General features: G+C 69.8%; 47 protein-coding genes (1 of these 47 only partly in view). 24 read left to right on the forward strand and 23 right to left on the reverse strand.

From position 1 onward, the window contains the following. The 5 genes from ABB22_RS06475 to ABB22_RS06495 form a co-directional block, all read right to left on the reverse strand. A partial coding sequence (locus ABB22_RS06475; protein ID WP_425477788.1) for a hypothetical protein occupies positions 1-263 on the reverse strand: 263 nt, incomplete at its 3' end. Further along, positions 260-1,291, reverse strand: coding sequence for a 4-hydroxy-2-oxovalerate aldolase (gene dmpG, locus ABB22_RS06480; RefSeq protein ID WP_055772687.1), 1,032 nt, complete (start codon positions 1,289-1,291; stop codon positions 260-262). The genes dmpG and ABB22_RS06475, both read right to left, overlap by 4 nt. Beyond that, on the reverse strand, positions 1,288-2,241 hold the full coding sequence (locus ABB22_RS06485; RefSeq protein ID WP_055772690.1) for an acetaldehyde dehydrogenase (acetylating): 954 nt from the start codon (positions 2,239-2,241) through the stop codon (positions 1,288-1,290). The genes dmpG and ABB22_RS06485 overlap by 4 nt, the downstream gene beginning before the upstream one ends. A gap of 4 nt (positions 2,242-2,245) precedes the next feature. Next, positions 2,246-3,061, reverse strand: a complete 816-nt coding sequence (locus ABB22_RS06490) for a 2-keto-4-pentenoate hydratase (protein ID WP_055772693.1) — start codon at positions 3,059-3,061, stop codon at positions 2,246-2,248. Continuing rightward, positions 3,042-4,529, reverse strand: a complete 1,488-nt coding sequence (locus ABB22_RS06495; protein ID WP_055772696.1) for a 2-hydroxymuconic semialdehyde dehydrogenase — start codon at positions 4,527-4,529, stop codon at positions 3,042-3,044. The genes ABB22_RS06490 and ABB22_RS06495 overlap by 20 nt, the downstream gene beginning before the upstream one ends. A gap of 237 nt (positions 4,530-4,766) precedes the next feature. Here ABB22_RS06495 and ABB22_RS06500 point away from each other — a divergent pair, with 237 nt between their 5' ends. The 5 genes from ABB22_RS06500 (at position 4,767) to ABB22_RS06520 (ending at position 9,108) form a co-directional block, all read left to right on the forward strand. Next, positions 4,767-5,921: an amidohydrolase gene (locus tag ABB22_RS06500; RefSeq protein ID WP_055772699.1), complete on the forward strand. Its 1,155-nt coding sequence runs from the start codon at positions 4,767-4,769 to the stop codon at positions 5,919-5,921. Positions 5,922-5,987: 66 nt separating this feature from the next. After that, positions 5,988-6,890 carry a VOC family protein gene (locus ABB22_RS06505; protein ID WP_055772702.1) on the forward strand — a complete coding sequence of 301 codons (903 nt, stop codon included), beginning with the start codon at positions 5,988-5,990 and terminating at the stop codon, positions 6,888-6,890. After that, positions 6,887-7,744: a VOC family protein gene (locus tag ABB22_RS06510; protein ID WP_055772705.1), complete on the forward strand. Its 858-nt coding sequence runs from the start codon at positions 6,887-6,889 to the stop codon at positions 7,742-7,744. The genes ABB22_RS06505 and ABB22_RS06510 overlap by 4 nt, the downstream gene beginning before the upstream one ends. Further along, positions 7,741-8,424, forward strand: a complete 684-nt coding sequence (locus tag ABB22_RS06515; RefSeq protein WP_055772709.1) for a class II aldolase/adducin family protein — start codon at positions 7,741-7,743, stop codon at positions 8,422-8,424. Before ABB22_RS06510 ends, ABB22_RS06515 begins: the two co-directional genes overlap by 4 nt. A gap of 45 nt (positions 8,425-8,469) precedes the next feature. Further along, positions 8,470-9,108 (forward strand): ChuX/HutX family heme-like substrate-binding protein, encoded by a 639-nt coding sequence (locus ABB22_RS06520; RefSeq protein WP_055772712.1) that lies wholly within the window; start codon positions 8,470-8,472, stop codon positions 9,106-9,108. Positions 9,109-9,169: 61 nt separating this feature from the next. Here the strand turns inward: ABB22_RS06520 and ABB22_RS06525 are convergent, their stop codons facing one another. Beyond that, entirely contained in the window at positions 9,170-9,892 is a 723-nt protein-coding gene (locus ABB22_RS06525) for a GntR family transcriptional regulator (protein WP_055772715.1), read from the reverse strand. 424 nt (positions 9,893-10,316) lie between these two features. Between ABB22_RS06525 and ABB22_RS06530 the strand changes: the two genes are divergently transcribed. The 3 genes from ABB22_RS06530 (at position 10,317) to ABB22_RS06540 (ending at position 15,192) form a co-directional block, all read left to right on the forward strand. Further along, positions 10,317-13,199: a TonB-dependent receptor domain-containing protein gene (locus tag ABB22_RS06530; RefSeq protein WP_235504361.1), complete on the forward strand. Its 2,883-nt coding sequence runs from the start codon at positions 10,317-10,319 to the stop codon at positions 13,197-13,199. A gap of 49 nt (positions 13,200-13,248) precedes the next feature. Next, positions 13,249-14,418, forward strand: coding sequence for an alpha/beta hydrolase (locus ABB22_RS06535; protein WP_055772721.1), 1,170 nt, complete (start codon positions 13,249-13,251; stop codon positions 14,416-14,418). A 135-nt stretch (positions 14,419-14,553) separates the two neighbouring features. Beyond that, positions 14,554-15,192 carry a PIN domain-containing protein gene (locus ABB22_RS06540; RefSeq protein ID WP_055772725.1) on the forward strand — a complete coding sequence of 213 codons (639 nt, stop codon included), beginning with the start codon at positions 14,554-14,556 and terminating at the stop codon, positions 15,190-15,192. Here the strand turns inward: ABB22_RS06540 and ABB22_RS18400 are convergent. From ABB22_RS18400 to ABB22_RS06585, 9 genes are all read right to left on the reverse strand, one after another. Next, positions 15,171-16,919, reverse strand: a complete 1,749-nt coding sequence (locus ABB22_RS18400) for a hypothetical protein (RefSeq protein ID WP_055772728.1) — start codon at positions 16,917-16,919, stop codon at positions 15,171-15,173. The two genes, ABB22_RS06540 and ABB22_RS18400, sit on opposite strands and share 22 nt — an antisense overlap. Next, positions 16,916-19,060, reverse strand: coding sequence for a hypothetical protein (locus tag ABB22_RS06550; RefSeq protein WP_055772729.1), 2,145 nt, complete (start codon positions 19,058-19,060; stop codon positions 16,916-16,918). Before ABB22_RS06550 ends, ABB22_RS18400 begins: the two co-directional genes overlap by 4 nt. Further along, positions 19,057-20,202, reverse strand: a complete 1,146-nt coding sequence (locus tag ABB22_RS06555) for a BatA domain-containing protein (RefSeq protein WP_055772734.1) — start codon at positions 20,200-20,202, stop codon at positions 19,057-19,059. Before ABB22_RS06555 ends, ABB22_RS06550 begins: the two co-directional genes overlap by 4 nt. Then, on the reverse strand, positions 20,199-21,101 hold the full coding sequence (locus ABB22_RS06560; RefSeq protein ID WP_055772737.1) for a DUF58 domain-containing protein: 903 nt from the start codon (positions 21,099-21,101) through the stop codon (positions 20,199-20,201). The genes ABB22_RS06555 and ABB22_RS06560 overlap by 4 nt, the downstream gene beginning before the upstream one ends. A gap of 19 nt (positions 21,102-21,120) precedes the next feature. Further along, positions 21,121-22,110 (reverse strand): AAA family ATPase, encoded by a 990-nt coding sequence (locus tag ABB22_RS06565; protein WP_055772740.1) that lies wholly within the window; start codon positions 22,108-22,110, stop codon positions 21,121-21,123. A 16-nt stretch (positions 22,111-22,126) separates the two neighbouring features. Beyond that, complete coding sequence (locus ABB22_RS06570) at positions 22,127-22,942, reverse strand: DUF4159 domain-containing protein (protein ID WP_082443797.1); 816 nt, start codon at positions 22,940-22,942, stop codon at positions 22,127-22,129. 33 nt (positions 22,943-22,975) lie between these two features. Further along, positions 22,976-24,310, reverse strand: a complete 1,335-nt coding sequence (locus tag ABB22_RS06575; protein WP_055772743.1) for a TldD/PmbA family protein — start codon at positions 24,308-24,310, stop codon at positions 22,976-22,978. Positions 24,311-24,332: 22 nt separating this feature from the next. Next, a complete protein-coding gene (locus ABB22_RS06580) occupies positions 24,333-25,967 on the reverse strand; it encodes a TldD/PmbA family protein (RefSeq protein WP_055772746.1) in 1,635 nt (544 codons plus the stop codon). Positions 25,968-26,145: 178 nt separating this feature from the next. Next, positions 26,146-27,045 (reverse strand): LysR family transcriptional regulator, encoded by a 900-nt coding sequence (locus ABB22_RS06585; protein WP_055772748.1) that lies wholly within the window; start codon positions 27,043-27,045, stop codon positions 26,146-26,148. A gap of 103 nt (positions 27,046-27,148) precedes the next feature. Between ABB22_RS06585 and ABB22_RS06590 the strand changes: the two genes are divergently transcribed. Continuing rightward, positions 27,149-27,922 carry an SDR family oxidoreductase gene (locus ABB22_RS06590; RefSeq protein ID WP_055772750.1) on the forward strand — a complete coding sequence of 258 codons (774 nt, stop codon included), beginning with the start codon at positions 27,149-27,151 and terminating at the stop codon, positions 27,920-27,922. A 120-nt stretch (positions 27,923-28,042) separates the two neighbouring features. On the opposite strand, the gene ABB22_RS06595 is transcribed toward ABB22_RS06590, so the two are convergent. Continuing rightward, positions 28,043-29,671 carry a TldD/PmbA family protein gene (locus ABB22_RS06595; protein ID WP_055773098.1) on the reverse strand — a complete coding sequence of 543 codons (1,629 nt, stop codon included), beginning with the start codon at positions 29,669-29,671 and terminating at the stop codon, positions 28,043-28,045. A gap of 150 nt (positions 29,672-29,821) precedes the next feature. Between ABB22_RS06595 and ABB22_RS06600 the strand changes: the two genes are divergently transcribed. Both ABB22_RS06600 and ABB22_RS06605 read left to right on the forward strand, forming a co-directional pair. Beyond that, positions 29,822-30,466, forward strand: a complete 645-nt coding sequence (locus ABB22_RS06600; RefSeq protein WP_055772753.1) for a DUF938 domain-containing protein — start codon at positions 29,822-29,824, stop codon at positions 30,464-30,466. A 34-nt stretch (positions 30,467-30,500) separates the two neighbouring features. Then, complete coding sequence (locus tag ABB22_RS06605) at positions 30,501-32,399, forward strand: M61 family metallopeptidase (protein ID WP_235504353.1); 1,899 nt, start codon at positions 30,501-30,503, stop codon at positions 32,397-32,399. Positions 32,400-32,452: 53 nt separating this feature from the next. Here ABB22_RS06605 and ABB22_RS06610 read toward each other — a convergent pair whose 3' ends face one another. The 3 genes from ABB22_RS06610 to ABB22_RS06620 form a co-directional block, all read right to left on the reverse strand. Further along, entirely contained in the window at positions 32,453-33,733 is a 1,281-nt protein-coding gene (locus ABB22_RS06610) for a type II toxin-antitoxin system HipA family toxin (protein WP_055772759.1), read from the reverse strand. Next, complete coding sequence (locus ABB22_RS17695; RefSeq protein ID WP_082443799.1) at positions 33,733-34,200, reverse strand: helix-turn-helix transcriptional regulator; 468 nt, start codon at positions 34,198-34,200, stop codon at positions 33,733-33,735. Before ABB22_RS17695 ends, ABB22_RS06610 begins: the two co-directional genes overlap by 1 nt. A 124-nt stretch (positions 34,201-34,324) precedes the next feature. Next, positions 34,325-38,035 carry an indolepyruvate ferredoxin oxidoreductase family protein gene (locus tag ABB22_RS06620; protein WP_055772764.1) on the reverse strand — a complete coding sequence of 1,237 codons (3,711 nt, stop codon included), beginning with the start codon at positions 38,033-38,035 and terminating at the stop codon, positions 34,325-34,327. Positions 38,036-38,217: 182 nt separating this feature from the next. On the opposite strand from ABB22_RS06620, the gene ABB22_RS06625 reads away from it, so the two are divergent. Then, positions 38,218-38,868 carry a tetratricopeptide repeat protein gene (locus tag ABB22_RS06625; RefSeq protein WP_055772766.1) on the forward strand — a complete coding sequence of 217 codons (651 nt, stop codon included), beginning with the start codon at positions 38,218-38,220 and terminating at the stop codon, positions 38,866-38,868. 221 nt (positions 38,869-39,089) lie between these two features. Here the strand turns inward: ABB22_RS06625 and ABB22_RS06630 are convergent, their stop codons facing one another. Beyond that, entirely contained in the window at positions 39,090-40,571 is a 1,482-nt protein-coding gene (locus ABB22_RS06630; RefSeq protein WP_055772768.1) for an AAA family ATPase, read from the reverse strand. A gap of 187 nt (positions 40,572-40,758) precedes the next feature. Between ABB22_RS06630 and ABB22_RS06635 the strand changes: the two genes are divergently transcribed. The 7 genes from ABB22_RS06635 to ABB22_RS06665 all read left to right on the forward strand — a co-directional run bounded on the left by ABB22_RS06635 (position 40,759) and on the right by ABB22_RS06665 (position 45,879). After that, the gene (locus ABB22_RS06635; RefSeq protein WP_055772770.1) at positions 40,759-41,391 is read left to right on the forward strand and encodes a ParA family protein; all 633 of its coding nucleotides are present in this window, start codon (positions 40,759-40,761) and stop codon (positions 41,389-41,391) included. 20 nt (positions 41,392-41,411) lie between these two features. Then, positions 41,412-41,888: a SixA phosphatase family protein gene (locus tag ABB22_RS06640; protein ID WP_055772772.1), complete on the forward strand. Its 477-nt coding sequence runs from the start codon at positions 41,412-41,414 to the stop codon at positions 41,886-41,888. Between the two features lie 170 nt (positions 41,889-42,058). Next, the gene (locus ABB22_RS06645) at positions 42,059-42,628 is read left to right on the forward strand and encodes a YceI family protein (protein WP_055772775.1); all 570 of its coding nucleotides are present in this window, start codon (positions 42,059-42,061) and stop codon (positions 42,626-42,628) included. Beyond that, a complete protein-coding gene (locus tag ABB22_RS06650; RefSeq protein WP_055772779.1) occupies positions 42,625-44,574 on the forward strand; it encodes a phospholipase D family protein in 1,950 nt (649 codons plus the stop codon). Before ABB22_RS06645 ends, ABB22_RS06650 begins: the two co-directional genes overlap by 4 nt. Before the next feature lie 70 nt (positions 44,575-44,644). Next, positions 44,645-44,857, forward strand: coding sequence for a hypervirulence associated TUDOR domain-containing protein (locus ABB22_RS06655; RefSeq protein ID WP_055772782.1), 213 nt, complete (start codon positions 44,645-44,647; stop codon positions 44,855-44,857). Between the two features lies 1 nt (position 44,858). Beyond that, on the forward strand, positions 44,859-45,404 hold the full coding sequence (locus ABB22_RS06660; RefSeq protein ID WP_055772785.1) for a DUF488 domain-containing protein: 546 nt from the start codon (positions 44,859-44,861) through the stop codon (positions 45,402-45,404). A gap of 55 nt (positions 45,405-45,459) precedes the next feature. Beyond that, positions 45,460-45,879 (forward strand): hotdog fold thioesterase, encoded by a 420-nt coding sequence (locus ABB22_RS06665; protein ID WP_055773101.1) that lies wholly within the window; start codon positions 45,460-45,462, stop codon positions 45,877-45,879. A 241-nt stretch (positions 45,880-46,120) separates the two neighbouring features. Here ABB22_RS06665 and ABB22_RS06670 read toward each other — a convergent pair whose 3' ends face one another. Beyond that, complete coding sequence (locus tag ABB22_RS06670; RefSeq protein ID WP_082443801.1) at positions 46,121-48,697, reverse strand: EAL domain-containing protein; 2,577 nt, start codon at positions 48,695-48,697, stop codon at positions 46,121-46,123. A 121-nt stretch (positions 48,698-48,818) separates the two neighbouring features. On the opposite strand from ABB22_RS06670, the gene ABB22_RS06675 reads away from it, so the two are divergent. From ABB22_RS06675 to ABB22_RS06690, 4 genes are all read left to right on the forward strand, one after another. Continuing rightward, a complete protein-coding gene (locus tag ABB22_RS06675) occupies positions 48,819-49,610 on the forward strand; it encodes a lysophospholipid acyltransferase family protein (protein WP_055772790.1) in 792 nt (263 codons plus the stop codon). A gap of 170 nt (positions 49,611-49,780) precedes the next feature. Further along, positions 49,781-50,812, forward strand: a complete 1,032-nt coding sequence (locus tag ABB22_RS06680; protein WP_055773104.1) for a YheT family hydrolase — start codon at positions 49,781-49,783, stop codon at positions 50,810-50,812. A gap of 76 nt (positions 50,813-50,888) precedes the next feature. Beyond that, on the forward strand, positions 50,889-52,958 hold the full coding sequence (locus ABB22_RS06685) for a tetratricopeptide repeat protein (RefSeq protein WP_055772793.1): 2,070 nt from the start codon (positions 50,889-50,891) through the stop codon (positions 52,956-52,958). Positions 52,959-53,015: 57 nt separating this feature from the next. After that, a complete protein-coding gene (locus ABB22_RS06690) occupies positions 53,016-53,627 on the forward strand; it encodes a YbhB/YbcL family Raf kinase inhibitor-like protein (RefSeq protein ID WP_055772796.1) in 612 nt (203 codons plus the stop codon). 167 nt (positions 53,628-53,794) lie between these two features. On the opposite strand, the gene ABB22_RS06695 is transcribed toward ABB22_RS06690, so the two are convergent. Both ABB22_RS06695 and ABB22_RS06700 read right to left on the reverse strand, forming a co-directional pair. Further along, entirely contained in the window at positions 53,795-54,607 is an 813-nt protein-coding gene (locus ABB22_RS06695) for an META and DUF4377 domain-containing protein (RefSeq protein WP_055772799.1), read from the reverse strand. An 85-nt stretch (positions 54,608-54,692) separates the two neighbouring features. After that, positions 54,693-55,487 (reverse strand): undecaprenyl-diphosphate phosphatase, encoded by a 795-nt coding sequence (locus tag ABB22_RS06700; RefSeq protein WP_055772802.1) that lies wholly within the window; start codon positions 55,485-55,487, stop codon positions 54,693-54,695. Positions 55,488-55,699: 212 nt separating this feature from the next. On the opposite strand from ABB22_RS06700, the gene glnA reads away from it, so the two are divergent. Beyond that, on the forward strand, positions 55,700-56,652 hold the 5' portion of the coding sequence (gene glnA / locus ABB22_RS06705) for a type I glutamate--ammonia ligase (RefSeq protein WP_055772805.1). The gene runs 457 nt beyond the window's last position; 953 of the gene's 1,410 nt are visible here — the first part of the coding sequence; it begins with the start codon at positions 55,700-55,702; the stop codon falls past the right edge of the window.

Here is a 56,652-nt window from a genome sequence, read left to right on the forward strand (position 1 = left end):
CCGTCGTCCACCAGCATCGCAGAGGTGAGCCGGCCCCAGATCATGTCCGATACGCCCATCTGCACCATCTTGGCGCGGCTGGTGAAGCCCATCTTGATGCCGATGCGGCGCTCGCCGCGGCGCAGCCGGCGTTCGATGCTCAGGCGCTGGATCGCATAGGCCTGTTCCAGGCTGATGGCCTGTTCCAGCTGCGGGGTGGCGGTGGCGTGGCGGGCGGCGTCGTCCAGGCGCCCGGCCAGTGCCTCGATGTCGATGGCGGTCATGCGGTCTGTCCCTCGGTAGTGCGGTTGCGCGCCAGCAGGTCCAGCGCGACGTCGACGATCATGTCTTCCTGTCCGCCGACCATGCGCCGGCGCCCCAGCTCGACCAGGATCGAGCGCACGTCCAGGCCGTGGTCGGCGGCGGCCTTCTCGGCGTGGCGCAGGAAGCTGGAATAGACGCCGGCATAGCCCAGGCTCAGGGTTTCGCGGTCCACCCTTACCGGGCGGTCCTGCAGCGGCCGCACCAGGTCGTCGGCCGCATCCATCAGCGCGTACAGGTCGCAGCCGTGCTCCCAGCCCATGCGCTCGACCGCGGCGATGAACACTTCCAGCGGCGCGTTGCCGGCGCCGGCGCCCATCCCGGCCAGCGAGGCGTCCACGCGGGTCACGCCGTTCTCCACCGCGACGATGGAATTGGCCACGCCCAGCGACAGGTTGTGGTGGGCGTGGATGCCGATCTGGGTCTCCGGGCGCAGCGCGTCGCGCAGCGCGCGCACGCGGTCGCGGGTATCGTCCATGGTCAGCGCGCCGCCGGAGTCGGTCACGTACACGCAGTACGCGCCGTAGCTCTCCATCTTCAGCGCCTGCGCGGCCAGCTCGGCCGGCGAGGTCATGTGGCTCATCATCAGGAAGCCGGCCACGTCGATCTCCAGCCGGCGCGCCTCCTCGATGTGCTGGCGGGCGACGTCGGCCTCGGTGCAGTGGGTGGCCACGCGCACCGAGCGCACCCCGGCGGCCACCGCTTCGCGCAGGTCGTGCACGGTGCCGATGCCGGGCAGCAGCAGGGTGGTCAGCTTCGCCTGCTGCACGCTCTCGCGTACCGCGGCGATCCATTCCAGGTCCGAATGGCGGCCGAAGCCATAGTTGAAGCTGGAGCCGGCCAGGCCGTCGCCGTGCGCGACCTCGATGGCGGCCACGCCGGCGCGGTCCAGCGCGGCGGCGATGGCGCGGGTGTGTTCCAGCCCGTACTGGTGGCGGATGGCGTGCATGCCATCGCGCAGGGTCACGTCCTGGATGTAGAGCCGGTTCATCGCGCGTCCTCCTCGGTGGCGGTTTCCAGGGAAACCTCGACCATGCGTTCGGCCGCGGCCAGCGCCGCGGAGGTCATGATGTCCAGGTTGCCGGCATAGGCCGGCAGATAGTGGCCGGCGCCTTCGACCTCGAGGAACACCGACACCTTCAGCCCCGGCGCGGCGTCGGCGCGGCCGAGGATGGCCGCGCACGCGGCGGCGTCCAGGGCTTCGAACTGCACCTGCTGCTTGAGCCGGTAACCGGGCACGTAGCCGGCCACGGTGGCGACCATGGCCTCGATGGACGCGGCGATCGCGGCCGGGTCGCCGCCTTCGGTCAGGCAGTACACGGTGTCGCGCATGATCAGCGGCGGCTCGGCCGGGTTGAGCACGATGATGGCCTTGCCGCGCTGCGCGCCGCCGACGGTTTCCAGCGCACGCGAGGTGGTCTCGGTGAACTCGTCGATGTTGGCGCGGGTGCCGGGGCCGGCCGACTTGCTGGCGATCGAGGCGACGATCTCGGCGTAGCGCACCGGCGCCACGCGCGCGACCGCGGCCACCACCGGGATGGTGGCCTGGCCGCCGCAGGTGACCATGTTGACGTTGCCCGCGGCCAGGTGCTGGTCCAGGTTGACCGCCGGCACCACGTAGGGGCCGACCGCGGCCGGGGTCAGGTCGATCACGCGCTTGCCGTCGGCGCGCAGCAGGCGGTCGTGGCCGACGTGGGCGCCGGCCGAGGTGGCGTCGAACACGATGTCGATGCCGGCGTATTCCGGCATCGCGCGCAGGCCTTCGATGCCGTCGTGGGTGGTCGCCACGCCGAGCCGGCGCGCGCGCGCCAGGCCGTCCGACTGCGGGTCCACGCCGACCATCGCCGCCATCTGCAGGTGGCGGCCGTGGCGCAGGATCTTGATCATCAGGTCGGTGCCGATGTTGCCCGAACCGATCACCGCGACGTTGTGCTTGCTCATGGGCTTACTCTCCACGGAAGGCGGCCGCGACCCGGCCCAGGCCGGAGATGCGGGCTTCGAAGACATCGCCCGGGCGCGCCACGGCCATCGGCCCCAGCGCCCCGGACAGCACGGTGTCGCCGGCGCGCAGCGGCCGGCCGATGCGCGCGGCGGTGCGCGCCAGCCACACCACCGCGTTGAGCGGATTGCCCAGGCAGGCCGCGCCGCAGCCCAGCGAGACCGGTTCGCCGCGCTGTTCCAGGCTCATGCCGCACAGGCGCAGGTCCAGCGCGTCGATCTTGCGGGGCGTGCCGCCGAGCACGTAGACGCCGGAGGAGGCGTTGTCGGCGATGGTGTCGAGGATGCTGATCTTCCAGTCGCGCACGCGGCTGTCGACCACCTCGATGGCCGGCAGCGCGTAGCCGATGGCCCCCAATACATGCCCCAGCGTCGGCCGTTCGGCGTCCAGGTCGCGATCGAGCACGAAGGCGATCTCGGCCTCGACCTTGGGCTGGATCAGGCGGCCGAGCGGGATCTCCTCGCCGTCGCCATAGGCCATGTCGTCGAACAGCATGCCGTAGTCGGGCTGGTCCACGCCCAGCTGCTGCTGCACCGCCACCGAGGTCAGGCCGATCTTGCGCCCGGACAGACGGCGGCCGTTGGCCAGCGCCTGCTCGGTGAGCAGGTGCTGGACCGCGTAGGCGGCGTCGATGCCGCCGGATCCGAGCAGCGGCGCGACCGGCTCGCAGGCCGTTCCACTGCGTGCGGCCTCGCCCAGTAGGCGCGCGGCCTCGCGCACCGGCGCGGTGCCGGCCAGCGCTTCAAAGCTTGATGCAGACATTGCGCAGCTCCGTGTAGAACTCCAGCCCGTGGACGCCGCCTTCGCGGCCGATGCCCGACTGCTTGGCGCCGCCGAAGGCGGTGCGCAGGTCGCGCAGGAACCAGCAGTTGACCCAGGCCACGCCGACCTCGATGGCGGCGGCCACGCGGTGGGCGCGCGACAGGTCGCCGGTCCAGATCGAAGTGGCCAGCCCGTAGGGGCTGTCGTTGGCCGCGGCGATGGCTTCGTCCTCGCGGTCGAACGGGGCGATGTGGCAGCACGGCCCGAAGATCTCCTCGGTCAGCACCGCCGAATCGGCCGGCAGGCCGGTCCAGATGGTCGGTTCCACCCACCAGCCGCCGGACAGCGGCGCCGGCAGCGACGGCACGCCGCCGCCGGTGACGATGCTGGCGCCCTCGTTGCGCGCGCGGGCGTAGTAGGACAGCACCTTGTCGCGGTGCGCCTTGCTGATCAGCGGGCCGAACGTGGTGTCCCCGGCGTTCGGATCGCCCGGGCGCAGCGCCTCGGCCGCCTGCTTCAGGCGCGCGACGAAGGTGTCGAAGATCGGCCGTTCGACATAGATGCGTTCGGTGCCCAGGCAGACCTGGCCGCTGTTGAGGAAGGCCGAGCGGGTGGTGCCGGCGATGGCCGCGTCCAGGTCGCAGTCGGCGAAGACCACGGCCGCGTTCTTGCCGCCCAGTTCGAAGGAGACCGGGCGCACGCCCACCGCGGCGGCCTTCATGATCGCCGTGCCGGTGCGGGTTTCGCCGGTGAAGGTGATGCCGTTCACGTCGGGGTGTTCGGTCAGGTACTGGCCGGCGCTGTCCGGGCCGAAGCCGTGGACCACGTTGAACACGCCCGGCGGCACGCCGGCATCGTTCATCACCTCGGCCAGCAGGGTGGTCGTGCTGGGGGTTTCCTCCGACGGCTTGACCACCACGGTGTTGCCGAAGGCCAGCGCCGGGGCCACCTTCCAGGTCATCAGCAGCAGCGGCAGGTTCCACGGGCAGATCACCGCGATCACCCCGCGCGGGGTGCGCAGGCCGTAGTTGAGCGCGATGCCGCCGTCGGGCGTGGGCGAGCGGAACGCCTCGGTGGCGCCGTGCGCCAGCTGGTCGGCGAACACGTCGAAGTTGGCCGCTCCACGCGGGATGTCCAGGTGGCTGGCCAGGCTGTACGGTTTGCCGGTATCGCGTACTTCGGCGGCGACGAACTCGTCGAAGCGGGCGCGGATGCCGTCGGCCAGCCGGCGCAGGATCGCCGCGCGCTCGCCGTCGGTGAGCCGGCCCCAGGGGCCGTGCAGGGCATCGCGCGCCGCGCGCACCGCCATGTCCACGATGCCGGCATCGGCCTCGTGGACGTGGCCCACGACCTGGCCGGTGGCGGGATCGACATTGGCGAACGGAGGCCGGCTGGAAGTGACCGGGCGGCCTGCGATGTAGTGCGTGATGACAGAGGAGGCGGGCGCTTGCGCTGCAGTGATGTTCATGCGGTTTCCGTGGTCGAATCCATAAATTACGAAATTTATTCCGTTTCCTCGTGGTGCTTCGGGGGCCGGATATCTGCCGTATTTCAGCCAAACATCAATGTTTATTGGATTGGCTTGGTGCGGCGATCATGCCAGACAAATTTCGAGATGTCTGCAAAATATCGAAATTAAATTTGACAAGCGAGGGGCGACTCTGCTTTGATCGGTCCCACGCCCACGTTCCGGAGATGCACCCTGATGGCCGCCGTTCCTGATTCCGTCCTCGCCCTGGCACCGCGCATGGCCGACTGGCGCCAGCGCATCCATGCCTGGCCCGAGCTGGGCTTCGAGGAAGAGCGCACCTCGGCACTGGTGGCCGAGGTGCTGCGCGGCCTCGGGCTGGACGTGCAAACCGGCCTGGGCGGCACCGGCGTGGTGGCGGTGATCGACTCCGGCAAGCCGGGGATGTCCATCGGCCTGCGCGCCGACATGGACGCCCTGCCCATGGACGAACAAAACGAGCTGCCGTACCGCTCGCAGCGCCCGGGCGTGGCCCACACCTGCGGCCATGACGGCCATACCGCCGCGCTGCTCGGCACCGCCGAGCACCTGGTGGCGAACCCGCCGGCCAGCGGCCGCGTGGTGCTGATCTTCCAGCCGGCCGAGGAAGGCGGGCGCGGCGCCATCAAGATGGTCGAGGACGGCCTGTTCGAGCGCTGGCCGTGCGATGAGGTCTACGCCTTCCACAACATGCCGGCGCTGCCCGGCGGCCAGGCCAGCGTGCGCACCGGCGCCACGCTGCAGTCGCTGGCGGTGTTCGAGATCGCGATCGAGGGCGTCGGCGGCCATGCCGCCGCACCGCACCGCGCCAACGACCCGCTGCAGGTCGCCGCGCGCCTGGCGGTGGAGATCAGCGCCATCGTCGGCCGCCACATCGACCCGATGGAAGCGGCGCTGATCAATGTGGGCAGCCTGCAGGCCGGCACCACCCACAACATCATCCCGTCCTCCGCCTCGCTCAGCGGCACCATCCGCTCGCTGTCGCGCGAGGTGCACGAGGAGCTGCTCAAGCGCCTGCGCGCACTGTGCGAGGGGTATGCGCAGATCTCCGGCTGCAGCATCGACCTGCGCATCCCGCACTCCTGCCCGCCCTGCGTCAACGCGCCGGAACAGGCCGCGCTGGCGGCGCAGGCGCTGGGCGACGTGCTGGGCGCGGACAACGTCAGGACCGACATGCGCGCCTATCCGTTCTCGGACGATTTTTCCTACATGCTGGAACAGTGGCCCGGCGCCTACCTGTTCCTGGGCATGGACAGCGCCATGTGCCACCACCCGACGTTCCGGTTCGACGACCAGCTGCTGCCGGTGGCCGCGGCGGTATTCGAGCGGATCGTGCGCCGCCGCCTGGGCTGAGCCCGGGCGCCGCGCCGGCGCAACGTTCCTTCCCACGGCCCCCCGCATCCATTGAGGTACCGCGTCATGTCGATCGTCGTCGAGCAACTGCGTTACGTCGTCCTTGGAACCCGCGACCTGGACGCGGCCGCGCATTTCGCCGGCACCGAACTGGGGCTGCAGGCGCTGCCGGCCGGCAACGGCGAGCAGGCGTTCCGTTCCGACGAGCGCCAGTACAGCCTGGTCTATTCCAGCGCGTCGCCGCGCCGCCATGCGGTCGGCCTGGAACTGCGCGACGAAGCGGCGCTGCAGGCCGCGCTGCAGGCGCTGCAGGCGCGCGGCATCCCGGCGCAGCGCGATGCGGCGCTGGCCGCACGGCGCAACGTGCGCGTGCTGGCCGCGTTCACCACGCCCGGCGGCCTGTGCCTGGAACTGGTGGTGCGCCCGCAGAACCAGGGCTGGCGTTTCTTCCCCGCGCGCGACAGCGGCGTGGCCGGGCTGGCGGCGCTGGCGCTGCGCAGCACCGACGCGGCCGCCGACGAGGCGCTGCTGGTCGACCTGTTCGGCCTGCAGGTCCGCGACTGGATCGGCGATGCGTCCTACCTGGGCATGGATGCGGCGCACCACCGGCTGGCGTTGTTCCCGGCCGCGGCCGCCGGCGTGCTGGCGGTCGAGTTCGAGGTGCAGGGGCTGGACCAGGTGATGCAGCAGTACCACCGCCTGCGCGGACTGCCGCAGGCCATCGCGCACGGCCCCGGCCGCCGCCCCGCATCCGCGCAGGCGTTCGTCACCTTCGCCGGTCCCGACGCGGTGTACTACAGCTTCGTCGCCGAGGGCGAGCGCATCGCCGCCGCATCGCCGCGGCGCCCGCGCCAGTTCGCGATGCGCGCCGATTCGCACTGCGCCTGGGGCAGCGACTGCGCCATCGCCGAGCTGGCGGCCGACGCGGTATCGCCGCGCCCGGCGCTGCGCGGAGTGCCCAGCGCATGATCCAGCTGCGCGACGTGAGCTACGTGCGCCTGGGAACCCGCGACCTGGAAGGTGCCACGCGCTACGCCACGGCCATCCTCGGCCTGGAAGTGGCCGAGCGCGGCCATGGCGCGGCGTACTTCAAGTCCGACCAGCGCGAGCACACCCTGTGTTATTTCGAGGGCGACCCGGCCGACCAGGTCGTCGCCTTCGAGGTGGACACGCGCGCCGAACTGGACGCGGCGGGCGCCGAGCTCGAGCGGCTGGGGCATCCGGTGCACCGCGGCACCGCCGGCGAGGCGCAGCAGCGCAAGGTGCGCGACTTCATCGCCTTCCGCGACCCCACCGGCAACCGCATCGAGCTGGTGTGGCGGCCGCAGATGTCCTCGCGCCGCTACCACGGCGCGCGCGATGCCGGCATCACCGGCTTCAGCCACATCGGGCTGTGCACCACCGACGCGGTGCGCGACGAGGCGTTCTGGACTTCCGTGTGCAATGCGCGGGTCAGCGACCGCATCGGCGATGCGCCGCTGCTGCGCATCGACGAGGTCCACCACAAGATCGCGCTGTTCCCGACCAACCGCGCCGGCATCCAGCACATCAACCACCAGGTGGCCAGCGCCGACGACGTGCAGCGCTCGCTGCACCATCTGCGCAGCCAGGGCATCCCGGTGGTGTTCGGGCCCGGCCGCCATCCGACTTCGGGCGCGCGCTTCCTGTACTTCGAAGGGCCCGACGGCATGGTCTACGAATATTCCTCGGGCGTGAGCAGCATCGCCGACGAACTGCTGTACCGCGAACGCCAGTTCGAGTTCGCGCCGCCGGGCTTCTGCATGTGGGGCGCCGAGCCGCAGATCCGGGAGTTCCGCAAGTGAGCGCGCAGCTGGAGGCGCTGGCGCGCAGCGTGCGCGTGGCCGCTCGCGCGCTGGGCCGCGCCGGGCTGGTGCATGCCTATGGCCACTGCAGCGCACGCATCGACGCCGCTTCGTTCCTGGTGGCGCCGTCGCGGCCGCTGGGGCTGGTACGGCCGGGCGAGCGCTGCACGGTGGTGCCGCTGGAGGGCGAGCTGCCCGAGGGCGTGCTGCCGGAAGTGCGCATCCACCGCGAGATCTACCGCCGCCGCCCCGACGTCGGTGGCGTGGCGCGGATCCAGCCGCCGAAGCTGATGAGCCTGAGCGTGCTCGGCCGCACGCCGCTGGCCCGGCATGGTTTCGGCGCCTATTTCCACCCGCAGCCGCCGCTGTGGGACGACCCGCTGCTGCTGCGCTCGGACGTGCAGGCGCGGCGCCTGGCCGAACAGCTCGGCGACGCGCGCGCCATCGTCATGCGCGGCAATGGCGCGGTGACCGCCGGGCAGTCGCTGCAGGCGGCGGTGGTGCTGGCCTGGTACCTGGAAGACGCCGCGCGCGTGGAACTGGACTGCCTGTCCGCCGCCGCGCACACCCTGCCGACCTGCCTGAGCGAGGAGCAGTCCGCGGTCCGCGCGACCTGGAACGGCCGCCTGCTCGAGCGCATGTGGGACTACCTCACCGCGGGCGACGCCGAGCTGGACTGAGCCGCCGCCCGCTTCCATTGCCACCCGAAGACGGAAGAAAGACCGATGAAGATCCTGCTGAACGCGTCGCTGTTGGCGGCGCTCGGCCTGGCCGGCCATGCCGCGGCCGCCGACACCTGCGCCTCGGCCGATGATGCCAAGGTGATCCGCCACTACTACGCCCAGACCCGCCCCGGCGCACCGCCGCCCGCAGTGGCGCGCCTGTTCCGGATGGAGGAGACGCGCGTGGTCAGTGCGCTGGAGCCGGCCCAGGCCTACGGCGTGCGTTCCAACCGCCTGCTGTTCGACGAAGTCTGGAAATCGGTCGACGCCTGGGGCGCCGATACCCGCATCGGCATCGTGTTCACCTCCGGCGGCATGCATGTCTGGAACTTCCCCAGCAAGGTGCCGCAGACCCAGTCGACCACCACGCCGATCTGGTACGACATGTACGCCGATGGCGGCGCGGGCGTGCACGGGCACATCACGCCGCAGGAAGTGGACCAGATCTGGGCGTTGCAGATCCCCACCAAGGAAGCGGACAAGTTCACCCGCATCCTCGGCTTTTACGACAAGCAGGGCGCGCTGATCGTCGGCCTGTACGTGTCCGAGGGCGTGAAGGATTTCGATCCCAAGGCGGTGGCGGGCTTCGAGCGCACCCGCGAACTGCTGCGCGCGCAGCCGCGGATCTGCGCGGCCGGCTGAGATCCTGCCTCCGCGCCCGGCGGGCGTGGAGGCACCTGGCCGCGGCGTGCGGCAGCGCCGGTCACGAAGCGTCTTTCTGCCCGGCGTCCAGCGCCGCCACGGTCTTGCGCACCTCGTCGTAGGTGCGCATCAGGTGGTCGTGGGTAAGGCGGCAGGCGCGCAGCGCGTTGCGTTCCAGGGTCGCCTCGAAGATCGCCTGGTGCTCGTCCTGCACGAAGCGCTTGCCGCGCGAGGCGCTCAGCGACACCCGCCGGTAGCGTTCGGCCTGGTGGTAGAGCAGTTCCTGCAGCTTGATCAGCCACGGCGAATCGCAGGCGGACACCAGCGCATAGTGGAACTGGCGGTTGCGGTCTTCCCAGGCGTCGAGCAGCTCCTGCGGAGCGGCTTCGCCGCGGCCCAGCACTTCGCCCTCGACCTCATTGAGGGCGTCGTAGGTCTCGCGCACGCGCGCTTCCCAGGCTTCGTCGCCGCGCTCGATCGACAGCCGCAGCGCCTCGGTCTCGATCAGGTTGCGCACCCGCGAGATGTCGTCCAGTTCCTCCAGCGACAGCGGCGACACCCAGAAACCGCGCTGGTCCTCGGTCTTCACCAGCTGGTCGCCGACCAGCCGCGCCAGCGCCTCGCGCAGCGGCGACATGCCGATCTCGTAATGCTGGACCAGGGCCTCGAGCTTGAGCTTGCCGCCCGGCGGCCACTGGCCGTGGACGATGTCGCGGCGCAGGCGCTGGTAGGCGCGTTTGGCCAGGGTACGGGCGGCGGCCGGGGCGGAGGCGGTGGTCTTCATGCGTACAGTGTGGGGCGGGAATTTCGAAAATCAAATTTCTCTGCTGTGATGCAGCATTCCCCGGATTAATTTCGACAACGGGAATTTCGCTAAATTTCCGTGACGGAAATAAGTGATTGTTTTTAAACATTTCGATTGGGGGTTGTCGTGCGTTGTTGTCAATCAATCGCATGATGGAAGAAAAAATATCGTAATTTTCGTTGACACCTCGACGCGCTCTTGCTGTGATCCGGGTGCACTCCGGCGCCAGCGCCGGCCTTCGGAACGTGGATGGGGCATCGGCCCGGGCCCGGGAACGGCCACTGCCGGCGACATGCCGGGCAGCGTGGGCGTCCATCCGTCAGCCACAGTGAATTGCGGGGGAATGATGAGCAGTCGAGCAGGGCAACAGCGGGTTCTGGCCAGCGGATTTTCGATATTGGCGGTGTGCATCGCCGGCGCATTGCAGGCGCAGGAGGCACCGGTGCAACTGGATACGGTGGTCGTCACCGGCACCAACATCCGCGGCGCGACGCCGGCGGGCAACGCCGTGATGGTGATCGGCGCCGAGCAGATCCAGGCCAGCGGCAAGGCCACGGTGGGCGATTTCCTGCGCGAACTGCCGGCCAACTTCGCCGGCGGCGTGGGCATGAGCGACAACATCCAGGGGTCGGACAGCAGCGTCGCCGGCTCCAACATGACCGGCGGCCAGGGCGTGAACCTGCGCGGCCTGGGCGCCCTGTCCACGCTGGTGCTGGTCAACGGCCGCCGCGTCGCGGCCGCCGGCCAGTACGGGGATTTCGTCGACATCTCGACCATCCCCAGCAATGCGGTCGACCACATCGAGGTCCTGCTCGACGGCGCTTCGGCGGTGTACGGCTCCGACGCGGTCGGCGGCGTGGTCAACATCATCCTCAAGCGCAGCGACGACGGCGCCCGCACCACCGTCCGCCTCGGCAACGCCACCGAGGGCGGCAACAGCCAGGTCCAGATCGGCCAGACCTGGGGCAGGCACTGGGACGGCGGCGGCATGATCGTCGGCTACGAATACGACCGGCAGGACGCGCTGGCCGCCACCGACCTGGGCATCTACCGCTCCGGCAGCGACTTCAGCGACCGCGGCGGCGTCAACTGGCGCCGTGCCGGCGCCCGTGCCGGTGCGGCGGCCAACCAGTTCAACACGCCCACCGCCAACGGCTGGGGCACCCCGGCCCGGCGCATCTCCGGCGGCAGCCTGGTCGCGGTGACCGATGGCGTCGGCAACACCCACGATGCCTGGGACAAGGTGGACATCCTGCCGGAGATGCAGCGCCACAGCGCCTTCGTCGGCTTCGAGCATGAGGTCGGCGCCGTCGGCCTGTACGGCGACCTGCGCTATACCCGCCGTCGCGGCACCTACAACCAGGGCTACCAGGCGCTGTACGGCACCCTTGGCCCGAACAATCCGTACCTGATCCCGGGCGTGGCCAACAACTATGGCGTGCTGATCGACGACCGCCCGCTGCAGCGCGAGGTCGGGGTGGACAGCATCGCCGCGACCATCGGCGCCGGCTTCGACCTCGGCGGCAGCTGGCGCGGCGAAGCCACGCTCAGCTACAGCCGCGACGAGCAGTTCCGCAACTCCGACGTGCAGCGCAACGCCAACATCTACGACTACCTGCCCACGCCTGCCGGCGGCAGGGTGCAGGCGCCGACTGCGATCCAGTGCAGCCAGGGCCTGCCGGCCAACGCCACCCCGGCACAGCTGGCCTACTGCGCCGGGCTCAACTACGCCGCGTTCAACCCGTGGACCACCGAGCCGCTGTCCGCGCAGGTGCTGTCGCAGCTGATCGGCTACGAGAACCTCGACTTCGCCTCGTGGCTGGCGCAGGCCAGTTTCAAGGTCGATGGCGACCTGTTCGCGATGCCCGGCGGCATCGCCAAGCTGGCCGCGGGCATCGATTACCGCCGCGAGAACATCGGTGGCGAACTGGACTTCAACTGGCGCTCGACCTCGGGCAAGCACGAAGTCTTCGGCACCACCGAGCGCGACGTGGGCGCGGTGTTCGCGGAACTGGCCTTCCCGCTGATCGGCAAGGACAACGCCTCGCGCTTCGCGCAGAAGCTGGACCTGTCCCTGGCCGCCCGCTACGAGCGCAGCAGCGGCATGGGCGACTTCTCCACCTTCAATCCGAAGGTCGGCCTGGACTTCAAGCCCACCGACGCACTGACCCTGCGCGCCAGCTGGGGCACCTCGTTCCATGCCCCGCCGATGCGCTACGCCTACGACGGCGTGCAGCCGATCACCGGCGGCAATGGCGCGTTCCTGCGTGCGGACCTGTACCGCGCGCCCTGCGATACCACCGTGGTCCCGCTCAACGGCGTGTCCAACACCGCCGCCGGCTGCACCTTCAACGCGATCGTCGTCTCCGGCGGCGCCGGCCCGACGCTGAAGCCGGAAGAGGCCAGGACCTGGACCCTGGGCTTCGACTGGAAGCCGGAGTGGGCGCCGGGCCTGCGTGCCGGCGCGAGCTACTTCAACCTGAAGGTCGACGACCGCATCGTGCGCATCCAGGCCGGGCAGCTGGGCGGCATCCTCAACGACCTGTTCACCAAGGGCGCCACCCCGTACATCGGCAGCCTTGAGATCAATCCGGGCGCGGACCGCGTGCGCCAGATCATGGAGAACGACCCGCGCTACCTCGGCCAGCTCGGTGCCGGCCCGGTGATGGGGCCGGCGGACGTGGCGATGATCGTCAACGCCACCCAGCTCAACCTGGCCTCGCTGAGGATGGACGGCTTCGACTTCAATCTGGACTACGGCTTCGACACCCGCTACGGCGGTTCGCTGGAGTTCTTCAACCGCGGCACCCTGCTCAAGTCCTACGAGATCGAGGCCACGCCGGGCGCCGGCTACGTCGACCGCCTCGCCAGGTACAGCGCCGCCGACGGCTCCAGTCCGGTCAAGCTGCGCTCGATGCACGGGGTGAAGTGGTACTACGGCAACCTCAACGCATCGCTGACGATGAACTACGTGGACGACTACCAGTGCGTGGCCGGCTGCTTCCTGCCCAATGCGCAGGGCATGCCGGTGGCGGCGACCGCGCCGGTGAAGATCAAGGCCTGGAAGACCTTCGACTTCCACCTGGGCTACGACCTGTCCGACATCGGCGGCCTGTTCCGCGACTCGCGGGTGAACTTCACCGCCATCAACCTCACCAACAGTGCGCCGCCGTTCTTCGACACCGGTACCACCGCTGCCGTCGATACCCTGCCGGACCCCTATGATCCAGCCAACGCGACGGTGATGGGCCGCAGCCTGGTGCTGTCGTTCGACAAGCGCTGGTGAGCAACGCAGGCCTGTCCGGCATCATGCCGGGCAGGCCGGGAGAGAATCGATGATGAAAGCAGTATCCGTGGTGCTGGCACTGGGCCTGGCCCTGGCGCCAGCGATGGCGGCGGCCGCACCGGACCAGCCCGCCGCAGCGGCCGCCACGCCGTTGCAGGTCAAGGGCGCGCAGCAGTTCGACCTGGCCGCCGCCGATGGCCGCAACTACCGCATTTTCGTGTCGGTGCCGGACAAGCCGGCGCCGCGCGGCGGCTACGGCGTGTTCTACGTGCTGGACGGCAACGCCATGTTCCTCACCGCGCTGGAGACGGTGCGCGCCATGGAGCGCCGCCCCGACGTGCCGCGCGACCTGGCCACGGTGGTGGTCGGCATCGGCTACCCCGACGGCGTGGACATCGGTAGCGCGCGCACCCTGGACCTGACGCCGCCGGGCAGCGGCAACCCGCGCATCAGCGCGGCTTCGGGCGGCGCCGATGCCTTCCTCGACTTCATCGAGGGCCGGCTCAAGCCGCGCATCGCCGCACTGGCGCCGGTCGACCCGGCCCGGCAGGCGCTGTTCGGGCATTCCTTCGGCGGCCTGTTCGTGCTGCATTCGATGCTGCGCAAGCCCGATGCCTTCGCCGTGCGCGCAGCGGCCAGTCCGTCGATCTGGTTCGACCGCGCCGACATCGCCCGGCGACTGGCCGATACCCTGGCCACGCGCCCCTCCGGATCGCCGCCGCTCAAGCTGCTGCTCACCGCGGGCGAGTACGAGCAGGCGCTGTCGCCGCTGGCGCACTCGCGGCCGAATGTCGCCAAGCTGGCGCTGCTGCAGAAGGAACGGGCGCAGGTGGACAGCAGCCGCGCCCTGGCAGCGGCACTGGTGGAGCGCACGCCCGTGGATGCGCGCTTCGACGAGATCGCCGGCGAGGACCACGGCACGGTCATCCCTGCGGCGATCAGCCGCGCGGTGTCGTTCATGCTGATGCCGCAGATGGAAGTGCCGCCGGTGCCCACGGCCGCCGCGTACTGGCAGATGACGCCCGAACAGCGCTACGACCTGCGCATGTGGGTACGGCAGCTGCCCGACCGCCAGCGCATCCCCTGGCTGACCCGCCTGCGCGACACCCTGCACGACGGCCTGAGCAAGGAGCAGGGCCAGGTCCTGCATGAAGAGCGCAACCGGATGGACGCCGAGCAGGGCAGCCGGCCGCATGACGTAAACGCGCCGGCGCGCTGAGCCGCGTGATCGCGGCGACGCCCGCGCCCGCGCCCGCTCCGGGCGCGGGCGTCGTTTTTCCAGGCACCCGCCCGGCAGCAGGGTCCATCGAGGCGTCTAAGCGGTACCTGTCGGCGGTCGCGAACAGGGATGGCGATGGATCTGCAGGCAAGTGCAGGCGAAGCATCAGCTTCGACCGCACGCATCAACTATGTGCTGATCGATTACGAGAACGTGCAGCCCGAATCGCTGGCGCGGCTGGAACGCCCGGAGTTCCGGGTGATCGTGTTCGTCGGCGCCAATCAGGGGAAGATTCCGTTCGAGATCGCTGCGGCGCTGCAGCGGATGGGGCGGCATGCCGAGTACGTGAAGATCGCCGGCAACGGCCCGAACGCGGCCGACTTCCATATCGCCTGGTACATGGGGCGCCTGGCAGAGGCCGATCCGCGGGGGTTCTTCCATGTCATCTCCGGCGACACCGGCTTCGATCCGCTGATCCGGCACCTCAAGGAGAACCGGATACTTGCATGCCGCTCCACCGCCATTACGCGGATGCCGTGCTTCGCGCCGGCCGCGCCACCGCCGGAGCAGGAAGCGCGGCTGCAGCTTGTCCTGCAGCGGCTTGCGGCCATGACCCGGCCGACGCGGGTGAAGACCCTGGAAAGCGCGATGGATTCCATGTTCGGCAAGAAGCTGCCGCGTGCCGAGGTCCAGCGGCTCATCGCCGGGCTGCGCGAGCGGGGCTATGTGAAGGTATCGGGTACCGCCGTTTCCTATGCACTGCCCGGGGCATGAGCACCGCCGGATGGTCGTGGCCGCCGTTCCAGCCACCACAGCAGCGCCGCCGCCAGCACGAAGCCCAGCAGCCACGGCCAGCGCGGGCCGGGTACCGGCAGCGCGGATGCTGCGGTAATTCCGTTGCTGCCGCGCAAGGCTGAAGTGGCCTCGCGCGTGGCCTGTGCATGCAGGGCGCGCGCGTCGGCCGGGTCGATCACCCGCACGCCGGCGCTGAAGTCGCCGGCGACGGCACGGTGCCAGCCGGCCTGCCGCGGCCACCAGCCGCTGCAGTTGCCCGCGTGCGGATCGGCCACCAGGGTGGTGGTGCCGCGATCGGGCGCTTCGATCCGCGTACCGGCAGGCAGGCCGCACAGCGCGGTGCGTTCGCCGGCCCAGGCCCAGGCAGGCAGCGTGGCGAGCGGCGATGCCGGCAGCGGCCGCGCCAGCGTCGCCAGTACGCGGTTCCACAGTTCGGCGTGGGCGTCGGCATGGCCGGCGAGCACCAGGGTGTAGCTGTCGGCGACCGGCAGTACGCCGATGCGCCCACGGCCCACGGCCCGCCAGCCGCCGATCGCGGCGCCGTCGGCGGCGCGCAGCAGCGGCACCACGCCGGTGTCGGCGAACGCCAGATCGAAGCGCTCGACGTCCAGCGTCGCCGCCGCGCCGCCATCGCCGGTATCGATATCGCGCAGCTGCACCGTGGCGGTCTGCCCGCCGCCGCGCGCGTCCAGCTCCCATTCGCGCAGGGCGCGGCGGGCATCGCCGTCTAGCGTCCCGCCCATGCGCACCAGCACGCCGAGACCGTCGCGCATGGCCGCGGCGATGGCCGTGCGCTGCGCCGACGACAGCGCGGCCAGGCGGCGTTCGTCGAGCAGCAGCAGGTCGAGCCTGGCGAGGCTGGCCGCGTCGATGGCCTGCGGCGCGTCGCCCAGCTGCACGCCGCCGCCGACGCTGATGCCGGTCTGCAGGGTCGCGCCGGTATCGGCGGCCCAGCGCTGCAGGTACTTCAGTTCCGGCCCGGGTGCGCCAGCGAGCAGGCGCAGCGCGGGCGCCGCTACCGCCTGCACGCGCACCGGCACCGGCAGCTGGTCGAGCACCTTGCCCTCGGCGTCGAGCGCGCGCAGGGTGAATTCGACATCGCCGGCATCGCGCGCGCTGGCGGCGAGACGCACGCGGCCATCCTCGCCGGGCGTGGCGATAGCGACGCGATGCCCGGCTGGGTCCAGCAGTTCCACCCGCGCCTGCGGCAGGCCCTGCACGTGCGTGCCGACCTCGAAACGCGCGCCTGCGGCGAGCGGCGGCGGCGCCTGCAGTTCCACCAGCCCGTGCGGTGCGGCGGCGGGCAGGAAGCGCAGCGGCGGCAGCGCGACGTCGCGGTCGCGCGCCGGCAGGCCCTGGCCGACGACGACGAGTGCGCGCGTGCCCGGATGCTGGCGCAGCGCGGTGGCCAGATCCGGTACCCGGTCCACGTCCGTCAGTGCCGGTGCTTCCGGCAGGCGCAGCCGCACGGCGGCCGGGATGGCCGCCATGTCCGCTGCGGTCGTGCCGGCGGTGGCGATCAGCAGCGTATCGGCGGGCACGGCATGCCGCGGCGGGAACAGGGCCAGCCGGAGCAGCAGCGCCGCCGCCAGCTGCAGCGCCAGCAGCAGGCCCAGGCGCGCAAGCGGCGGGCGCGGCGCCAGGCACAGGCGCAGGCTGCCGAGCAGCACGGCCAGGGCAATGAGGGCGAGGGGCAGCCAGCTCATCGCGCGGTCTCCTGCGGTGCGGTCAAGGCGTCGAGGTAGCGGCGGCCCATGGTGTCGGCGGCGTCGCGCCGCGCCGGCGGTCCCGGCGCGCGCGGCAGCGCCGGCCACAATTGGTCGCGCAGGCGCTGCCGGCAGGCGCGGCAATCGGGTTGCTGGCGCAGTTCATCGATGGCGGCGGCGATGTCGAGCGGATCGGGCACGGCCTGCGGATGCGCATCGAGCCAGCGCGACAGCGTGTCCAGATCGACCGCCGCATCCGCCGTGGCCAGCGCCCGCCAGGCGTTCACCGGTATGGCGTCGCCACTTTCGCGCGGTGCCGGTTGCAGGCTGCGATTGCCAAGCCCGTCGCGCTTGCCGCCCATGCGCCGCGCCATGTCGATCGGCGGCAGCTCGGGGCCGACCCGCGCCAGGTAGACGCGCTCGGCCTGCTGCACCTGCTTGATGAACCCCAGCGCCTTGTAGGCGTAGGGCAGCGCCTTGTCGGGGTGGCCCTGGCGCAGGTGGCCTTCGGATTGCCACATCTGGTCGAGCGCGGCCTTGAGGATGGCGCGGGTCTGCGGATCGAGCAGGGTCGCGGCCTCGGCATGGTCGTGGGTGTGGCCGTACTCGGACAGCACGTCGGTGGCGCTGCCGAAGGCCGCCGTGGCGTCGCCGCCGCCCGCGTGATCCTGGTCGTGGTCGTGGCCATCGTCGTGCGCATGGTCGCTGGCCGCCGCGTCGGCGGTGGGCGGGCCGTCTCCGGTCGGCGGCGGTTTTGCACCGCCTTCGGCTTCCTCGCCCAGGAACTGGCCATAGCGCAGGCGCAGGATGCGCTGGTCCACGCCGATGGCGTCCGCGCGCTTGATGAAGGTGTCGGCGTCGAGCGCGCTGCGCTGCTTCAGCAATGCCTCGGCGTCGATGATGATTTGGCGCTGGCTGCGGAAATAGGCCGGCATCACCTTCTTGATCGCCCCTTCCAGGTCGCTGGTCTGCACCTCCTGCTCGCTGGGCAGGCGCAGGATCAGGCTGGGGCTGCGCGCCTCCTGCGGTTGCGGCGCGCGGTTGTCGCGTACGCTCAGGCGCGCGACCACTTCGTCGCCCGGCCCGACGCCCAGCGCGGCCAGATCGACGTCATGGGCGAAGCGGCGTGAAGTGGCCGGGCCGCTGCCGGCCAGTTCCACGCGGCGCTGCTGGAAATCGATGTTCTCGCCGCTGCCCTTGGCGGTGGTGAGCTCCAGCACCGCGCCGGCGGCGACGCCGAAGTCGTCGCTGGCCTCGAAGCGCAGCGTCCAGCGGCGCTGGTGCGGCGCGGCCTGGGTGAGCGTCTGCACCGGTTCGATCACCTTCACCTGCGGCGGACGGTCCGGCACCACTTCCAGCCGCCATGCGCGTCCGGCGTCGGCCAGCGCGGGCTCGGTGACGATGCGGTACAGGCCGGAGCGCTGCAGGGGTTCCTCGGCCTGCCAGCGGTCGCCGACAGGCTGCAACGGCAGGCGGCGGCCATCGTGGAATTGCAGCCATGCCTGCCGCGGCTGCGGCGCGAACCGCAGCTGCCAGCGCAGATGGCTGCCCTGCAGGGCGCGCGCGTCGAGCTTCTCGCCGGCGCTCGGCGGTTGGCCGGTGTAGGCCGGCGGCGTCACTTCGAGACGGGTGCCGCGCAAGGCGGGCGGCGGCGTCACCGCGGAATGTACGGCGCCTCCATCGCGGACATCCGTGGCAGCCATTCCCGCATCGCGCGGCCACAGCACGGCGGCGGTGGAGATCAGCAACGCAATGCCGAAGCAGGCGAGCAGGCGCGGCCACGGCCAGCGCGGACGCAGGTCGGGCGGTGTCGCGTGCAGGCGCTGGTCGATGCGCGCGCGTTGGCGCTGCTGCAGCGGGTTCAGCGATTCCGGCGCGGCGAACAGCAGGTCGGCGCTGTCCTCGAAACGCGGCTGCGCGTCTAGGCGCGCGACCAGCCAGCGCGCATCCAGCCGCCGCGCGCGCCAGGTGGCGAAGGCGGCGACGGCGAGCAGGGCGAGCGTGAGTGCCACGCTGCCCGCATCGAAGCCGGCAGCGCGCAGGGCAAGCAGGCCGGTCGCCAGCGCGAGCGGCACGCCGCCGGCCAGTACGATCAGCAGTACCCGGCGACGCGCGACGCGCAGCAATGCCTGCGGGTTCATGCCTGCCCCCGGCGCCGGCGCGCGCTGGCCAGCCAGCGCTCCAGCAGGAACAGCAGGGCGATGGCGGCGGCCAGCCACGGCACGGGTTCGTACGCCGGCTGCGGCCATGCGGCGGCGCCGGCGTCCGGCCGCATCGCCGTGGCCAGCGCGCGGGTGGGAGCCGGTGGCGCCTGCAGCAGTCCGCGCAGGCGCTGCGGAAAGCCGGCATCCAGCAGGACAGGCATCGTCGCCGGCTGCAGCGGCGCGGCCCAGCGCAGCCAATGCGCGTGCGGGCCATCCACCTGTTCGATCACCGGTGCGCCACCGTCGTCGCGCCACAGCGGCAGGCGCTGCGCGGTATCGGGCAAGGGCGCGCGGGCATCGACCAGCAGCCGGCCGCCTTCGCGCGCCCACGCCTGCAAGGCATCGGGAACCGGTTTGGCCGAGAGCCAGACGCGCACGTCGCCGTCATCGGCGAAGGCATCGTTGTCGTCGGCAATGTCCACCGGCGTGTTCCACGCCTGACCGACCGCGCGCAACCATGGCAGCGCGGCGGCGCCGGTTTCGTCATGACGAATGTGCAGGCGTGGCGCGGCTGGCAGGGTGGCAGTGGCTGCCGGCGATGCGGTTTCGATCACCTGCCAGCGCACCACGCGCGACAGCTGCGGCCGCTGCGCATCCAGCCCATCCAGCGCCGTTGGCACGACCACGGTGAGCGGTGCCTTGGGCGGCAGCGCTGCATCCAATTCGCGCAGCAGGCTGGCGAGCGGTTGCGGGGGCAAGGGAGCGGCTGGCGCATCCAACGCCGGAAAGCCCGGTGCCAGCCACAGCCATCGCGACTTGTCCGCATCGACAATCGCGCGTACAGCGGCAAGGTCCACGCCGGGGGCGACGGCGATGCGCGGCGTGTCGTCCTCGACGCCTTCCAGCGCCGGCCGTGCCAGCAGCACCGCCAGCAGTGCGAGCAGCAGCAGCCGCACCAGCAGCAGCGGCCATTCGTCGAAGCGGATGCGCCGGCGCGGCCGTGGCCTGGCCGCCAGCCAGCGCAGCGCCGCGAAGTCGATCAGCCGCTGCTCGTCGCGCCGCGCCAGATGGATCAGCAACGGCAGCAGCAACGCCGCCAGCGCGGCCAGGCCTGCCGGGAAAAGCCACACCAGGCTCATGCGCCGCGGCCTCCATGGCGCGCGGACAGCCGTTGCAGCGGCGCGTCGATGGCTTCGTCGAGGAACCCGGTCTCGTGGCGGATGCCGGCGGCCTGCAGGCGCGCATCCAGCGTGCGTCGCGCCTCGGCGAAACGGGCCAGGTACCCGGCGCGTACCGTCGCGCCGTCGCTGAGCAGTTCCTCGCCGGTTTCCGGGTCGCGGAAGCGGTGGCCGTCGCGGAACGGGAAGTCGCGCTCCTCGGCGGTCAGCAGCTGCAGGTGCACGACATCGCGGCCGGCCTTGGCCAGGCGCTCGGCCAGGGCGATGGCGGCTTCGTCGAAGCCATCGCCGATCATCACCACCAGGTCGTTGCCGGCGATGCGTTCCCACACCGGCGCCAGCCGCTCCTGTGCCGGCCACTGGCCCTGCGCGCGCAGGGCGTGCAGCTGCAGGTGCAGGCGGTCGCGCTGGCGCAGGCCATGGCCGGCGGGCACCAGTTGCACGCCGTCGCCGCCGATGGCAGCCAGGCCGAAGGCATCGCCCTGCTGCAGCGCCAGTTCGGCCACGCAGGCGGCCAGGGCGCTGGCCGCCTGCAGGCGGGTCCAGTCGCGCCGCGCCTGGTCGGCCTGGGCCATCGAGGCGGTGGTGTCGAGCAGCAGCCACACCGTGAGCGGGCTTTCGCGCTCGGACTCACGCACGAAGAAGCGGTCCGAACGCGCGTAGAGCTTCCAGTCGATCTGGCGCAGTTCGTCGCCGGGCTCATAGGCGCGGTACTGCGCGAACTCCAGCCCGGCACCGCGGCTGCGGCTGGCGTGCATGCCGATGCCGCGGCTGCCGCTGGCCCGTTGCGGCAACAGCCGCAGGCCGCGCAGGCGGCTGCGCACGTCGGCGGGAATCAGCGGTGGCGCGGTGGCGGCCAAGGCGAATGCAGAGGACGAGTCAGGCCGGGTACGGCACCGCGCGCAGCAGCGCGGCGATCACGTCGTCGGCGCTCTTCTGCTCGGCCTCGGCGGCGAAGGACAGCAGCAGGCGATGGCGCATCACCGGCGCGGCCAGCGCCTGCACGTCCTCGCGGGTGGCGGCGAAGCGGCCGTGCAGCAGGGCGCGGGCCTTCGACGCCAGCACCAGCGACTGCCCGGCGCGCGGGCCGGCGCCCCATTTGATCCAGTTGTTCACCTCGGCCGGTGCTCCATCGCCCGGGCGGCTGGCGCGCACCAGCCGGGTGATCCAAGTCAGCAGGTCGGCGCCGATGTGCACGTCGCGTACCGCAGCCTGCAGCGCCTTCACCGCCTCGGCATCCATCACCTTCGGCACGGCGCCACCGCTGCTGCCGGTGGTCTGCGCGAGGATGTCGCGCTCTTCGGCCTCGCTGGGGTAGTCCACGCGCACGTGCAGCAGGAAGCGGTCCAGCTGCGCTTCCGGCAACGGGTAGGTGCCGGCCTGCTCGATCGGGTTCTGCGTGGCCAGCACGAAGAACGGGGAGGGCAGGGTGTAGGTGGTGCCGGCGTAGCTGACGGTGCGCTCCTGCATCGCTTCCAGCAGTGCGGCCTGGGTTTTCGGCGGCGTGCGGTTGAGTTCGTCGGCCAGCAGCAGGTTGGTGAAGACCGGGCCCTGCTGGAAGCGGAACGCGCGCTTGCCGGTGCCGTGGTCTTCCTCCAGCAGCTCGGTGCCGAGGATGTCGCTGGGCATCAGGTCGGGGGTGAACTGCACGCGCCGGAACTGCAGTTCCAGCGCCTGGCCGAGCGAGCGCACCAGCAGGGTCTTGCCGAGGCCGGGCGCGCCTTCGAGCAGGCAGTGGCCGCCGGCGAGCAGGCCGATCAGCAGTTGCTCGACCACGTCCTGCTGGCCGACCACCGCCTGGGCCAGCGCGCCGCGCAGTTCGCCCAGGCGGGGCAGCAGGGAATCGAGATCGTGGGCGGGGGCGTTCATGCGGTCACCAGTGGGGTCAATGCGTCAGTGCGTACATCACGATGTTCACGCCGAACTTCGTGTTGTCCTCGGCCAGGAAGCGTTTGTTGCGCCAGTCGTAGTCCCATTCGCAGCCGTAGTCCTTGTTGCTGTAGAGCACGCCCAGGCGGCCGTCGATCTCGATGCCCTTCAGGTAGTCGTGCACCAGGTCGTCGCCCCAGCCGTTAAGTTCGAACGCGGTCGCCGGCGGGCCTTCGGGGAATTTGAAGAAGCTGTTGTACAGCGCGTGGGTGTTGGGCAGCTTCTTCAGTGCGTTGGCGCCGAAGATGCTGCGCATCTGCGCCTCGAACGAGGTGGCGAACAGGCCGTCGATGTCGTGGTTGCAGTCGTCCACCAGCACGAAGCCGCCGTTGCGCACGTAGCGCTCGAAGTTGCGGCGTTCGTCGGGATTGAACTCGACCAGCTTGTGCCCGGCCAGGTAGCAGAACGGCGCGCGCAGCATCTTGGGGTCGGACAGGGCGAGGACGTGTTCAGTCGGATCCACGCGCAGCGTGGTGTAGTCGATCAGCGAAGTGATCAGGTTGGACGGCATGCGCGCGTCCACGTCCCAGTCGCCGGAGTCGTACTTGAGGCGGGTGAACCAGAAGTCGTAGCGGCTGGCCTGGGCGCCCGCCCGCCCGGGCAATGCGGCCGCCACCGCGCCGCCGAGCAGCAGGTGGAGGAATTGCGCGCGCGTTAGCCGGGACTGGGACAAGACAGGAGCGGTCTCTGGGGCACGGAACCCCCCCTCCCGTGGGAGAGGGGTCGCGGAGAGGGCCGGGGCTGCGCCCGGACCCTCATCCGCCCTTCGGATCCCTTCTTCCGGAGGGAGAAGGGAAAGGCAGGGTCACACCGCGTCGGACAGCGAGGTGAAGGTGAAATCGCGCAGCTTCATCGGCGGGATCATCATCACGTAGCTGGATTCGTCGCCGGCCACGCGCACCGGCTTGCCCAGCTCGTCGATGTTGTTGAGCATGATCACCGGCGATTCGTTGAAGCGGAAGTTCTTCACCGGGTGCTTGATCTGGCCGTTCTCGATGTAGAAGGTGCCGTCGCGGGTCAGGCCGGTCAGCAGCACGGTCTGCGGATCGACCATGCGGATGTACCAGGTGCGGGTGAGCAGGATGCCCTTCTGCGTGCCTTTCACCAGCTCGGCGATGGACTTGCTGCCGCCGCTCATCAGCAGGTTGCCGGGCCGCGCGTTGGCGGTCTTGCCCTGCTTCTGCGCCCAGTAGCGCGAGTAGTTAAGGTTCATCACCTTGCCGTTCTCGATGATGGCGATGCGCTCGCGCGGCGTGCCCTCGCCGTCCCACGGTAGCACCGGCGCGTCCGGGTGCCACGGGTCGGCGAACATGTTCACCTGCGGGTCGTAGACCTGCTCGCCGAGCTTGTTGCCGCCGCCCTTCTTGGACAGGAAGCTGCGGCCTTCGTCGGCGGAGCGGGCGTCGAAGAAGTTCATCATGAAGCTGATCAGGCCGGCGGCGGCGGCCGGTTCCAGGATCACCGTGTACTTGCCCGGCTCCAGCGCCTTGGCTTCGGCCGATTCGATCGCCTTGCGCTTGGCGATCTCGATTTCCTGCTCGGCATGGAAGTCGGACGCGTCCTTCAGGTTGCGGCCGACCCAGCCCGAACCGCGGCCGTCTTCGGTGCGCACGGTGCAGGTGTAGTCGAAGGAGGTGTTCTGCTGGTAGCCGAAGTTGCCCTTGCTGTTGGCGATGGCGACGAAGCCGCGGCTGTCCTCGAGGAAGCCGGCGGCGATCAGCCCGTGGCCGCGGCACGGCGTGATCGAGTCGGCGGCGACCTTGGCGCGGAACTCCGGATCGATGGCGGCGGTGGAGGCGCTGAAGGTCGGGCTCGGCTTGTATTCCTGCTTGCCGATGATCGGCATGAACTCCGGGTTCTCCGGCGCCAGCCGGGCCAGGTCCTCGGCGCGGCGCACCACGCGCTCCAGCGAGGCGTCGTCGAACTCGTTGATCGAGGCGGTGCCCACGCGCTTGCCGAAGGCGACCTGCACCGCCAGCTCGGCGTTGTTGACCATGCCGCTGGTGGAGACGTTGTTCAGCGCGAAGCGGATGTTGCCGTCGATGGAGCCGGCCAGCGTCGCGGTGCATTCGTCGGCCTTGGACAGCGCGATGACCTTGTCCAGGATGGCCTTGGCTTCCTGTTCGGTGAAGATGCTCATTGCTCAAGAACTCCTTGGACGGTCAGCCGAGGCTGCGTGCGGTATTGATGACGTTGATGCCGTCGAAACGGGCGGTGGACGAGCCGTGCGACACCGCCGAGACCTGGCCCGGCTGGCCCTTGCCGTCGAAGAACGAGCCGCCCAGGCGGTAGTCGCGCTCGTCGGCCACGGCGCTGCAGGCGTTCCAGAATTCCGGCGTGCGGATCTGGTAGGCCACGTCCTCCAGCATGCGGGTGATCTTGCCGTCCTTGATCTCGTAGAACAGCTGGCCGCCGAACTGGGCGTTGTAGCGCTGCTGGTCGATCGAGAACGAGCCGTCGCCGATGATGTAGATGCCGTTCTCCACGTCCTTGATCAGGTCGGCCACGCTCAGCGGGGTCTTGCCCGGCGCCATCGAGACGTTGGCCATGCGCTGGAACTGCACGCTCGACCACGAATCGGCATAGCAGCAGCCATCGGACTCGGTCTTGCCGAGGATGTGGGCCTGGTCGCGGATGGCCTGGTAGTCGACCAGCTTGCCGTCGGTGATCAGCGGCCAGCGCTTGGTCTTGACGCCTTCGTCGTCGTAGCCGACCGCGCCGAGGCTGCCCGGCTGGACCTTGTCGGCGAAGATGTTGACCTTGTCGCTGCCGTACTGGAAATGCTCTTCGCGCTTGTCCAGGGTGGCGAAGCTGGTGCCGGCGTAGTTGGCCTCGTAGCCGAGCACGCGGTCCAGTTCCAGCGGGTGGCCGACCGATTCGTGGATCGTCAGCCAGGTGTGCGAGGGGTCCAGCACCAGGTCGTACTTGCCCGGCTTGACCGACGGCGCCTTGAGCTTTTCCTGCGCCTGCTTGGCCGCGGCGATGGCGTCCTCGCGCATGTCGTAGGACAGGCCGTAGTTGACCACGCCGTTGGGCGAGACGAATTTCTGGCTGGCGTCGCCGTCCAGGTACTCGAAGCCCATGCCCATCGGCGAGGACAAGCCGTCGCGGGTGCGGAACTTGCCGCTGGCCTTGTCGATGGCGGTCACCGACATCGGCGCCCAGATGCGGTGCACGTCCTGGTCGATGTAGGAGCCGTCGGTGGAGGCGAAGTACTTCTGCTCGTTGACCAGGAACAGCATCGAGTTGACGAAGCTGGCGCCGGCGGACAGCGCGGCGGCGTTCACGCCCAGCAGCAGGTCGGCCTTGTCCTTGATCGGCACTTCCATCGCGTTCTTCTTGATCGGCGTGCGCCAGCTGACCTCGCCGAAGCCCGGCGCCTTGGCGAACTGGACCGGCGCGGTCTGCACCTTGGCGTTGGCCTTGGCGATGGCGGCGGCCTGCTGCGCGGCCTTGACCACGCCGGCCGGGCTCAGGTCGTTGGTCGCGGCGAAGCCCCAGGCACCACCCGCGATCACGCGGATGCCGGCACCGGTGGATTCGGTGTTGACCACGTTCTGCACCTTGTCTTCGCGGGTGATCACGAACTGGCGCAGGTAGCGGCCGATGCGCACATCGCAGTACGTGGCACCTGCCGCGCGCGCGGCATTCATCGCATCGTCGGCCAGGCGCTTCTTCAACGCCGGGTCGATCGTGCTGAGCAACTGTTCGGCGGCGATGGCCTTGCCGAAGAACGACGGCACCATCAGGCCGCCCGCGGTAAGCCCGGTCAGGGCGAGGAAGTCACGTCTATGCAAGGCTGCTCTCCAAGGGCACGGCCCGCGCGGCGGGCGTTACGGCAACGAACGACGATGGCTTCGCGGTGCTCTGCGAACCGTTCGATTCTTGCGGGGAGGCGTTTGCAGCGGTAGTGACTTTAGACATAGAAGCCGCGGGAAGCGCCGGTTCTGCGTTGCGCCCGGGCGCACTGCCCGGCTACCGGACGGCTTCGCCCAGCACCTCCTGCAACCAGGCCACGAACACCTGCAGCCGCTGCGACGGGTGCCGCCGGTGCGGATACAGCAGGTGCATCGGCAGCGGATCGGCGCGATGGCCGGGCATCACTTCGACCAGGGTGCCGTCGGCCAGTTCGCGGCGTACGTCGTATGCCGGAATCTGGATCAGGCCCATCCCGGCGATGCAGCAGGCGATGTAGGCCTCGGCGCTGTTGACGGTGACGCGCCCGCGCAGCGGCTGTTCGTGCAGCACGCCTTCCTCGCGCCACTCCCAGGGTTCGACCCGGCCGTTGCCGGGCGAGGCGTAGCGCACGCCCCAATGGTCGGGCAGTTGTCGGGGATGGGCGGGGATGCCGTGCGCGGCGAGGTATCCGGCGCTGGCCACGTTGACCAGCGGCAGCTGGCCGAGGCCGCGCGCCACCAGCCGCGAATCCTGCAGCGGGCCGACCCGCAGCGCGCAGTCCACGCCATCCTCGACCAGATCGACGGTGCGGTCGGTCATGCCCAGCTCGACGTCGATCCCCGGATGCGCGTCGAGGAAGCGCGGCAGCGCCGGCGCCAGGATCAGGCGGCCGATGCGGCCGGGCACGTCCACCCGCAGGCGGCCGCTCAGCGCATGCGGCGCCTGCCGGAACAGCTGCTCGGCCTCGTCCATGTCGGCGATCAGCTGTTGGCAGCGGGCGTGGAACAGCAGCCCGTCCTGGGTCGGGGTGACCTGGCGGGTGGTGCGGTGGAGCAGGCGCGTGCCCAGCCGCTGCTCCAGCGTGCGGACCGCCTCGGAAACAGTGGAGCGCGGCAGGTTCAGCTGGTCGGCGGCGCGGGTGAAGCCGGCGCAGTCCACCACGCGGACGAAGATGCGGCACAGCTCGATGCGGTCCATGGCGATTGTCCGGGATATCCGACAAGTGAAGTCAGGATGGCTGGCTTTATCCGGAATTCCAAGCCGATAGCCTCTGTGGGCATTCCAGCCACGGGAGTTCGCCATGACCGACCACCGCATCCACGGCAAGACCGCCCTCATCGCCGGCGGCGCCAAGAACCTGGGCGGCCTGCTCGCCCACGACCTCGCCGCGCACGGCGCCAGCGGCATCGCCATCCACTACAACAGCCTGGCCACCCGCGGCCAGGCCGAGGCGACCGCGGCCGCGGTGCGTGCCGCCGGCAGCAACGCGCACCTGTTCCAGGCCGACCTGACCCGCGCCGGGGCGGTTGAGAAACTGTTCGCCGACGCCCGCCAGGCGCTGGGCCGCATCGACATCGCGGTCAATACCGTCGGCAAGGTGCTGAAGAAGCCGATGGCCGAGATCGGCGAAGCCGAGTTCGACGAGATGGACGCGGTGAACAACAAGGCCGCGTTCTTCTTCCTGAAGGAAGCCGGCCGCCAGCTCGCCGACAACGGCAGGATCTGCACGCTGGTGACCTCCCTGCTGGGCGCGTTCACCCCGTTCTATTCCAGCTACGCCGGCACCAAGGCGCCGGTGGAGCACTACACGCGCGCGGCGGCCAAGGAGTTCGGCGGGCGCGGCATCTCGGTGACCGCGATAGGCCCGGGGCCGATGGATACCCCGTTCTTCTACCCGGCCGAGGGCGCCGACGCGGTGGCCTACCACAAGACCGCGGCGGCACTGTCGCCGTTCTCGCGCACCGGCCTGACCGACATCGAGGACATCGTGCCGTGGATACGCTTCCTGGTATCCGAGGGCTGGTGGATGACCGGGCAGACCATCCTGGTCAACGGCGGGTATACGACGCGCTGAGGCCGTTGCCCGTTTCCCCGCGAAGCCGGCCGGGCAGGCATGCCCGGCTGCGCGGGAGGCAAGCGGCTCCTGTGCGCTGCGGTGGCAGCGCGCACGGGGCAATGAAGGCTCTTCCCGCCCTTATCCCAGCGACCGCGCCGTATTGATGATGTTCACCCCGTCGAAGCGCGTGGTCGCCGAGCCGTGCGACACCGCCGAGACCTGGCCCGGCTGGCCCTTGCCGTCGAAGAACGAACCGCCGAGGCGGAAATCGCGCTCGTCGCAGATGGCCGAACAGGCGTTCCAGAATTCCGGGGTGCGGATCTGGTAGGCGGCGTCCTCGACCATGCCGGTGATCTCGCCGTTCCTGATCTGGTAGCAGAGCTGGCCGCCGAACTGCGCGTTGTAGCGCTGCTGGTCGATGGAGTACGAGCCGCGGCCGTGGATGTAGATGCCGTTCTCCACGTCCTTGACCATCTGCGCCGGGGTCAGCGGCGCCTTGCCCGGCGCCAGCGACACGTTGGCCATGCGCTGGAACTGCACGCTCTTCCACGAATCGGCGTAACTGCAGCCGTGCGAGGCGCTCTCGCCGAGGATATGCACCTCGTCGCGGGTGGCCTGGTAGTTGACCAGGACGCCGTCCTTCACCAGGTCCCAGCGCCGGCACTTCACGCCCTCGTCGTCGTAGCCCACCGCGCCCAGGCTGTAGGGCTGGGTCTTGTCGGCGGTGAAGTTGACGATGTCGCTGCCCCAGCGGAAGCCGGCATCGCGCTTGTCCAGCGTGGCGAAGCTGGTGCCGGCGTAGTTGGCCTCGTAGCCGAGCACGCGGTCCAGCTCCAGCGGGTGGCCGACGTTCTCGTGGATGGTCAGGAACAGGTTGGACGGGTCCAGCACCAGGTCGTACTTGCCCGGCTTCACCGACGGCGCCCTGAGCTTCTCCTGCGCCTGCTTGGCGGCGGCGATGGCGTCCTCCACCGGGTCGTAGGAGTGGCCGTAGCCGATCACTCCGCCGGGCAGGTGGTACTTGCCGGCGGCGTCGCCATCGAGGAATTCCCAGCCCATGCCGGCCGGCGCCGAGAGCCCGTTGCGGGTGCGGAACTTGCCGCTGGCGGTGTCGATGGCGGTGGCGGTGAACGGCAGCCAGATGCGGTGCACGTCCTGGTCGATCCACGAACCGTCGCTGGAAGCGAAGTATTTCTGCTCGTTGACCAGGAACAGCTGCGAGTTGATGAAGCTGGCGCCGGCATTGAGCGCAGCAGCGTTTATCGACAGCAGCAGGTCCACCTTGTCCTTGACCGGCACCGCCATCGCGTTGCGCCGGATCGGCGTCTGCCAGCGCACCTCGCCCACGCCGGGCGTGGGCGCCAGCTGCACCGGCCTGGTCTGGATCTTCGCGTTCGCGCTGGCGATGGCCAGCGCCTGCGCCACCGCGGCGGCCACGCCCTGGTCGGTGGACTGGTTGCTGGCGGCGAAGCCCCAGGCGCCGTCGACGATCACGCGGATGCCGACGCCGGCCGATTCGCTGTTGGTGACGTTCTGGACCTTGTCCTCGCGGGTGATGATGGCCTGGTTGAGGTAACGGCCGATGCGCACGTCGCAGTAGCTGGCTCCGCCCTTCCTGGCCAGCGCCAGCACGGTATCGGCCAACGCTTTCCTGCGCGCCACGTCGGCCGGCGCCAGCAGCTCTTCGGCGGCGATCAGGCGGGCATTGGGCAGCATCATGCCGGCGAGGCCGAGGCCGGAAAGCGCGAGGAACTGGCGGCGTTGCATGCGGGACTCCATGGGCGTGGCGATGCGGGCATCGCGCGGGACCCCCGAATCTCGGCCGTGGCGCGGTGCGGGCACAAGTGACCATGGTCATGCGTGGCGCGGACCGGCCCTGCGGCACAATCCCACCGCTCACGAAAGAAGCCCGCCGCGATGACCGCCAAGCCCCACGCCGAATCCTGCGACCGCAACCGCGAACCGATCCTGGCGGTGCTGCGGCGCCACCTCGGCGCTGCGCGCAATGTGCTGGAGATCGGCAGCGGCACCGGCCAGCACGCGGTGCATTTCGCCGCGGCGATGCCGTGGCTGCGCTGGCAGGCCAGCGACCACCGCGACCACCTGCCCGGCATCGGCCGATGGCTGGACGAGGCCGCGCTGCCCAACACGCCGCCGGCGCTGGAACTGCAGGCGGCCGTGGGCGAAGGACTGCAGCCCGCGCCACCGCTGCCGGTCGTCGACGGCGTGGCCGGCTTCGATGCGGTGTTCACTGCCAACACCCTGCACATCATGGGCTGGGAGGAGGTGCAGGCGCTGTTCGCCGGGCTGCCGTCGCTGATGGCGCCGGGGGCGCTGTTCATCGCCTATGGGCCATTCAACTACGACGGCGACTTCAGCAGCGACAGCAACCGCATCTTCGATGGCTGGCTGAAGGCGCGCGATCCGCGCTCGGGCATCCGTGGTTTCGAGGCGGTGGACGCCCTGGCCCGCGCGCAAGGGCTGGAGCTGCGCGAGGACGTGGCGATGCTGGCCAACAACCGCACCCTGGTCTGGCGGCGGACGCCGGTGCGGACCGGCTAGGATGCGGAAACTTCAACGCGGGGCAGGTGGACGGATGCAGGGGCGCAACTGGTTGTTGGCAATGGTGCTGGGCATGGCGCCGCTGGCGTGCGCGCAGGCGCAGGACGGCGCCGCGCGGCAGGCGGCGATGCAGGTGCAGGCCCGCTATCCGGGCGTGATCGAACTGGAGGTGGATGCCAGCGACATCGAGCGCCGCATCCAGCGCGTGCGCGAACGCATCCCGGTGGCGCCAGGCCCATTGACCCTGTGGTATCCGCAGTGGATCCCCGGCAACCACGCGCCGACCGGGCCGATCAACCAGATGGCCGGGCTGCTGATACGCGGCAATGGCCAGCCCCTGCATTGGACCCGCGATGCCGGCGACATGTACGCCTTCAACCTGCACGTGCCCGAAGGCGTGGACATGCTGGACATCGAGTTCCAGTACCTCTCGCCGACCGCCGCCGACCAGGGCCGGGTGGCGATGACGCCCAACCTGCTGGACCTGCAGTGGCACCGCGTGGTGCTGTATCCGGCCGGTTTCGATGCGCGCGGCATCCAGGTGAAGCCGGCGCTGCGCCTGCCCGAGGGCTGGCGCAGCGGCACGGCGCTGGACGTCGCCCAGCGCAGCGGTGCCACTGAACACTACGCACCAGTGTCGCTGATGACGCTGATCGACTCGCCGGTCTATGCCGGGCGCTGGTTCAAGCGCTTTGCCCTCGACGACAAGGCCGCGCAGCCGGTATGGCTGGACGTGGTGGCCGAGAACCCGCAGGCGCTGCAGGCCGACCCGAAGGTGCTGGACGCGCACCGCGCGCTGGTGCATGAGGCCGACAAGGTGTTCGGGCCGCGCCCCTACACGCGCTACGACTTCCTGCTGGCGGTGTCGGACGTGTTCAGCGGCATCGGCCTGGAGCACGCGCAGTCCAGCGAGAACGGCATGCACGACGGCTACCTGCGCGGCGAGCGTCCCTACGCCGACAACGACCTGCTGCCGCACGAGTACACCCATGCGTGGATCGGCAAGGCCTGGCGCCCGCGCCCGACCTGGGTGCCGCACTACAACGCGCCGATGCACAACGACGAGTTGTGGATGTACGAGGGCCAGACCCAGTACTGGGCGGTGGTGCTGGCCGCGCGCTCGGGCCTGTGGAACCACGATTACGCGATGGCGATGCTGGCGCAGCTGCAGGCCAACTACGCCACCCAGCCGGGGCGGCAGTGGCGCGACCTGCACGACACCGTCCACCAGGGCATCCTCGATTTCAATTCGAAACCGCAGGCCTGGGCCGACTGGCAGCGCGCCTTCGAGTTCTACAACGAGAGCACCCTGCTGTGGCTGGGCGTGGACGCGCGGCTGCGCAGCCTGTCGAAGGGCAAGGTGACGCTGGACGATTTCGCCAAGCGTTTCCACCAGGGTGGCAAGCAGGGCGAGATCCGCCTGTACGACCGCGCTGACGTTATGCAGGGACTGGAAGCGGTGCAACCCGGCGGCTGGGACGCGTTCATCGGCAAGCGCCTGGATGCGCGCGACGGCGGCGCGCCGGACGGCCTGGAAGCCGCGGGCTGGGAGTTGTACTACAGCGAGGCACCGAACCTGGTGGTCGCCGACGGCGAGGCCGACGGCCTGACCGACCTGCAGTACTCGCTGGGCCTGAAGGCCGGCAGCGATGGCGTGCTGCAGTCGGTCGGCTGGGACAGTCCCGCGTTCAAGGCCGGCCTGGCCAAGGACGTCACCGTGGTGGCGGTCAACGGCCTGGCTTACAGCGGCGCGCGCCTGAAGCAGGCGGTGACCGACGCCAAGGGCGGCACGCCGGTCGAACTGATCGTGCGCCAGGCCGACAGCTTCCGCACCGTGCGCATCGACTATCGCGACGGGCTGCGTTACCCGCACCTGCGCCGCATTGCGGGCCGTGCGGATCTGCTGACGAAGATTCTTGCGCCGCGGCGTTGAGGTTGCCGTGGCATGAAGCGCCCCGCAGTGCAGTGCGGGGCGTCTGTATGCCGTCAGCTGGCCTGGAATTTTGCCAGGCAGCGTTCGCAGGACAGCTGGATTTCGTGCAGCAACCGGTCGATTACCGGATGGGCGATTCCTTCGTCCTGCAGTTGCCTGCGCACCTGCTGCGCCGCTTCGGGAAGCAGCAGGCACATGGCGGCAAGCGCATCCAATGCCCATACCGGTTCCAGCCGCAAGCGGGCGGCAGTTGCCTGCCAGTCCTCCAGGCGGATATCCCACCAGCGGTAGTGGTTGCCGATCTTCATCGCCATCTTGATCTTGCGTTTCTGCAGTTGCGGGTAGGGCAGGGCACTGGAAATGTCGTACAGCGGAGCAAGACGGACGTTGCCGCCGGCGCCGAACAGCAGCGAGTAGTTCTTGGCATGGGCATCCGTGCCGCCGATGAGGTAGTTGAAGGCCAATGCCTGGAACAAGGTCACCACGTCGTTGCGCGGCTGCGATGAGTGATCCCACAGTACCTTTGCCAGATCGGCCGGCCCCGGCCCACCCTGGCTCTGGTATTTGATCTGGGGCATCACGCCCAGGGCCTGGCAGAAATCCTCCTGATGCACGCGCACCAGATTGCCGTTCATGCGGGCGCGGTCGTAGCGGCTGATGCAGATGGCGGTTTCCCCGTCGATCTCGATCTTCTCTGCCGTGGCGGCCGGCAGGCCGAGTGCCCGTGCCAGCCGTAGACAGAACATCTCGTTCTCGACGAAGCCGTCGTAGTCGCCGCCCGGTGGTTTCAGGATATGGGTGGTGGGGGTACGCCCAGCGGGAATGGCCCAGCTGCCGTCGTCCTGCTTCAACAGGGCAATCTTGGATTGCGCGCCCGCGAGACTGAATTGCCCGACGTCGTCCACATTGCGCGCCATGCCACCGTCCTGGCGAAGGCGCCGCAGCCGGCCTGCCAGGTCGGCGTTGCTCAGTGGTTCAATCCGGTCGCCGGCGCCCGCCAGGATGCTTTCAAGCCGTTCATCGCCTACGAACTGCACCGCGCCGGCGCAGTCTTCGCCGACGTGGGAGAGCAAGGCCATGGGATTGCGCGGGGAAACATGGAAATGCGAACCCCAGCGCTGCAGCAGGCTCTCGTTGTCGGGAAGCAATCCCCACAGGACGGCGGAGACCGTCTGCGGTGGGAAATCCCGTTGCGTCAGCGGCAGGCTGAGCGAGACGGGGTAGGCGCCGGCGGTGTGGAGCCAGGTATCGGCATAGCGCAGCCTCGGGTTGCCGTCGCCATCGGCTTCCAGCCGTCCGGCGACGCGCCCGGACAACAGGAGCGCCAGCGCCACTATTTCCTCTCCTTCCGGCCGCTGCTCGGCGGTGCCTTGGGGTCGGGGGGCAACCTCTGTTGTTCTTCAGGCGCGGAGTTGAGCCGTGCGCTGTACTTCTTTTGCTGCTTTTCCAATACGGAGAGAGCGGAGGCAGGCTTGCGCAGGGCTTGGAGCCATGGGCCAAATGCATTGTCCGGCCCGGTCCGGCTGTATTCGACGATATGGTCGACGTCTGCAAGGTCCAGCGTCGGGCCTCCGGAGGCTTTGGGGGCTTCGCGGTGGAGGGCATCGAGTTCGATGCCGAGAACATTGAGCGCCCTCAGTACCAGTTGCAGTTCCGCCCTGGGTTTGCCTTTCTCGATTTCGATGATCCATTGCCGGCTGACGCCGGCCTCATGGGCCAGGCGTGCCTGGTCCCAGCCCAGCGCCTTGCGGCGCTGCAGGATCACATTGCCCAGGTCGGCAGGAGTCTTGAGGGCGGCCATGCGGTCCAATGTAAGCGAGTGCTTACATTGAGGCAAATGTAAGCACTCGCTTACATTGAGCGCGCCCAACCCGGCTGAAGCAAGCGTTCGCTGACATTCATGAGTATGTCAGCGAACACATACATCAGACCGCCTGCACGATATGCAGCGCCTTCGGGTTGCGCCACGTCGCCAGCAGCGCCGCTTCGCGGGCCTTGGCTTCGTGCAGGTGCGCTTCCTTGACGTGGCCGTAGCCGCGGATGTGCTCGGGGATGCTGGCGATGTCCACCGCCAGCGCCAGCCGGCCGGCATCGAGCGTGCCCAGCAGTTCCTGCAGGGTGCGCTCGTAGTCGGCGATCAGCTGGCGCTCGCCGCGCCGCTCGGCGGTGTAGCCGAAGACGTCGAAGCGGCCGCCGCGCAGGCCCTTGAGCCTGGCCAGCAGGCCGAAGGCCTTGAACATCCACGGGCCGTATTCCTTCTTCTGCAACCGGCCCTGTTCGTCGCGCTTGGCGAACAACGGCGGCGCCAGGTGGAAACGCACCTGGTAGTCGCCCTCGAACTGCTGCGCCACGCGCTTGATGAAGTCGCCGCTGGTGTACAGGCGGGCCACCTCGTACTCGTCCTTGTAGGCCATCAGCTTGAAGAAATAGCGCGCCACCGCCTCGGTCAGCGCGGTGCTGTCCGGCGCCACGCGCTGCTCGGCCCTGCGCACCGCATCGACCAGCTGCCGGTAGCGGGTGGCGTAGGCGGCATCCTGGTAGTCGATGAGGAAGCCGCTGCGGCGGGCGATCAGTTCGTCCAGCGAACGCGACAGGCGCGCGTCGTCCAGGGTCGGGAAGGTGATGTCGCCCGGGCGCGGGTCGCTGGAGGGCAGGCCGCGCACTTCCGGTTCGTTGCCCGGATTGCGCGGCGCCGACGGCGCGCCGGCCTCGCTGCCTTCCCATTCGCCCGGCGGCAGCTCGCGCAGCGTGCCCGGGGTGCGCTCGGCCTCGGTGGGCGCGTTGCGCACCAGCCCGGCGGCCTGCTGCACCGCCTGCGGGTCGATCGCGGCCAGGCGGCCCCAGGCGAAAGCGCGCTGGTTCATCTCGATGGCGGCGCCGTTGAGTTCGACCGCGCGCATCAGCGCTTCCAGCGACAGCGGCACCAGCCCCTGCTGCCAGGCGAAGCCGAGGATGAACAGGTTCGCGGCGATCGCATCGCCCAGCAGCGCGGTGGCCAGCTGGGTGGCGTCGAGCAGGATCGGGTCGCGCCCGCCCAGCGCCACCTTGACCCCGGCGATGATGTCGGCGGCCGGGAACTGCATGTCCGGGTGCGTGGTGAAGGTGCCCGGCATCGCTTCGTAGGTGTTGAGCACCACCTGCGAACGCTCGCCGCGCACCTTGGACAGCGCCCAGTAGTCGTTGACCACCACCATGTCGCAGCCCAGCACCAGGTCGGCCTCGCCGGCGGCGATGCGCACCGCATGGATGTCGGCCGGGGTGTTGGCGATGCGGATGTGGGTGGTGACCGCGCCGCCCTTCTGCGCCAGGCCGGTCTGGTCGAGCACGGTCGCGCCCTTGCCTTCCAGGTGCCCGGCCATGCCCAGCAGCGCGCCGATGGTGACCACGCCGGTGCCGCCGACGCCGGTGATCAGGATGTTCCAGGGCTGGGACAGGTCGCTGCGGAACACCGGGTCGGGCAGGTTGTCGAGCAGGTTCGCGGCACTGCTCTTCTGCCCCTTGCGCAGCTGGCCGCCGTGCACGGTGACGAAGCTGGGGCAGAAGCCGGTGGTGCAGGAGAAGTCCTTGTTGCAGTTGGACTGGTCGATGTCGCGCTTGCGCCCGAACTCGGTTTCCTTCGGCAGCACCGACACGCAGAAGCTCTTTTCGCCGCAGTCGCCGCAGCCTTCGCAGACCAGCGAGTTGATCATGGTGCGCTTGGGCGGGTCGACCAGCTTGCCGCGCTTGCGGCGGCGCCGCTTCTCGGTGGCGCAGGTCTGGTCAAAGATCAGGATGCTGGTGCCCTTCACCGTGCGCAGGTGCTGCTGCACCGCGTCCAGCTCGGCGCGGTCGTGGAATTCGACCTCGTGCGGGAACTCGTGGCGGCGCAGCTTCCACTTGGCGATGTCGTCGGACAGCAGCACGATGGTGTGCACGCCCTCCGAACGCATCTGCTGGGCGATCTGCGGCACGGTCAGGGTGCCGTCCACCGGCTGGCCGCCGGTCATCGCCACCGCATCGTTGTAGAGGATCTTGTAGGTGATGTTGACGCCAGCGGCGATGGCCTGGCGGATCGCCAGCGAGCCGCTGTGGAAATAGGTGCCGTCGCCGAGGTTCTGGAATACGTGCTCGGTGTCGGTGAACGCAGCTTGGCCGGCCCAGGTGACGCCTTCGCCGCCCATGTGGGTGAAGGTGTCGGTGTCGCGGTCCATCCACGTCACCATGTAGTGGCAGCCGATGCCGGCCAGCGCACGCGAGCCTTCCGGCACCTTGGTGGAGGTGTTGTGCGGGCAGCCGGAGCAGTAATGCGGCACGCGCGGGAACTGCGCGCGCGGCAGGGCCATCTCGGCTTCCTTGACGTCCATCCAGCGCAGGCGCTCTTCAATCGACTCGGTGTTGAAGAACCGCTGGATGCGACGGCCGATCACGCCGGCAATGGTGGCCGGGGTCAGCTCGCCGGTGGACGGCAGGATCCACTCGCCCTGTTCGTCGTACTTGCCGACGATGGATGGGCGCGCACCCCAGTTGGCCGGCCAGTTGTAGAAGTACTCCTTCATCTGCCGCTCGATGAAGGCTTTCTTCTCCTCCACCACCACGATGTCTTGCAGGCCGCGGGAGAATTCACCGATGCCCTGCGGCTCCAGCGGCCAGGTCATGCCGACCTTGTAGACGCGGATGCCGATGTCGGCGCAGGCCTTCTCGTCCAGGCCCAGGTATTCCAGCGCCTGCAGCACGTCCAGGTAGCTCTTGCCGGTGGTGACGATGCCCAGCCGCGCCTGCGGCGAATCCATCACCACCTTGTCGATGCCGTTGGCGCGGGCAAACGCCTGCGCGGCCTTCACCGCATAGCGGTGCAGGCGCATTTCCTGCTCCAGCGGCGGGTCCGGCCAGCGGATGTTGAGGCCGGCGGCCGGCATCTCGAAATCTTCCGGCAGGATGATCTGGCGGGCGAACGGGTTGACGTCCACCGAGGCCGAGGACTCCACCGTCTCGGCAATCGTCTTGAAGCCGATCCAGCGGCCGGTGTAGCGGCTCATCGCCCAGCCGACCAGGCCCATGTCGAGGATGTCCTGCACGCCGGCCGGGTTCAGCACCGGCATCATCGCGCTGACGAACTCCTCCTCGCTGCCGTGCGGCAGGGTGGAGCTTCGGCAGGCATGGTCGTCGGCGGCCAGCGCCAGCACGCCGCCGTGTTTCGAGGTACCGGCGGCGTTGGCGTGCTTGAACACGTCGCCGCAGCGGTCCACGCCCGGGCCCTTGCCGTACCACATGCCGAACACGCCATCGACGTTGGCACCGGGGAACAGGTTGGCCTGCTGCGTACCCCACACCATGGTCGCGCCCAGGTCCTCGTTGAGGCCCGGCACGAACTTCACCCTGGCCGCTTCCAGGTGCCTGCGCGCGCGCCACAGCTCCAGGTCGAAACCACCCAGCGGCGAGCCGCGGTAGCCGCTGACGAAGCCGCCGGTGTTCAACCCGGCCGCCATGTCGCGCTGCTGCTGCATCAACGGCAGGCGCACCAGGGCCTGCACGCCGCTCAGGTAGATGCGGCCGTCGGTGCGGGTGTATTTGTGCTCCAGCGTGTAATCGGCATCGCGCACGCCGATCAGCGGCGTGTTGGCGGAGGCGGGGGAGGTGAGTTCGGCGGTACTGGTCATGGCTGGCCCATTGCAGGAACGGCTGGCATCGCGGCCGCGCCAGGGCGGCGCGCACGCGGCCGGCGATTGTACCAGCGCGGGTTTTGGCGCCTGCCGCCGCTCCGGCGGGATGGACTCGCGGCCGGCGGGCCGAGCGGTTAGGATCGGATCCTTGCTGGGCGCTGAACGATGGGGATTGCAACATGCAGGTGATAAAGGGCGTGGCTGGCGGCCTGTTGCTGTTGGCCGGCTTGTTCTGTTCGACGGCGTGGGCACAGGGGATGCCGAAGATCGCCGAGTTCTATTTCGATGAAGACACCGCGGCCAAGCCCATCCAGGCGCTGCCGCCGGAACAGGCGGGGCTGGTCGATCAGTTGATGAAACTGCGCGAACGCGAACGCGAACGCGGGCGCAGGAGCGTGGACGCCACCGTCCAGCTGGCCGGCATCGCCTACACCGAGGGCCGCACGGATCTGGCGGCCAAGCTCTACCAGGAAGCGCTGGCGGCGGTTTCGGAAAACTCGCTGCAGTCGCGCGGCATCCGCTGGAACCAGGCCTGGGACCTGTATCGCCATGGCGATGCCGAGGGCGCACTGGCGCTGTGGACGCAGGCAGCCAGCGGCACGCGCGGCAACGCCAGCTGGGCGCCGCCGACCCTGGCCCTGGCGCTGTGGACGCTGGACCGCAGGGGCGAGGCGCTGGAATGGTATGCGGCAGCGGTGCGCACCGAGCCGGAGCAGTGGAACACCCCGGCACGCTTCCCGCAGCTGCTGCCGTTGTGGAGCGACGCCGAGCGCGCGCGCCTGGCCGAAGTGCAGCAGGCCTGGGCCGAGAACCCGCCGGCCTGGCCCTGAGCCCTGCGCGGTGCCGGCGGGCTCTGGTCCTGCCGGCCGATCATGCCAACTGGGGGCGTCGGCCGCTGTCCGCCTTGGCCGGGAATGCTCCAGCGGGGCTTTGTCCGCTCAACGCGAAGGTGGAGAGCCATGCTCCCGCGGCGTCTGCCGGGGCGTTCGCCGGTGACGCTGCTGCGCGGGACTGTCCCGCGTGACGGACTGGTTGGCTGCGCCTCCGCAGTTCAATCGGCCGACACCGTGCGTCCGTGCGCCCATTCGCGCAGCGCCTGCACCTGCTCGGCCATCAGCACCGACAGCGGCCGCGTGTTGCGGATTTCGGCCATCAGCAGGTCGGTGTCCAGTGGCGCGCGCGCCGCGTGCGCGGCGTACAGCCCAGCCACCACCGCCTGTTCGATCTCGGCGCCGGAAAAGCCGTCGGCCGCGGCCGCCAGTGCGGGCAGGGCGAAGCCCCCGGCGTCCAGCCCGCGCCTGCCCAGGTGCAGGCGCAGCAGTTCCACGCGGGTGTCGGGCGTGGGCAGGTCGACGAAGAAGATCTCGTCGAAGCGGCCCTTGCGCAGCAGTTCGGCAGGCAGTTCCTGTACCTGGTTGGCGGTGGCGACGATGAACACCGGCCCCTTGCGCTCGGCCATCCAGGTCAGCAGGTAGCCCAGTACCCGGCGCGAGACGCCGCCGTCCTCGCCGCTGCTGGCCAGGCCCTTCTCGATCTCGTCGATCCACAGCACGCACGGCGCCAGCTGCTCGGCCGAGGCCAGCGCATCGCGCAGGTTCTTCTCGGTCTCGCCGTGGTACTTGTTGTAGAGCATGCCGAAATCCAGCCGCAGCAGCGGCACGCCGAAGCCGGCCGCGGTGGCTTTGGCCAGCATCGACTTGCCGCAGCCCTGCACGCCGAGCAGCAGCATGCCGCGCGGCGGATCCAGCCCGGGCGGCGCGTCGCCGGCGACGAACACCGCGCGGCGCTGTTCGATCCAGCGCTTGAGCCGCGCGGCGCCGGCCACGTCGCCGAAGCGCGCGCTGTCGTACTCGTAGTGCAGGTGGCCGCTGCGGTTGAGCAGTTCGAACTTCAGCTTCGCCAGCTGCGGCAGGTCGTCGGCGCGCAGCGCGCCGTCGCTGTAGATCAGCTGGCGGCCGATGCGCCGCGCGTCGGTCAGGCTCAGGCCCTGCAGGTTGCGCAGGATCTGCCGCACCGCCTCCTGGTCCACTTCCACTCTGCGGCCGCCGTTCTCGCCGGCGTAGGCGGCCGCTTCCTCGCGCAGCATCTTCAGCAGCGCGTTGGCGTCGGGCAGGCGCGGGTTGAAGCGGGTGGCCAGCGCTTCCAGTTCGGCCGGCAGCTCCACCTTGGTGCCGACCAGCACCAGCACGTGCGGCTGGCTGTGGCGGCGCTGCACGATGTCGCGCAGCAGGCGCTGGTGGCTGGCATAGCCCAGGTAGGGGTGGAAATCGAGCAGCAGGTAGATGCCGCGCTGCCCGGCTTCCTGGATCATCCGCAGCGCCGAACTGGCATCGGGCGGGCCGACCGCCTCGTCCTCGCGGTCCATGTCGATGCGGCGCAGGCCTTCGGTGATCGACCAGCGGTACAGCGCACGCCACACGTGCATCAGCGCCTGCCGGAACAGGTCCACGATCCGCGCCTCGTCCGGGGTTTCGATGACGATCAGCGGCGTGTTGGCGCGGATCAGCGCGGTCAGGTCCTGCAGTTCGCTCATGGAGACTCCGGCACGGGCGGTAAAGATAGCAAAGCGCGCCATGCCCGCAGGCGCGCGCCGGCGTTCCCGGCAGAGTCCCTTCGCGCACCACGGGGCGCACGGGCGGCAGCCGTCCTCACGCACCGACTACCGCGGCCGTCGCGCGCCGGTGTACGCTGCGGTCAGTCCCGCGCAAAACGAGGCGTGCATGAAGACGATCCTGGTGGCCGGCTCCAAGGGCGGTGTCGGCAAGACCACCATCGCCACCCATCTGGCCGCGCATTCGGCGCTGGCCGGGCAGGCCACGGTGATCGCCGACGCCGACCCGCAGGGGTCCAGCACGCGCTGGGCGCAACGCCGCGCGGTACTGGACAGCGCCGTGCTGCCGGTGGACGTGCACCGCAAGAAGAACTGGGAAAAGCTCATTCCCGACGGCACCGGGCAACTGATCATCGATGCGCCGGCTGGCGCCTATGCCGAGGATCTGGAGCGTTTCCTCGACGTGGCCGACGCCGTCGTGGTGCCGGTGCTGCCCTCGGCGCTGGACATCGAGGCGATAGTCGGCTTCCTGAACAGTCTGGCCAAGGTCAAGCGCGTGCACACCCGCGCGCTGCCGGTGGGCCTGGTGCTCAACCGCACCAAGCCGTGGACGCAGACGTCGCAGCAGGCGCGGCAGATGCTGGCGCAATGGCCGTACGAGGTCGTCGCGCAGCTGCGCGACAGCCAGAGCTACGTGGTCATGGTCGGCCTGGGCCGCAGCCTGTTCGATTACCACTCCGCCCAGGTCCGCGAACACCAGCAGGACTGGGAGCCGCTTCTGAAATGGTTGAACAAGGTCTGACCCGGAGCTAATGAACCCTCATGCGTGAACTGATTCTGCTGCGACATGCCCACGCCGAGCCGGCCGACAATGGCCTGGCCGACATCGACCGTCCGCTTTCCCCGCATGGCCTGGCCGAGGCCGAGGCGGCCGGCCGCTGGCTGCAGGAGCAGCGGCTGGTGCCGGACCGGGTGCTGTGCTCGCCGGCGCGGCGCGCGCGCGAAACGCTGGAGGCGGTGCTGTCGCTGACCGGCTACGTCGAGCAGCGGCTGGAAGAGCGGATCTATGACGCCACGCCCGGCACCCTCGCCGCGCTGGTGGACGAGCACCGGGAGGTCGAGCGCCTGCTGCTGGTCGGCCACAACCCGGGCATGGAACGGCTGGTGGCGCTGATGCACAGCGGCCAGTCCGGCGACTACCGTGGCATGCCCACCGCCTCGGTGGCGGTGCTGTCGCTGCCGATGGCGGCGGCCATCGAACCGGGCATCGCCCGCCTGGCCGCGTTCTGGTGGCCCTGAGCACATGGTCGCGGCCCGTCGCGAGCCCCGGCCCGCGGCCCTTGGCCGGGCGCGGGGCGTGCCGGCCGGCATGACCCGGGCGCCCGGACATGCGGAGCGGAGAGTGACCGGGCGTGCTTCCGGGGGCGTGGCGGTACGCCGCCCCAAGGCCGTGGACAGGGGCTGAGCGCATGCGGTGGGTGCGTTGTGGACTGCTGCTGACATGGCTGGCGGCGACGGGCGCGGCATCCGCGGCGCAGCCGCTGCAGTTCGATACCACCCATTCGCGCTTCGGTTTCGAGATACGCACCCGCTTCGGGCAGAAGATCGAGGGCGAGTTTCCGCGCTTCGACGGCTGGATCACGGTGCTGCCCGATGGCCGCCACCAGGTGCGCCTGCGCATGTTCACCCAGTACGTCGAGATTCCGGGAAAGCCGCGCTACACCGGCTGGATGCGCGGCGAGGAATTCTTCGACGCGCAGCGGCACCCGCTGGTCGAGTTCGAGTCCGACCCCTATGAACCGGACATCGTCGAGCGCGGGGGCGACGTGCAGGGGCGATTGACCATCCGCGGCATCAGCCGGCGCGAGGTCCTGCACCTGGAGGAGCCTGAATGCGCACGCCCCGGCTATGATTGCGATCTTGTCAGCCGGGGTACCGTCCTGCGCGGTCGTTACGGCATGGACAGCTGGCAGATCGCCCTGAGTGACCGAGTGACTTTCATACTGCGTACGCGCCTGGTCGGCGCCCCCGAATCGTGAACCTGCTGCTCCGTCTCCTGTTGCTGGGCCCGGCCCTGCTGGCCGGCGGCTGCGTGTCGCTGTCGCCGCAGCAGCGCGAGCGCGCGCAGGGCATCGCCGTGGCCGCCCGCTCCACCGCGCTGGACTGCGACCGGGCCAACCGCTGCGCGCTGGATTCGCCGCTGCGCGCGCTGGGCGCACGGGCCATCGCCGATTCCACTGCCGCCGGCGCGCCGCGGCACTACGCGACCCTGGTGGACGAGGGCGAGCTGTCGCTGGTGGCGCGCCTGAACCTGATCCGCAGCGCCAGCCGCAGCGTCGACCTGCAGACCTACATCTTCGATACCGACGACAGCGCGCGCATGATCATCGATGCGCTGCTGGACGCGGCCCGGCGCGGGGTCAAGGTCCGGGTGCTGATCGACCAGCTCTCGGCGATCTCCGACCTGCAGATGCTCGGCGCGCTGTCCGGCGCGCACGCCAACTTCGAGCTGCGCGTCTACAACCCCACCTTCGGCAAGGCCAAGCTCAACTATTTCGACTATGCCGGCAGCGTGCTGTGCTGCTTCCGGCGCTTCAACCAGCGCATGCACAACAAACTGCTGGTGGTGGACGACGTCATCGGCGTGGTTGGCGGCCGCAATTACCAGGACGACTATTACGACTGGGACAGCGAGTACAACTTCCGCGACCGCGACGTGGTCGTCGCCGGCCCCGAGGCGCGCGCGATGGCGGCCAACTTCCAGGCTTTCTGGGAGGCGCGCCGCAGCGTACCGGCCGAACGCCTCAACGACGTCGGCCGGACCCTGCTGAAGCAGGGTGTGCCGCCACTGCCGGAAGCGCACTTCCGGCGTCCGGAGCGGGTGGCGCGCGCCGCCGCCGAGGCCGCCGACGCGGCGTTCGTCGCCGAGGCCTTCGTCGATGCCGCGCTGCCGGTACGGTCGGTGGCCTATGTCGCCGACCTGCCGCGCAAGCACCGCCGCGAGCAGCCGGTGCAGGCGACCGAGCCGCGGCTGGACGCACTCATCTCCGGCGCGAAGTCCGAAGTGCTGCTGCAGACGCCCTATCTGGTGCTGTCCAAGCCGGCGCAGAAACTGTTCAAGGACCTGCGCGCGCGGCAGGCGCCGCCGCGGGTGGTGGTGTCCACCAACAGCCTGGCGGCGACGGACAACCCGATCGTCTATGCCATGGCCTACAAGTACAAGCGCCGCAACCTGCGCGTGCTGGGCTTCGATGTCTACGAATACAAGCCGTTCCCGCTGGACGCGCCGGTAGCGCCGGCCAACCTGCTGTCCGCGGCGCTGGACGAGGCGCCCGCGCCGGATCGCGTGATCGGCGCGAGCGCGGCCGGCAGCAACGTGCGCGGCAGCGGCTTCGGGCGCCGCGCGGGCGCGGACGGCAGCGAGGTCGAGCGCGAAGTGCTGCGTACCGAGACGCGGCCCTCGTTCCTCGGCAGCAAGGCGGCGAACCGACCGTTGCCGGTGACCCGGCGCGGCGCGCGCATGGGCCTGCACGCCAAGTCGCTGGTGGTGGACCGCCGCATCGGCGTGGTCGGCACCCACAACTTCGATCCGCGCAGCGAGAACTACAACACCGAAGGCGCGGTGATCATCGACGATCCGGTTTTCGCCGAGCGGCTGGCGCAGAGCATCCTGCGCGACATCGAGCCGGCCAACGCCTGGGTGGTGGCGTCGCGGGAGAAGGCGCCGGTGTTCTCGGGCCTGAACTACAGCCTGGGCAAGGCGTCCGAAGCCCTGCCCATCCTCGATGTCTGGCCGTGGCGCTACGCTACCAACTACGAATTCCAGCCGGGGCCGGAGTGTCCGCTCCCGCTGTCGCGGCATGACCCGGACTTCCGCCGCTGCTATGCGCCGGTGGGCGATTTCCCCGAGGTCGACGTCGGCCCGAAATGGCTGCTGGTGCGCATGCTGACCGCGTTCGGCGCCGGGCTGGTGCCGATCCTGTAGCGCGCATGCACACGGGACGTGGACGCGGCTTCGGCTGCAATGACGGCCCTTTCCCGCACGGAGACCCGGCATGAGCCACGCCTTCAAGGTCGGCGACCACGTCCGCTGGAATTCCGAGGCCGGCCGCGTCAGCGGCCACGTCATCAAGGTCCATGTCCGCGATACGCCGTACAAGGGCCACATGCACCGCTGCAGCGAGGACGACCCGCAGTACGAGATCCGCAGCGACCGCACCGAGCATATCGCCCTGCACCGCGGCGCGGTGCTGGAGAAGATCGGCTGACATGGCCGGTGTCGCCACGATCTGGACCATCGGCCACTCCACCCGCGACTGGGACGAGTTCCTCGCCCTGCTGGCCGGGTACGGCATCGAGGCCGTGGCCGACGTGCGCCGCTTTCCCGGCTCGCGCCGCTATCCCTGGTTCGCCGGCGAGGCGATGGCCAACACCTTGCCGGCCGCGGGCTTGGATTACCTCTGGCTGCCGCAACTGGGCGGACGCCGCCGCGCGCTGCCGGGCTCGCCCAACGGCGCCTGGCGCAACGCCGCCTTCCAGGGCTATGCCGACCACCTGGACAGCGTCGAGTTCGCCGAAGGCCTGGCGCTGCTGCTGGAACTGGCCGCGCGCCGCCGCACCGCGCTGATGTGCGCCGAAGCGGTGTGGTGGCGCTGCCACCGCCGCCTGATCGCCGACGTGCTCACCGCGCGCGGCATCGAGGTGCTGCACATCCTCGACGCCAATCATGCACAGGTACATGTGCTGACCGACACCGCGCGCCTGCTCGATGGCCGGCTGGTCTATCCGCCACCGCAGGACGATCTGTTCGCTTGAACCCGGCCTCTGCGCCACGCCTTAAACTGACGCCGATTCCACAATGGTCATCGACATGGCTTTCCGCGCACCCGTTTCACTGGACGAACTCAACCGCCTCAGCCGGGGCACCCTGATCGACCACCTCGGCATCGTCTTCACCGGCGCCGGCGAGGACTGGCTGCAGGCGACCATGCCGGTGGACGAGCGTACCCGCCAGCCATACGGCCTGCTTCATGGCGGTGCCTCGGTCGTGCTGGCCGAGACGCTGGGCAGCAGTGCCGGCAACCTGTGCGTGGATACCGCCAGCCAGGTCTGCGTGGGCCTGGAAATCAACGCCAACCATCTGCGCGCGGTCCGCTCCGGCATGGTCACCGGCACCGCCCGTGCGCTGCATGTCGGGCGCACCACCCAGGTCTGGGAAATCCGCATCGAGAACGAGGCCGGCAAGCCGGTATGCATTTCGCGCCTGACCCTGGCGGTGGTGCCGGCCTGAGCGGATGGTGGCGACGGCGCATGGCCGGCGGGAAGCCCGCAGCGGGGCGTCGCCCCGCTCTACACGAAGGCCGGCCACGCAAGCCCTGTAGCGCCGGGCAGCGCCCGGCGGGGCTTTTCCGGTAGGGCTTCAGCGGGGCGTTGCCCCGCTCTACCAGAAGGTTGGGCGCGTGGACTTAGTAGCGCCGGGCAGCGCCCGGCGAGGCTTTTCCGGCGGCGCCGCAGCGGGGCGTTGCCCCGCGTTACGCCTGTGCGGTGCGGATCGCCGGCATGCGCCCGCGTATCCAGGATTCCAGTTCGGGCGCCGGCAGGGCCGGCGTGAAATGGTAGCCCTGCGCGATGCAGTAGCCCTGTTCGCCGAGCAGGCGCAGCTGTTCGGCGCTTTCCACGCCCTCGGCAACCACCGTCAGCCGCAGGCTCTGGCCGATATGGGCGATGGCCCGGGTCAGGGCGCTGGCCACTTCGTCGCTCTCGATGCCGCGGACGAAGCTGCGGTCCAGCTTGAGTTCGCTGATCGGCAGCAGGCGCAGGTAGCTCAGGCTGGAGTAGCCGGTGCCGAAGTCGTCCATCGACAGGCGCACGCCCAGCGCGTGCACCGCATGCAGCGTGCGCAGGGTGCTGGGGTCGGTGTCCAGCAGCACGTCCTCGGTGATCTCCACGGTCAGGTCGCCCGGTGCCAGCGCTTCGCGCCGCAGCACCTGTTCGATCCGCAGCGGCAGTTCCAGGTCGTGGAAGTTGGTGGGCGACAGGTTCACCGCCACCGACGGTACCTCCAGCCCGGCGCGCCGCCACCGCGCCAGCTGCGCGCAGGCTTCCTCCAATACCCAATGGCCGATGTCGCCGATCAGGCCGCATTCCTCGGCCAGCGGAATGAACCGCATCGGCGGTACATCGCCCAGGTGCGGGTGCCGCCAGCGCGCCAGCGCCTCCACGCCGCGCAGGCAGCCATCGCCGATGCCGACCTGCGGCTGGTAATGCAGGTGCAGCTGGCGCCGTTCGACCGCTTCGCGCAGCGCCGTCTCCAGCGCCAGCCGTTCCTGCGCGTTGTGGTCCATTTCCCGGGAATAGAAGCGCGCGCCATTGCGGCCGCTGTTCTTGGCCTGGTACATGGCCATGTCGGCATGGTGCAGTAGGGTCTCGGTGTCATGGCCGTCGTGCGGGAACATGCTGATGCCGACGCTGGCCGACGGCCGGATCTGCACATCGTCCAACTGCAGCGGCAGCGACAGCCGGCGCAGGATGCGCTCGGCGCGTTCGCCGGCCGACTGCGCATCGCAGGAGCTGAGCACCATCACGAACTCGTCGCCGGACAGGCGGCCGACGATGTCGGCCGTGCCGGCCTCGTCCTGCAGGCGGCGCGAGACCGCGCGTAGCAGCTGGTCGCCGCCCGGATGGCCGAACGAGTCGTTGATCTGCTTGAACCGGTCCAGGTCGATGAACAGCACCGCCAGCGCCTGGCCGGCAGCGCCTGCCGTGGCGATCGCCTGGTCGGTCTGGGCGTGCAGCAGGTTGCGGTTGGGCAGGCCGGTCAGGTCGTCGTAGAAGGCCAGCCGGCGGATGCGGTTGCGCGCTTCCTCGCGCTCCAGCGCCAGCGCGCACAGGTGCACTATCACTTCGACCAGGCGGCGATGGAAGGCGTCGGGTTCGTGCGGGTGGCGGTAATAGAAGGCGAAGGTGCCCAGCACGCGGCCGTCGCTGGCCTTGATCGGCGTGGACCAGCAGGCCGCCAGCCCATGTTCCAGTGCCAGGTGGCTGATGCCCTGCCAGTTCGGATCCAGCGCGATGTCGCGCGCCACCACCATCTGTCCGGTATGCGCGGCCGTGCCGCAGCTGCCCACGCCGGGGCCGACCGGTATGCCGTCCACCTGCCGCGTATAGGCTTCGGGCAGGCTGGGCGCGGCCAGGGTGCGCAGCCGCCCCTCCTCCACCCGCAACACCGAGCACAGCACCTGCGGCGCGGTCTGCTCCACGTCGCGGCACATCATCTGCATCACCTCGCTGGTGGGCACCTCGCGCACCAGCGCGTCCAGCATCCGGTGCTGCAGTACCTCGTGCACCTTGGTGTGGGTGATGTCCATCAGCACGATGACCAGGTTGGCCAGCGTGCCGTAGTCGTCGAAGATCGGGTTGATGCTGATCGAGCACCATAGCGGGCGGCCGTCGCGGCAGGCCACGCGCTCGTCGCAGCACACCGGGTCGCCGGCCAGCAGGCGCTTGGCATGGGCCAGTACCGCGCGGCGGCGCGGGCGGTCCGGCACCAGCAGCCTTGCGACATGGCGGCGCAGGGCCTGGCTGGCATCGAAACCGAACAGCCGGCAGAAGCCCTTGTTCAGATGCACGACACGGCCGCGCGCGTCGGCGATGAGGACCGCGCTCTGGGTCTCGTCGAAGCCGAGCGAAAGCAGCCGCTCGCGTTCCTGGCGCTGGCGCCGGGCGGTCACGTCGCGGATGAAAGCCATGTGCAGCTGGCCGTCCGCGCCGGGCGTCTGTGCCAGCGACACGCTGATCCAGCGCATCTGCCCGTCCTTGCGTACCAGCTGCACGTCGCGCGGTTGGCTGGCCAGTTCCCGCACGCGGTTGGCCGAGCCCGGATGCAGGTCGCTGTCATAGCGTTCGCGCATGGCCGCAGGCGCGAGAATGCCCAGGTTGCGGCCCACCGCCTCGGCGCACGGCCAGCCGGACAGGACTTCCATGGCCTTGTTGAAATGCACGATGCGGTTCTGGGCATCGAACAGGATCACGCCGCTGTCGACCTGTTCCAGCGCCGCCGAGAACAGGGGCAGCATGTCCCCGGCCAGCGACCGCGATAACCGCTCCATGTTTCCGCTCCCCTGAAGGCGTGAACGGATTTATACCGCGTTGCCTGCATGTGCGGGTGACAGCGCGCAGGCGCTGTCGGTCCGCTGGCGGAAGCCGGACCGCATCCGGTATCGTGCGCGGATGACTTCCCCCCGTCCCGCCCGCCCGGGCAGCGTGGCGCGTGCGTTCCGCTATCTGTACCGCGTGCCGCTGCTGCTGGTCCACGTCGTGGTCTTCCTGCCGCTGATCCTGCTGCTGATGGCGCCGCCGTTCGGCCGCCTCGGCACGGCTGCCGACCCGCTGGAGCACAAGGTGGTGCGCTGGTGGTCGGGCGGGCTGATGTGGATCTTCGGCTTCCGCCTGCGCCGCCGCGGCCAGCCGCTGCCGGGGGCGGTGCTGTTCGTCGCCAACCATGTCGGCTGGGTCGACATCAGCATGATCCACAGCCAGAAGATGGTCGGCTTCGTCGCCAAGCGCGAGATCGCCGGCTGGCCGCTGGTCGGCTGGCTGGCCAGCCGCGGCCACACCATCTACCACCAGCGCGGCAACACCGAGTCGCTGGGTGGGGTGATGGAGGAAATGGCCAACCGGCTGCGCGAGGGCCGGCCGGTGGCGGTATTCCCGGAAGGCCGCACCCGTGGCGGACACGAGGTCGGCCCGTTCCATGCGCGCATCTTCCAGGCGGCAGTCGAGACCGGCGTGCCGGTGCAGCCGGTGGCGCTGCGTTACGGCGTGCGCGGCGACGCGCAGACGCGGGTCGCGTTCGCGCCGGGCGAGAGCTTCTTCGGCAACTTCCTGCGCCTGCTGGGCGAGCCGGCGCGGCGTGCCGAGGTGCATTTCCTCGAGCCGGTCGGCAGCCACGACCTGGAAGGGCGCCGGCGCATCGCCGAGACCTCGCGCGCGCGCATCGTGGCGGCGATGGAAGGCCCGTAACGGCGTGTTCCCGTGGCGTTCGTCCTGCAAGCCGCATGCGATGCCCGGAACGCCCCCGTGTCCCGCGTGCGCGCGGCTGCCGGGCGGCGCTGCCGGCCGCTCGTGAGGGGCTGCCGGCCGACGCTGGCGGTTCACGCCTTCTCCCGCCGGGAGCGCGCAGCATGAGCGCCATGTTGAGCGCCGCCCAGTACCAGCCGCCGCGTTGGCTGCGCAATCCGCACCTGCAGTCGATGCTGGCGTCCAGCGGCGTGCGCCTGCGCCACGGCCAGCGGTTGCTTGCGTCCAGCGGCGCGGTTACCCGCGAACTGATCCTCGACGGTGGCGACGGCGTGCGCCTGCAGGCCTGGCACAGCCGCCTGCCGGGCAATGCCCCGGTCGGCCTGGCGCTGCTGCTGCATGGCTGGGAGGGCAGTGCCGAATCCAGCTACATGCGCATGACCGCCGCGCGCATGCTCGAACGGGGCTTCGACGTGGTGCGGCTGAATTTCCGCGACCACGGCAATACCCATCACCTCAATCCGGGCATCTTCCATTCCTGCCGCATCGGCGAAGTGGTGCAGGCCGCCGGCGACGTGGCGAGCCGTTTCCCCGGCCTGCCGCTGGTGGCGGCGGGCTATTCGCTGGGCGGCAACTTCGTGCTGCGCCTGGCCCTGCACGCGCCCGCCGCCGGCGTGCCGCTGCGGCACGTGGCGGCGGTATGCCCGGTGCTGGACCCGGCGCTGACCATGGACAGCATCGAGCGCGGCCCGGCGATGTACGACTGGTATTTCCGCCGCAAATGGACCGGCTCGCTGCGGCGCAAGCGCGAACTGTTCCCCGAACTGGCCGACTGCGACGACGCGGTGCTGAAGCTGGACATCCGCGCGCTGACCGGCTGGCTGGTCCAGAGGCATACCGCCTTCGCCACGCTGCAGGACTATTTCGACGGCTATTCGATCGCCGGGCAGCGCCTGTCCGCGCTGCAGGTGCCGGCCGACATCCTGATGGCGCGCGACGATCCGGTGATCCCGTTCACCACTTTCCGCCACTGGCGCCTGCCGGCGCACGCGCGGCTGGAGATCGCACGCTGGGGCGGGCACTGCGGCTTCATCGAGAACCTGCGCGGCGACGGCTTCTCCGAACGCTGGGTGGCGCAGCGTCTGTCCGCCGCGGTGGGCATGGAGCGGGCGGCGCAAGCCATGGCGGTTCCGGTCGGCTCCTGAGCATTCCGGTTCCGGCGCAGGACGGCGGCGCGCGGACGCCGGCTACAATGGCTTTTTGCGCCTACGCCGGACCGCCATGCAAGACACGATCATCCAAGCCCTGCGCCGCAACGCCACCGACGAAGCCGTAGCCGCGGCCCGGCAATGGGTCGGCGCCGAACCACAGCAGCCGCAGGCCCATCGCTGGCTGGCGCTGGCCCTGCAGCAGCAGGGCGACGCCGCTGCCGCCCAGGCCAGCCTCGAACAGGCGCTGGCGCTGGCCCCGGACGATGCCGCCCTGCACCTGCAGCACGCCGGCCTGCTGCTGGCCCAGCGCCGCATCGACGACGCCGGGCAGGCGCTGGAGCGCACCACCGCGCTCAATCCCAACGAATTCTCCGCCTACCTGATGCAGGCGCACCTGGCGCTGGCCCGCGAGGACATCGAGGAGGCCGAGCGCCTGGGCCGCATGGCCGCGCGCGTGGAGCCGGACAGCCCGGAACTGGGTGCCATCGAAGGCATGGTCGCGCTGCGCCGCGGCGACGCCGACCGCGCGCTGGCGGTGTTGTCGGCGGCCAGCCGGCGCCTGCCCGACGATCCGCGCGTGCTCTACGCGCTGGGCTTCGCCTATCTGGCCAAGGATCTTCTGGCCTTCGCCGAGCAGGCGTTCCGCCGCGTGGTCGAGCTGAATCCCTCCAACCGTGCGCTGCAGGGCCTGCTGGTGCAGCTGGCGTTGCGCCAGGGCCATCCCGACCGCGCCGCCGAAGTGATGCGCCAGGTGCTGTCCACGCCGGAAGGCGACACCCTGGGCATGCGCCGGCTGGCCGGCGAGCTGGAACTGGCCTCGGGCCAGCCGCTGCAGGCGCTGGAATACCTGCGTCCGCTGCTGGCGGAACTGCCCGGCGACCGCGCCACCCTGCAGATGTTGCTGGTCGCCTGGCAGCGCCTGGGCCGCGAGGAAGAGGCGCGCGCCGACCTGGACGCGGCACTGGCCGCCCAGCCTCAGCTGCACGACCTGTGGCTGGCGCGACTGGCGGTGGAGCCGGTCGGCAGCCCGGAAGCGGTGGAGGTGGTCGAACGCTGGCTGGCGGCGATGCCCGACCACCTGCCGGCGCTGGAAGCGCGCCTGAGCCTGCACGACATGAGCGGGGAAGCCGACGCTGCCGAAGCGGTGGCGCGGCGCATCGTCGCGCTGGAACCGGGACGGGTCAGTGGCGAGCAGCGCATCGTCGAAGCCCTGCTTGCACGCGAGCCGGCGGCTGCCATCGCCCATGTGCAGGCCCTGATCGACAGCGCCCCGGAAGCCGCGCATCCGGAACTGCGGGTGTGGCTGGGCGTGGTGCAGGACCGTGCCGACGAACCGGCCGCGGCGCTGGCCACCTGGCTGCGCCTGCATGGCGACCTGGCGCCGTCGCGGCTGCCGTTGCCGCCGCAGGCCAGGGCCCCGGCCGAATGGCCGCCGCTGGGCCAGGTCGCGCAGGACAACCCGGTGCGGCCGCTGTTCGTATGGGGCGCGCCGGGCTCGGGCGTGGAGCGGGTGGTGACGGTGCTGGCCGCCAGCAGCCAGGTGCTGCGCGGCGACCGCTTCGGGGCCAATCCGCCGGACGATGCCTTCCAGAATTTCCACACCCTGCAGCGGCTGGCCGACGACGCGCTGAGCCCGGCGCAGTTCGTGCAGCAATGGCGCGATGCCCTGCCGGCGCGCGGCATCGCCGACGGCAACGTGATCGACTGGCTGCTGTGGTGGGACAACGCCCTGCTGTGGGCGCTGCGCCCGCAGCTGCCGGAAGGCCGCCTGGTGATCGCCGTGCGCGACCCGCGCGACATGCTGGTCGAATGGCTGGCGCTGGGCGCGCCGGCGCCGATGGCGTTGACCTCGGCCGACGAGGCCGCGCGCTGGTTGGCACGCGCGCTGGAACAGGTGGCCGATCTGCACGAACAGGACCTCTACACCCACCTGATCCTGCGCATCGACGGTGCGGTCAACGACCCGGTGGCGATGGGCGATCTGCTGGAACAGGCCTTCGGCCTGCGCTTCCCGCAGGTGCCCAGCCTCGGCCCGGCCACCATCGAGGGCGGCCATTGGCGCAGGTACGCGCAGGTGCTGGCGGCCGAGTTCGCGCACCTGGCCCCGGTCGCCGTGCGGCTGGGCTACCCCGAAGCCTGAGTACAGGATCCACGCGGGTGCCGGCCATGGGCCGGCGCCCCCATCAGGAGAAGGCAGATGAAACTGAGCAGCCAGAGTTTCGGCAACGGCCAGCCGATCCCGGCCGGGTTCGCCGCCGGCGACGCCAGCGGCTTCGCCGCGAACCGCAACCCGCAGCTGGCCTGGAGCGATGTGCCGGACGGCACCCGCTCGTTCGCGCTGGTCTGCGTGGACCCGGATGTCCCGACCGTGCCGGAAATGGTCGGCCGCGACGACGTCGCCATCCCGCTGGAGCAGCCGCGCGGCGACTTCATCCACTGGGTGATGGTGGACATTCCCGCGTCGCTGCGCGAGATCGCCGCCGGCAGCTGCAGCGAGGGCTTCAGCGCACGCGGCAAGCAGCCGCCGATGGGCCCGGCGGGCGCGCGCCAGGGCATGAACGACTACACCGGCTGGTTCGCCGGCAACACGGACATGGCTGGCCTGTACCGCGGCTACGATGGCCCGTATCCGCCGTTCAACGACGAGCGCGTGCACCGGTATTTCTTCCGGCTGTTCGCGCTGGACGTGGACCGCCTGCAGGTCGAAGGCGATTTCACCGCTGCCGATGCGTACCGCGCCATGCACGGCCACGTGCTGGCCGAAGCCACGGTGCATGGCACCTACACGCTCAATCCTGCGTTGGGTTGAGCGGTGCCGTACGCGCGGGGCTTGCCCCGCACGGAAGCTCGAATCCGCGCGCGTGGATGTACGTGCCGTCGCAGGAATACCTGCACGACGCCCACCGTGCTCCTGCCGGATGGAAAGAAGGGCGCCGCATGGCGCCCTTCGTCGTTTTCAACCACTGGCGATGCCGGTTACTTCTTCACCACTTCCGAGCCGACCACCATGTCCAGCACATAGGCGCGCGAGGAGGCGTCGGCCGGCGGGTTCTTCACCTCGTAGCGCTTGACCCGCAGCACGTTGCGCACGCCGTCCTCGTGGGCATAGCCCTCGATGCTGTCGTAGAAATTGTAGAACTCGCCGCGCTTGCCCTGTTCCAGGCCCTTGTCGTCGTAGTGCACTTCGCGCACCTGCAGGCACTGCATGTTGCGGATCAGCGGATGCGAACAGGGCTTGGTCCGCGAGTCGACTTCGAGGAACACGGTTTCGCCCGGACCGCCGTAGCGGGTCTCGGCGGTCGGTTCGCCGCGGAAGGTCAGCACGTCGCCGGTGGCGCTGGTCAGCTTGAGCGTGGAAGCGTCGAGCTGGTCGATCTTCAGCGTGCCTTCCAGGCGGCTGCCCACGGCCTGGTCCAGCGCCATCAGCGCCTGGTCGGTACAGGCCATCATCGTCGAGGCCATGCGCGAGACGGTCATCTCGTTGCCGGCCAGGGTGTAGCCGCCGCCCATGTGGTTGCAGGCGTTGTCCACGGAAAGGCGGCCATCGGCGAAATCCAGCGTGACCGGCTTGTCGGCGCGTACGAACAGCGCGTCGATGCGCTTGCCGCTGCTGTCGGTGGCGGAATCCAGTACCCAGTGGTTGGCGCCGAGCAGCTTGCCGTCGATGGGCGCCGCCGCGGCGGCCGCTGGCGCCTTCGCGGGCGCGGCATCGCCCTCGGCGGCGGACGGGGCGTTGTTGCAGGCGGTCATCAGGGCAATGGGCAGGGCCAGCAGCAGGATGCGCTTCATGTGGTACTCCTTGGGACGCAGTTGGAAAGAACGGATGCAGAAACGTAGGACGCCGGCTGCAGGGGTTGCCGGCTGTCTGCTGCATTCAGTTTCCAGCAGGCAGGAACAGCAGGAGCGCGGCGCCAAGGGCGAGCCTGTATATCGCGAACCACGTGAAGCGATGGTGCTTGATATAGCCCAGCAACCACTTCACCACCACGAAACCGGTGATCACCGCGGCGGCGAAGGCGATGCCGACATCGCCCCAGTCCTGGTGGCCCAGCTGGCCGTGCCGGGCCAGTTCCAGGAACGCATAGGCGCTGGCCGCGAACATGGTCGGGATGCCGACCAGGAACACGAACTCGGCCGCGGCCGCGCGCCGGCTCAGGCCCAGCAGCATGGCCAGGAAAATCGCCGCGGCCGAGCGCGAGGTGCCCGGGAACACGCCGGCCACCACCTGCGCCAGGCCCACGCCGACGGCGATCTTCCAGGTGACCGTGTCGCGTTCGGGCATGCGTTCGGCCCAGCGTTCGGCCAGCAGCATCCACACGCCGCCGATGACCAGCGCCCAGGCCACCGGCGTCACCGTCTCGGGCAATTGCCAGCCGGCCAGGCGCACCGGCAGGCCGACCAGCGCGGTCACCAGGAACGCGGTGCCCAGCTTGAGCACGTAGTCGCGATTCTCGCGTTCGCCCAGTCCGGTGGCCAGCGACCACAGGCGCTGCCGGAACACCAGGACGACGGCGATGATGGCGCCGGCCTGGATGACGATGTTGAAGAAGTCCGAGCGGGCGCCGAGCCAGCGTTCGGCGATCAGCAGGTGGCCGGTGCTGGAAACGGGCAGGAATTCGGTGAGGCCTTCGAGGATGCCAAGCAGCAGGGCGGAAATCGGGTCGGACATGGGTGTGGGCCGGGAAAGGACCGGCAGAGGATAGAGCATCAAGCTTTCTGCACCCATGCAGTGCGCTTCTTCATGAAATGCACCTCTTTGGTGCATGTCGGGGCTGGTGGATTCGTCGGATTCCTTTGGAAACAATGGCTTGCGAACCGCCGAAAGTTGGCACGCGAGTTGCTTTGATCAAGGCACGCCACTTCCATCCGAGGTTTTGCCCGATGTCCCTGGAAAATATCGAGAAGCTGATCAAGGACAACCAGATCGAGTTCGTCGATCTGCGTTTCGTCGACATGCGCGGCATCGAGCAGCACGTGACCTTCCCGGTCTCCATCGTCGAGCCGGCGTTGTTCGAGGAAGGCAAGATGTTCGATGGCAGCTCGATGGCCGGCTGGAAGGGCATCGCCGAATCGGACATGGTGCTGTTGCCCGACGCCGACACCGCCTACATCGACCCGTTCTACAACGACCCGACGCTGGTGCTGACCTGCGACGTGCTCGACCCGGCCACCATGCAGGGCTACGGCCGCTGCCCGCGCGGCATCGCCAAGCGCGCCGAGGCCTACCTGAAGTCCTCCGGCATCGCCGACCTGGCCTTCTTCGGTCCGGAACCGGAATTCTTCATCTTCGATTCGGTGCAGTTCGGCAACGAGATGGGCCACACCTTCTTCAAGATCAACTCCGAGGAAGGCGCCTGGAACACCGGCAAGAGCTACGACGGCACCAACACCGGCTATCGCCCGGCGGTGAAGGGCGGTTACTTCCCGGTGCCGCCGACCGATTCGCTGCACGACATCCGCGCCGAGATGTGCAAGGTGCTGACGCAGGTCGGCATCGAGGTCGAAGTGCACCACCACGAAGTGGCCAATGCCGGCCAGTGCGAGATCGGCGCCAAGTTCAACACGCTGGTCAGCAAGGCCGACGAACTGCTGCGCATGAAGCACGTGATCCGCAATGTCGCCCACCGCAACGGCAAGACCGCCAGCTTCATGCCCAAGCCGATCGTCGGCGACAACGGCAGCGGCATGCACGTGCACCAGTCGCTGGCCAAGGAAGGCAAGAACCTGTTCTCCGGCGACGGCTACGGCGGCCTGTCGCAGATGGCGCTGTGGTACATCGGCGGCATCTTCAAGCACGCCCGCGCCATCAACGCCTTCGCCAACGCCGGCACCAA

The sequence above is a fragment of the Stenotrophomonas nitritireducens genome (assembly GCF_001431425.1).
GTDB classification, from domain to species: domain Bacteria; phylum Pseudomonadota; class Gammaproteobacteria; order Xanthomonadales; family Xanthomonadaceae; genus Stenotrophomonas; species Stenotrophomonas nitritireducens.

What these genes read in the sequence shown, in the direction of transcription:
- dmpG (WP_055772687.1), bottom strand. Translation starts at nt 1,291, where the DNA reads ATGAACCGGCTCTACATCCAGGACGTGACCCTGCGCGATGGCATGCAC.
- ABB22_RS06485 (WP_055772690.1), bottom strand. Translation starts at nt 2,241, where the DNA reads ATGAGCAAGCACAACGTCGCGGTGATCGGTTCGGGCAACATCGGCACC.
- ABB22_RS06490 (WP_055772693.1), bottom strand. Translation starts at nt 3,061, where the DNA reads ATGTCTGCATCAAGCTTTGAAGCGCTGGCCGGCACCGCGCCGGTGCGC.
- ABB22_RS06495 (WP_055772696.1), bottom strand. Translation starts at nt 4,529, where the DNA reads ATGAACATCACTGCAGCGCAAGCGCCCGCCTCCTCTGTCATCACGCAC.
- ABB22_RS06500 (WP_055772699.1), top strand. Translation starts at nt 4,767, where the DNA reads ATGGCCGCCGTTCCTGATTCCGTCCTCGCCCTGGCACCGCGCATGGCC.
- ABB22_RS06505 (WP_055772702.1), top strand. Translation starts at nt 5,988, where the DNA reads ATGTCGATCGTCGTCGAGCAACTGCGTTACGTCGTCCTTGGAACCCGC.
- ABB22_RS06510 (WP_055772705.1), top strand. Translation starts at nt 6,887, where the DNA reads ATGATCCAGCTGCGCGACGTGAGCTACGTGCGCCTGGGAACCCGCGAC.
- ABB22_RS06520 (WP_055772712.1), top strand. Translation starts at nt 8,470, where the DNA reads ATGAAGATCCTGCTGAACGCGTCGCTGTTGGCGGCGCTCGGCCTGGCC.
- ABB22_RS06525 (WP_055772715.1), bottom strand. Translation starts at nt 9,892, where the DNA reads ATGAAGACCACCGCCTCCGCCCCGGCCGCCGCCCGTACCCTGGCCAAA.
- ABB22_RS06535 (WP_055772721.1), top strand. Translation starts at nt 13,249, where the DNA reads ATGATGAAAGCAGTATCCGTGGTGCTGGCACTGGGCCTGGCCCTGGCG.
- ABB22_RS06540 (WP_055772725.1), top strand. Translation starts at nt 14,554, where the DNA reads ATGGATCTGCAGGCAAGTGCAGGCGAAGCATCAGCTTCGACCGCACGC.
- ABB22_RS18400 (WP_055772728.1), bottom strand. Translation starts at nt 16,919, where the DNA reads ATGAGCTGGCTGCCCCTCGCCCTCATTGCCCTGGCCGTGCTGCTCGGC.
- ABB22_RS06550 (WP_055772729.1), bottom strand. Translation starts at nt 19,060, where the DNA reads ATGAACCCGCAGGCATTGCTGCGCGTCGCGCGTCGCCGGGTACTGCTG.
- ABB22_RS06555 (WP_055772734.1), bottom strand. Translation starts at nt 20,202, where the DNA reads ATGAGCCTGGTGTGGCTTTTCCCGGCAGGCCTGGCCGCGCTGGCGGCG.
- ABB22_RS06565 (WP_055772740.1), bottom strand. Translation starts at nt 22,110, where the DNA reads ATGAACGCCCCCGCCCACGATCTCGATTCCCTGCTGCCCCGCCTGGGC.
- ABB22_RS06575 (WP_055772743.1), bottom strand. Translation starts at nt 24,310, where the DNA reads ATGAGCATCTTCACCGAACAGGAAGCCAAGGCCATCCTGGACAAGGTC.
- ABB22_RS06585 (WP_055772748.1), bottom strand. Translation starts at nt 27,045, where the DNA reads ATGGACCGCATCGAGCTGTGCCGCATCTTCGTCCGCGTGGTGGACTGC.
- ABB22_RS06590 (WP_055772750.1), top strand. Translation starts at nt 27,149, where the DNA reads ATGACCGACCACCGCATCCACGGCAAGACCGCCCTCATCGCCGGCGGC.
- ABB22_RS06595 (WP_055773098.1), bottom strand. Translation starts at nt 29,671, where the DNA reads ATGCAACGCCGCCAGTTCCTCGCGCTTTCCGGCCTCGGCCTCGCCGGC.
- ABB22_RS06600 (WP_055772753.1), top strand. Translation starts at nt 29,822, where the DNA reads ATGACCGCCAAGCCCCACGCCGAATCCTGCGACCGCAACCGCGAACCG.
- ABB22_RS06605 (WP_235504353.1), top strand. Translation starts at nt 30,501, where the DNA reads ATGCAGGGGCGCAACTGGTTGTTGGCAATGGTGCTGGGCATGGCGCCG.
- ABB22_RS17695 (WP_082443799.1), bottom strand. Translation starts at nt 34,200, where the DNA reads ATGGCCGCCCTCAAGACTCCTGCCGACCTGGGCAATGTGATCCTGCAG.
- ABB22_RS06620 (WP_055772764.1), bottom strand. Translation starts at nt 38,035, where the DNA reads ATGACCAGTACCGCCGAACTCACCTCCCCCGCCTCCGCCAACACGCCG.
- ABB22_RS06625 (WP_055772766.1), top strand. Translation starts at nt 38,218, where the DNA reads ATGCAGGTGATAAAGGGCGTGGCTGGCGGCCTGTTGCTGTTGGCCGGC.
- ABB22_RS06630 (WP_055772768.1), bottom strand. Translation starts at nt 40,571, where the DNA reads ATGAGCGAACTGCAGGACCTGACCGCGCTGATCCGCGCCAACACGCCG.
- ABB22_RS06635 (WP_055772770.1), top strand. Translation starts at nt 40,759, where the DNA reads ATGAAGACGATCCTGGTGGCCGGCTCCAAGGGCGGTGTCGGCAAGACC.
- ABB22_RS06640 (WP_055772772.1), top strand. Translation starts at nt 41,412, where the DNA reads ATGCGTGAACTGATTCTGCTGCGACATGCCCACGCCGAGCCGGCCGAC.
- ABB22_RS06645 (WP_055772775.1), top strand. Translation starts at nt 42,059, where the DNA reads ATGCGGTGGGTGCGTTGTGGACTGCTGCTGACATGGCTGGCGGCGACG.
- ABB22_RS06655 (WP_055772782.1), top strand. Translation starts at nt 44,645, where the DNA reads ATGAGCCACGCCTTCAAGGTCGGCGACCACGTCCGCTGGAATTCCGAG.
- ABB22_RS06660 (WP_055772785.1), top strand. Translation starts at nt 44,859, where the DNA reads ATGGCCGGTGTCGCCACGATCTGGACCATCGGCCACTCCACCCGCGAC.
- ABB22_RS06665 (WP_055773101.1), top strand. Translation starts at nt 45,460, where the DNA reads ATGGCTTTCCGCGCACCCGTTTCACTGGACGAACTCAACCGCCTCAGC.
- ABB22_RS06670 (WP_082443801.1), bottom strand. Translation starts at nt 48,697, where the DNA reads ATGGAGCGGTTATCGCGGTCGCTGGCCGGGGACATGCTGCCCCTGTTC.
- ABB22_RS06675 (WP_055772790.1), top strand. Translation starts at nt 48,819, where the DNA reads ATGACTTCCCCCCGTCCCGCCCGCCCGGGCAGCGTGGCGCGTGCGTTC.
- ABB22_RS06680 (WP_055773104.1), top strand. Translation starts at nt 49,781, where the DNA reads ATGTTGAGCGCCGCCCAGTACCAGCCGCCGCGTTGGCTGCGCAATCCG.
- ABB22_RS06685 (WP_055772793.1), top strand. Translation starts at nt 50,889, where the DNA reads ATGCAAGACACGATCATCCAAGCCCTGCGCCGCAACGCCACCGACGAA.
- ABB22_RS06690 (WP_055772796.1), top strand. Translation starts at nt 53,016, where the DNA reads ATGAAACTGAGCAGCCAGAGTTTCGGCAACGGCCAGCCGATCCCGGCC.
- ABB22_RS06695 (WP_055772799.1), bottom strand. Translation starts at nt 54,607, where the DNA reads ATGAAGCGCATCCTGCTGCTGGCCCTGCCCATTGCCCTGATGACCGCC.
- ABB22_RS06700 (WP_055772802.1), bottom strand. Translation starts at nt 55,487, where the DNA reads ATGTCCGACCCGATTTCCGCCCTGCTGCTTGGCATCCTCGAAGGCCTC.